Here is a 56852-nt window from a genome sequence, read left to right on the forward strand (position 1 = left end):
CGGAGCGGACGGGACTCGAACCCGCGACCTCCGGCGTGACAGGCCAGCATTCTAACCAGCTGAACTACCGCTCCACACTTGAACTTTTACTGCGGTGCTGTGGTGGGTGCTGAGGGTTTCGAACCCCCGACCCTCTCCGTGTAAAGGAGACGCTCTACCGCTGAGCTAAGCACCCCAGCGAGCCGCTTAGTTTACAGCATCCTTCAGGGCCTTACCAGCCTTGAACGACGGATTCTTCGAAGCAGCGATCTTGATGGTGTCGCCGGTCTTCGGGTTGCGGCCGGTGCGGGCAGCACGGTCGCGGACCTGGAAGGTACCGAAGCCAACCAGGGTGACCGCATCGCCGTCCTTCAGCGCCTTGGTGACGGCAGCAACGACGGCATCGACAGCGCGGCTGGACTCGGCCTTGGTCAGGTCGGCGGCTTCAGCAACGGCATCGATCAATTCGGTCTTGTTCATTCTGTACAACTCCTTTGGCGGTGGGTTCCGCTTATTCGACAGGGAAGCAACCGCACGCGATGCGCGCACGGCCGCCATGTGGAAACTGTTCGCCGAATTCAGTGATCGCCAGACTGCGATCACTCATTCGCGGGTGCTGCTTTTATACCAGCGCCCCTACCCCCACGCAAGGTGGAAAGCCAGCAACGACGCGGGTTTCAGGCATTTCGACAGCGCGCGTCAATGCTTGACGCGCGCGTTTCCACTCGGTTTGGCCTTGCTGCGCACCGTGACGCGCTGCGCAGTCTTGCGCGCCTTCTTCGGTGCCAGCGGACGCTCCAGCGCCAGGTCCAGCACTTCCTCGATGTACTTCACCGGCACGATCTGCAGATCACGGGTGACATTGGCCGGGATGTCGGCCAGGTCCTTGCGGTTCTCCTCGGGGATGATGACCGTACGGATACCACCACGCAGTGCCGCCAGCAGCTTTTCCTTCAGGCCACCGATGGCGGTGACGCGACCGCGCAGGGTGATCTCACCGGTCATCGCCACGTCGGCACGCACCGGCACCTTGCTAAGCATCGACACCAGCGAGGTAACCATCGCCGCGCCGGCACTGGGGCCGTCCTTCGGCGTGGCGCCATCGGGCACGTGCACGTGCACGTCGTGCTTCTGCAGGAATTCCGCATCGATGCCGAAGCCGACGGCGCGCGAACGCACCACCGACAACGCCGCCGATGCCGATTCCTTCATCACGTTGCCGAGCTGGCCGGTCAGGATCAGCTGGCCCTTGCCCGGCACCAGGGTCGATTCGATCTGCAGCAGATCGCCACCCACTTCGGTCCAGGCCAGGCCGGTGACAAGGCCAATCTCGTTGGCTTCCTCGGCGCGGCCGAAGTCGAAGCGACGCACGCCCAGGTATTTGTCCAGGTTCTTGCTGGTGACGCTGACCAGGGCCTTGGACTTCTTCGCGCCCTTCTTTGCCTTGACCGGCTGCGGGCCGGCCAGTGCGATTTCCTTCACCACCTTGCGGCAGATCTTGGCGATCTCGCGCTCCAGGTTGCGCACGCCGGATTCGCGCGTGTAGTAGCGCACGATGTCCTGGATGGCGTCGCTGCCGATTTCCAGTTCTTCCGGCTTCAGGCCATTGGCCTTGATCTGCTTCGGCGACAGGTAACGGGTAGCGATGTTGAGCTTCTCATCCTCGGTATAGCCGGGGATGCGGATCACTTCCATGCGGTCCAGCAGCGGGCCCGGGATGTTGAGCGAGTTGGAGGTCGCCACGAACATCACTTCGGACAGGTCCAGGTCCACTTCCAGGTAGTGGTCGTTGAACGCGTTGTTCTGCTCCGGATCGAGCACTTCCAGCAGCGCCGAGGACGGATCGCCACGGAAGTCCATCGACATCTTGTCGATCTCATCGAGCACGAACAGCGCGTTCTTGCTGCCGACCTTGTTGAGGTTCTGCACGATGCGGCCCGGCATCGAACCGACGTAGGTGCGGCGGTGGCCACGGATCTCGGCCTCGTCGCGCACGCCGCCCAGCGACATGCGCACGAACTTGCGGTTGGTGGCCTTGGCGATGGACTGACCCAGCGAGGTCTTGCCCACGCCCGGCGGACCGACCAGGCACAGGATAGGGCCCTTCATCTGCTTCACGCGCGACTGCACCGCCAGGTATTCCAGGATGCGGTCCTTGACCTTGTCCAGGCCGTAGTGGTCGGCGTCCAGGGTGTCCTGCGCGACCTTCAGATCCTTGCGCACCTTGGTGCGCTTCTTCCATGGCACGCCCAGCAGCCACTCCAGGTAGTTGCGCACGACCGCCGCTTCGGCCGACATCGGCGACATCTGCTTGAGCTTGTTCAGCTCGTTGCGCGCCTTGGCTTCCACCGGCTTGGGCATGCCGGCTTCGGCGATCTTGCGGGCCAGCTCTTCCAGCTCGCCCGGCGCGTCGTCGAGGTCACCCAGTTCTTTCTGGATGGCCTTCATCTGTTCGTTGAGGTAGTACTCGCGCTGGCTCTTTTCCATCTGCGACTTCACGCGGCCGCGGATGCGCTTTTCCATCTGCTGCACGTCGATCTCGCCGTCGACCAGGCCGACCAGCATCTCCAGGCGCTCGCCCACGGCCAGCGTTTCCAGCAGGCGCTGCTTGTCGGCCAAGCGCACGCTGATGTGCGCGGCGATGGTGTCGGCCAGGCGTGCCGGCTCGTCGATGCCGGCCAGGGTCTGCAGCAGCTCCGGCGGCAGCTTGCGGTTGGTCTTGACGTACTGCTCGAACAGCGACATCAGCGAGCGGGCGATGGCTTCGATCTCGCGCGGCTCGCGCGGGTCGGCCGCGTCGATCTCCATGGCCTGGCCGTGCAGCGAGCCATCACGCTCGTCGACGTGGGTGATCTGCACGCGCGACAGGCCTTCGACCAGCACCTTGATGGTGCCGTCGGGCAGCTTCAGCAGCTGCAGCACCTGCGCCAGCGTACCGACCTGGTAGAGGTCGGCCGCCTGCGGGTCGTCGGTCTCGGCCGACTTCTGCGCCAGCAGCAGGATGCGCTTGTCTGCCTCCATTGCCTGTTCGAGCGCGTGCATGGACTTGTCACGGCCGACAAACAGCGGGATGACCATGTGCGGGAACACCACTACGTCGCGCAGCGGCAGGACCGGCAGGTCGAGGGTCTCACTTGGGGAACGGGCCATGGGGGCTCCAGGGAAGGGGAAAACCGTCTCCGGGAGGGCATCTTCCGGAGACAAAAAAAGCCGATGGCCCCGTTATGGGGCCATCGGCTTTCAGATGCAAGGCGTTCGTTGAAAATCCTTTCAAATCAAAAAGTTGAAAGGATCACTCGGCGCCTGCGGCCTTCTGTTCAGGGGCCGCCGGGGTCTGGTAGATCAGGTACGGCTCGGACTTGTGCTCGATCACCGATTCATCCACGACCACCTTGCTGACGTTTTCCTGCGAGGGAAGGTCGTACATGGTGTCCAGCAGGACCGATTCGACGATGGTACGCAGGCCACGGGCGCCGGTCTTGCGCTTGAGCGCCTTCCTGGCAATGGCCGACAGCGCGTCCGGACGGAACTCGAGCTCGACGTTCTCCATCTCGAACAGCTTCTTGAACTGCTTGGTGATGGCGTTCTTCGGCTCGGTCAGGATCTTGATCAGGGCCGGCTCGTCCAGCTCCTCCAGGGTCGCCACCACCGGCAGGCGGCCGACGAATTCGGGGATCAGGCCGAACTTGATCAGGTCTTCCGGCTCGACTTCAGCCAGCACCTTGCCCACTTCCACCTTGCGCTCGGCACTCTTCACCTTGGCGCCGAAGCCGATGCCGCCGGCGTCGTTGGAACGCTGCTGGATCACCTTGTCCAGGCCGGCAAACGCGCCGCCACAGATGAACAGGATGTTCTTGGTGTCCACCTGCAGGAATTCCTGCTGCGGGTGCTTGCGGCCGCCCTGCGGCGGAACGCTGGCCACGGTGCCTTCGATCAGCTTCAGCAGGGCCTGCTGGACGCCTTCGCCGGACACATCGCGGGTGATCGACGGGTTCTCGCTCTTGCGCGAGATCTTGTCGATTTCATCGATGTAGACGATGCCCTGCTGTGCCTTCTCGACGTCGTAGTCGCACTTCTGCAGCAGCTTCTGGATGATGTTCTCCACGTCCTCGCCCACGTAACCGGCTTCGGTCAGCGTGGTGGCGTCGGCCATGGTGAACGGCACGTTGAGCAGGCGGGCCAGGGTTTCGGCCAGCAGCGTCTTGCCCGAACCGGTCGGGCCGACCAGCAGGATGTTCGACTTGGCCAGTTCGACCTCATCGTTCTTCTGCCGGCTCTCGATGCGCTTGTAGTGGTTGTAGACAGCCACGGCCAAGGTGCGCTTGGCCCGGTTCTGGCCAATCACGTACTGGTCGAGCACCTCGAGGATCTCGCGCGGCTTGGGCAGCGAACTGCGCGCCGACTGCGCCTTTTCCTCGAGTTCTTCACGGATGATGTCGTTGCACAGCTCCACGCATTCATCGCAGATGAACACGCTCGGACCCGCAATGAGCTTGCGCACTTCATGCTGGCTCTTTCCGCAGAAAGAGCAGTAGAGGATCTTGCCGGTGTCCGTGGAACGACCTTGGCGGTCTTCGCTCATGCTTCGCTTACCCAGTTACCCCACCCGCTGAACGGGGGTTCGATTCGAGAATAGCACAGGGCCGGAGGGACGACAGTCCCGGTCCGACCCTGCAGGAACGGGGCCTCCCTGGCCCCGTGCAGGCCGATCAACCGGCCTGGATCGACTCTTCCGGACGACGCTCCAGCACCTGGTCGACCAAGCCGTAGGCCACCGAGTCGACCGCGCTCTTGAAGTTGTCGCGCTCGGTGTCGCGGGCGATCGTTTCCAGTGACTGGCCGGTGTGCTTGGCCAGCACTTCGTTCAGGCGCGAACGCAGGGTCAGGATTTCACGGGCATGGATGTCGATGTCCGTGGCCTGGCCCTGGAAGCCGCCCAGCGGCTGATGGATCATCACGCGCGAGTTCGGCAGCGCATAACGCTTGCCGGCAGCGCCAGAGGCCAGCAGCAGGGCGCCCATCGAGGCGGCCTGGCCGACGCAGATGGTGCTCACGTCCGGCTTGATGTACTGCATGGTGTCGTAGATCGCCATGCCGGCGGTGACCACGCCACCCGGCGAGTTGATGTAGATGCTGATGTCCTTTTCCGGGTTCTCCGCTTCCAGGAACAGCAGCTGCGCCACCACCACGTTGGCCATGTGATCGTCGATCGGGCCCACGAGGAAGATCAGGCGCTCCTTCAACAGGCGCGAATAGATGTCGTAGGCACGCTCGCCGCGGCTGGTCTGCTCGACCACCATGGGAACCATGTTCAGGGCTTTGGTCCGGTTGTCCATTTCGTGAGGTACCTGTCTTGGGGGGAAACACCCCCGCGCCGGTGCAGGCGCGGGGTATGGGGAGATCCGCCCCGTATTACTGGCGGATCGCGTCCTGGAACGACAGCTTTTCTTCGGTGTGCTGGGCGCGCTCGGCGATCCAGTCGATCACCTGCTCTTCCATCACGCGGTTCTGCAGACCCGACATGAGCTGGGGGTCGTTGCGGTACATCTCAATGACCTGTTCCGGCTCTTCGTAGGTCGAAGCGATCAGACGCATCGTTTCGTTCAGGCGCTTGGCTTCCAGGCGCAGGTCGTTGGTGCGGGCCACTTCGCCCACCACCAGGCCGACCAGCACGCGCTTGGCGGCGGCGTCCTTGAAGCCCTCGTGGGCATCGGCCGGGACGTCACCGACGTTCTGGCCGTTGCGGCGGGCCTGCTCGACCTGCTGGGCCAGCATGGCGCGGGCTTCGTTCTCGACCAGGCGCGGCGGCATTTCCACCGACGAATAGGCGGCGATCAGCTGCTCACCCACTTCGCGGCGCAGGCGGTTCATCAGGGCGCCCTTCAGCTCGCGCTCCAGGTTGGCGCGGATGTCGCTGCGGAACTGCTCGACGTCGCCACCCTTCACGCCGAAGCTCTTGATGAAGGCTTCATCGACGGCCGGCACGACCGGCTCGGACACCTCGACGACCTTGACGGTGACCTGCACGGTCTTGCCGGCCAGCACCGGCACGCGCCAGTCAGCCGGGAACTCGACGTCCAGGGTCTTCTCTTCGCCCTTGGCCAGGCCGACCAGGCCCTTTTCGATGGTTTCGAACATCATGCCCTGGCCGAGCACGATCGAACCCTTCTCGGTGCCTTCGGCCGGCAGGCGCTCTTCGCCGGCCTGCGACCAGGTTTCCAGCGCGACCAGGTCGCCGTCCTGCGCGCCACGGGTGACCGGGGCCCAGGTACGACGCTGGTTCTGCAGGTTCTCGATCATCTGGTCGATGTCGGCGTCGGTGATCTCAGCGGTGTGGCGCACCACGGTCAGCTTGCTGACGTCGATGTCGCCGAAGTCCGGCACCACTTCCACGGTGGCGACGAAGGAGAATTCACCCTCTTCGCCCTTGTCGATGCGCGGGCTGCCGACGATGCGCAGGTCGTGCTCACGCACGGCGGCATCGAAGGTTTCGCGCAGCAGGCCGTCCAGCGCCTCGCCACGGACCTGCGCGCCGAAGCGCTGCTCGATCACCTTGGCCGGCACCTTGCCCGGGCGGAAGCCCTTGATGCGGGTGGTACGGGCGATTTCGCCCAGGCGCCCGTTGATGTGGCTCTGCAGACGGTCTTCCGGCAGCGAGAAGCTCAGGCGGCGTTCCAGGTTGCCGATGGTTTCGATCGAAGCTTGCATGTTGACTCCTGCCACCGGTGGCCCACGCCCCCGGCTCGATGATTGGGATGAAACGGTTGTAAGGACACGACGTCTGGGACGCGCCTGCTTGCCGCAGCCCTTTAGTTTCGCCCAATTCGGCCTGCACTGCCAGCGCGTGGCGGTCAAGGGTCCGTCGGCGGCCCGATCAGGGCGGAGACAGGCCGGCACTGGTGCGAAAGGGGGGACTCGAACCCCCACGCCTTGCGACACTGGAACCTAAATCCAGGGCGTCTACCAATTCCGCCACTTTCGCGTGGCCGGCACAGGGGTTCATTGTCGCAGGCGGGACTGGAAAGCGAAAGGCATGACAAAGCTGAATGCGAATTCCCTCGCATATCGCGCAGGCTCACGGGATTGCCCCGGCGGGACGTCCCGATGGAGCACATCAGCACCGCCCCGCCCTCCCCGCGCACCTCGAGCGCCGGGTGGAAGGCCGCCTTCTGGCTGTTGGGCCTGGCCGTGGCCGGCCACTTTCTGTGGGTTACCGCGCAACGCTATGTGCAGGTGACGCCGGAGGCCTACGGCATGTTCTGGGACCGGCGCAGCTGGTTGTGGCTGCACGTTTTGCCGCCACCGGTCTTGCCTGGCTGATCACCTCTTTGCGCGGCTACCGCACGATCCGCCGTGGCGACATCGACGCGCACCAGCGCTGGATGCTGCGCAGCTATCTGGTGACGCTGTCACCCGCCGTGTTCCGCCTGTTCCTGCTGGTACCGGCACTGATGCAGCTGGCATCGCCGCTGGTGATGGTGCCCAGCCTGCTGGTGCTGAGCTGGGCGCTGCCACTGCTGGCCTACGAAAGCGGACGACGCCTGCGCAGCCTTCGCACGTCGTTCGCAAGGGCCCGGATGGCCTGAACCACACCGGGCCCGACAGGCTCAGTGCGCGGGCTCGGCCGCCGATGGCGGATCGGATGCATCGACCTTGCGCAGCTGCACCGAGGACCCATCGTCCGCGCGGGTGATCTCGACCACCTCGGTCGTCCCACCGTTCTCCGAGGGCATGGCCGGTTGCATTGCCACGCTTGCCGTATCGGCATCACGCGGCACGGTCTGCGCGTGGTCGTCGCTGGTTGCAGGCGGCTCAGCAGGCTTGCAGCCCACCAATGCGAGCAGCAGCACGCCGGACACGATCAGCCCTGCATTCCTGTTCGTTGCAATCATCAAGTCTCACTCCACATGCATGCGCTTCTCGCGCGGAACATCCATTGGGAGTGATGCGAAGCGCCGCCGGTGAGATGCAGCGCACAGCACTGAAAACACTGATGACGCATGTAACCCAGTTTTAAGCATCGCTTCAGTAGATCCGCGCCATGCGTAGATATGACGCGCCGATTGATCGGTAGATCCACGCCATGCGTGGATGCGTCCCGATCACGCGAACCGCCCGATCGCAGGCAAGAAAAAAGCCACTTGGCGGACCAAGTGGCTTTCGTCTGGTGGGCTGTCAAGGATTCGAACCTTGGACCTATTGATTAAGAGTCAACTGCTCTACCAACTGAGCTAACAGCCCGAAATCGGGGCGCGAATTATGACCCCATCCGCCTGGGCGATGCAAGCACTTCGTTCAACTATCGTCGACGTCGGCGCTGCTCCGGGTACCGCACTAGCTGAAGAAAAAAGCCACCTGGCATACCAGGTGGCTTCCGTCTTGGTGGGCTGTCAAGGATTCGAACCTTGGACCTATTGATTAAGAGTCAACTGCTCTACCAACTGAGCTAACAGCCCGTGAAACTCAGACGCACATTGTAGCGTGCATTCTGTTTATTGCAATACCGTGTCGGCGTTGCCGATGCGGTTGAAACAGTGGGGTGGCTGAGGGGATTCGAACCCCCGACCACCGGAATCACAATCCGGTACTCTAACCAACTGAGCTACAGCCACCACTGAAACGCTTGCTTCATCGCCGATGTTCTGGCGCTGGAGCCTGATGCGTTGCCCGAGGACGTTCACCGAAGTTCGTGTCCGCCGAAGCGAGTCCGACATTCTGGTGGAGTCTTCGTGCTTTTGCAAGCACTTCTTCACGTCCGTCAGCATTGCCCTGCATGTCGTGCCGATGGCGCGCCCGACAGGAATCGAACCTGTAACCGCCGGCTTAGAAGGCCGGTGCTCTATCCAGTTGAGCTACGGGCGCCCGAACCGGAACGGCGTCCAATCCGACGTAGTGGGATTGGTCGGGGTAGAGGGATTCGAACCCCCGACATCCTGCTCCCAAAGCAGGCGCGCTACCAGACTGCGCTATACCCCGGTGTTGCAATCCCCTCGGGCAGGGCCCGGGGAGCTGGTCATTGTGAACAAGCGCAGCGCAGCCTGTCAACGCGGCCGCCCGGCGGCGCCGCGCTGCCACACTACCGTGCGCCGCCATCGGCTATGCTCCCTGCAGCCGGCCGGATGGCCGTAACCCCCTCTTTCGCACGGAGATTTCGCATGCGCAGCGGCAACCCGGCTCTTTCCGAGTCGACTTTCCTCGACCTGGCCAGCGGCTCGGTGGTGACCCACCCCGACCAGGCGATGACCCTCAACGGCACCGTCAACAAGACCGGCATCCTGTTGCTGCTGACCGTGCTGACCGCCGCCTTCGCCTGGAACCAGTCGATCAACGACTACGGCCAGGTGATGGCCAGCGCCAAGCTCTATGCCATGGGCGGCGCGATCGGCGGCCTGGTGCTGGCGCTGATCACCATCTTCAAGAAGGAATGGTCGCCGGTCACCGCGCCGATGTACGCGCTGGTGGAGGGCCTGTTCCTGGGCGCCATCTCGGCCGTGTTCAACATGAAGTTCCCGGGCATCGTGTTCCAGGCAGTGCTGCTGACCTTCGGCACCCTGTTCGCCCTGCTGTTCGCCTACCGCAGCGGCCTGATCAAGGCCACCGAGAACTTCAAGCTGGGCGTCGTCGCCGCCACCGGCGGCATCGCCCTGCTCTACCTGGCCTCGTTCGTGTTGGGCTTCTTCAATATCAACGTGCCGATGATCCATGACGCCAGCTGGCTGGGCATCGCCTTCAGCCTGTTCGTGGTGGTGGTGGCCGCGCTGAACCTGGTGCTGGATTTCGACTTCATCGAAACCGGCGTGGCCCAGCGCGCACCGAAGTACATGGAGTGGTATGGCGCATTCGGCCTGATGGTGACCCTGGTCTGGCTGTACGTGGAGTTCCTGCGCCTGCTGTCGAAGATCCAGCAGCGCTGAGCCCGATCAAGCTGCAATCGACAAGCCGCGATCCGCGAGGGTCGCGGCTTTTTCGTAAACCGGAGAGGCGGTAGAGCCAAGCCCATGCTCGGCTGCTCTTGGCGTAAAAAGCAGCCGAGCATGGGCTCGGCTCTACAGAAAGCAGTCGAGCACGCTCGACGCTACGGAACCCCCACCCCATGCCCGACACCTTCCACAGCTACCGTCCCGCCGACGGCCACCGCCTGCCGCACGACCCGTTCAACGCCATCATCGGCCCGCGCCCGATCGGCTGGATCTCCAGCTGCGCCGCCGACGGCGCCCTGAACCTGGCGCCCTACAGCTTCTTCAACGCCCTCAACTACACCCCGCCGATCATCGGCTTCTCCAGCCAAGGGCGGAAAGACTCGCTGCACAACATCGAGGCCACCGGCGAATTCGTCTGGAACCTGGCCACGTTCGACCTGGCCGAGGCGATGAACGAAAGCTGCCGCGCGGTCGCGCCGGAGGTCGATGAGTTCAGCCTGGCCGGACTGACACCGCTGGCGTCCACCCAGGTGCGCCCGCCGCGCGTGGCACAGAGCCCGGTCAGCATGGAATGCCGCTGCACCCAGATCGTGCGCCTGCGCGATGCCGCCGGCCAGGACACCAACGGCTGGCTGGTGCTGGGCGAGGTAGTGGCGGTGCATATCGATGCGCGGCTGCTGGTCGGTGGCATTTACGACACCGCTGCGGCCGACCCGATCCTGCGCGGTGGCGGCCCGGCCGATTATTTCCGGGTCAGCGCCGAACAGCGCTTTCGCATGTTCCGCCCGGCCTGAGCCTCAACGCGACAGCAGCACCGGCAGCGCCGAGCACAGCAGGGCGATGCCGGAGGCGGTCAGCAGGCCCAGCACGATCTGCCGGAAGCGCGCTTCACTGATGCCGATGTACAGGCGCGCGCCCAGCAGGGTCGGCACCAGCATGGCCGGGGCCACGATGGCGAAGTACGGCAGCATCTGCCGGGTGATCATGCCGTTGCCGACATAGGTGGCCATGGTCACCGCCAGCATGGCCAGGTTGAAGTTCTGGATGACCGCGCGCTGCTCGTCCTTGGCGAAGCCGCGTAGCGTGCTCCACAGCGTCGGCACCGGCCCGGCAAAGCCACCGATGCCACTGAGCACGCCGCCGGCCATACCCGCCACGGCGTCGCCGATGCGGCCGCCCACCGTGCTCGGCGGCAGCCGGCGCACCATCAGCATCACCGGGCACCACACCGCCAGAAACCCACCCAGCAAGGCCTTGAACCAGGCCATGTCCAGCTGCGGCAGCACCAGCACGCCCAGCGGAATGCCGGCCAGGCCACCCACCACGAACGGCAGCAGCAGGCGCAGGTTGAAGCCGCGGCGCACGGTGAACACCGCCAGCAGCTGCCCGGTCAGCGCACCGAACACCGACAGCGCAGCGGCCAACCGCGGATCCAGCCCCCAGGCCCAGAAGGACATTGCCACCATGCCGAATGCGAATCCGGAAAGGCCCTGCACGAAGCCGGCGACGATCGCACCGACCGCCACCAGCAGATAAACCGGATCCATCACGCTCCTCGTTGCCGTGGCGTGGCTAGCCTGCCCCGCCCGTCCGCCCAGCGTAGTGCGTGGCCAGGTGATCGACCAGCGCGCGCACCTTCGGCGCCAGTGCACGCGCACGCGGGTACAGCGCGAAGTAGCGACGTTGCCCGCCCTTCCAGGCCGGCAGCACGCGGGTCAGGCGACCGCTGCGCAGGTCCTCCTGCACGGTCAACGCAGTAAACAGACAGATGCCTATGCCCGCCATTACCGCCGCATGCAGCGCGGGCGTGGCATCCACGCGCAGGCGCTGGCCGGCCTCGATGCTGGCGGTGGCGCCGCGCGGCCCCTGCAGTTGCCACGGCGCACCGGCCCCGGTCGGGCTGAAGCCCAGCAGCGTGTGCTGCTGCAGGTTGGTGACCTGCCGCGGCAGGCCGTGCCGGGCCAGGCACGCGGCGGCGGCCATCCCGATCAGGCTGGCCAGGCCGAAGGCGGAAAGGTTCATGGGGCGACTCCTGTGCGGTGGGAAGGGGGCACAGGATGCGGAGCGGATGGCGCACGAACCAGCCGTGCAACAACACATGATCTGTGCAGAAAACGCACTGCAGGGTCGAGCCATGCTCGACTGGCCTTGCGTAGTCGAGCATGGCTCGACCCTACGAGGGCACCTTGACCCCATTGAGCCGCACGATCATCGCGTGGTCGCGCCCCAGCACCACTTCGGCGGTATTGTTTCCCGCGCGCACGGCATGTGCGAGGCCCGCCGGATACTTCACCGGCACGCCAGCCAGCGTCTGCACATGTTGGGCCGGAGGGGACCTGCCCCTGACAACAAACGCCGCGCAGCTGCCTTCGAGCAGATACACCGGCAACCCCGCCGGAAACTCGATCAACTGCAGGAGGCGCGCCTCGCTCTCGCGCAGGCTGCGGAGAGGCGCCCCATGCCTGCGCAGGTGGCGCAGCGCACGCTGGGCGCGGGACCACGGCCAGTACAAGGTGGCGTAGATCGCCACGCCGATGGCATAGACGGCAACGGCCGCCACGACCCACACGGCCGCCTCAGGCATCTGCAAACATCCTGTCGGTGAAAACCCGCGGTTGAAAACGCAGACGGGCCGTACAAGGACGGCCCGTCTTCAACGCTGTGCCTCCCCGGCTGGACGTCGCCCAGGGCGATCTCCAGCGGGAGCGCCGGCCGCTTACAGGCGGCTGGCGATGGCCTGGGCGAAGCTCATGGTGGTACCGGTGCCGCCGAGGTCGCCGGTCAGCGAATCCTTGGCTTCCATGGTGGCCACGATGGCCTTGCGCAGGCGCTCGGCGTTTTCCGGCTGGCCGACATGGTCCAGCATCTGTGCAGCTGCCAGCAGCAGCGCGCACGGGTTGGCCTTGCCCTGGCCGGCGATGTCCGGCGCGGTGCCGTGCACGGCTTCGAAGATCGCCGCATCCTTGCCGATGTTGGCACCCGGGGCCAGGCCCAGGCCGCCGACGAGGCCGGCGCACAGGTCGGAGATGATGTCGCCGAACAGATTGGTGGTCACGATCACGTCGAACTGTTCCGGACGCATTACCAGCTGCATGCAGCAGTTGTCGACGATCATTTCCTGGAACTCGATGTCCGGGTACTGCGCAGCCACTTCACGGGCGACGTTCAGGAACAGGCCCGAGGTCGACTTGATGATGTTGGCCTTGTGCACGGCGGTGACCTTCTTGCGGCCGACGCTGCGGGCCAGCTCGAAGGCGTAGCGCACGATGCGCTCGGAGCCCTTGCGGGTGATGCGGGTGCCGGAGAAGGCGGTCTCGCCATCAGCCGAGACTTCCTGGCCTTCGGCCAGGTACGCACCTTCGGTGTTCTCACGAACGGTGATCAGGTCGACGTTGTTGAAACGCGACTTGGTGTTCGGGAAGGTGTGGGCCGGACGCACGTTGGCGTACAGGTCGAAGTGGCGGCGCAGGCTGACGTTGATCGAGGTGAAGCCACCACCGACCGGGGTGGTCAGCGGGCTCTTCAGCGCGACCTTGTTGCGCGCGATCGATTCCAGGGTCACTGCCGGCATCAGGTCGCCGTGCTTTTCCAGGGCCACCAGGCCGGCGTCCGCATCTTCGTACTCCAGGCCAGCGTTGAGCTGGTCGAGGACGAACAGGGTGGCGTCCATGATTTCCGGGCCGATGCCGTCGCCGCGGATGACCGTAATTTTCTGCGTCATTGATCGATGTTCCGAACAGGGGGGAATACGCCGTCCGGACGTGCCCGGAAACGCCGGCGCTAAGGAAGTTTCACCCGCAATTATGCCTGAGCCGGGGCCGAGGTCCCAAATAGACCATGGTCCCACTCTCCGGCTCAGGCAGAATTGCCCGCGCATTTCTCCTTATCCCCGCGCCTTCGGCGCGCCCCCTTGAACAACAAGGGGGCTCCTGGGCTGCTGGATCGCGCGGAATGCCCCGGCACGCGTCCGGTAGCGCCGGGCCATGCCCGGCGGCCGTTTGTTCAGGTATCGGCCGGGCATGGCCCGGCGCTACCTCAGTGCTCGTGCGCTTCCGGAGCGGCGGCGCCGCCTTCGAGCTGGTCGAGGAAGTCGACCGCGCGCCGCAGGTGCGGGATCACGATGGAGCCGCCGACCACCAGGCCGACCGAGAAGGTCTCGAAGAACTCTTCACGGGTCACCCCGGCTTCCTTGCACTGGGCCACGTGGTAGCTGATGCAGTCGTCGCAGCGCAGCACCATCGAGGCCACCAGGCCCAGCAGCTCCTTGGTCTTCACGTCCAGCGCGCCGGCCTGGTAGGTCTGCGTGTCCAGCGCGAAGAAGCGCCGCACCACCTGGTTCGGCTCACCCAGAATGCGTTCGTTCATGCGCTTGCGGAACGCGGTGAATTCGGCGATGCGGTCCTTGCTGCCGTCGTCGGCCGCGCTCATGCCTGGCCCTGCCCGGCCAGCAGCGGCTCGAGCTTGCCTTCACGATGCAGGGCCATCATGTCGTCGTAGCCACCGACATGGACGTCACCGACGAAGATCTGCGGCACGCTGGTGCGGCGGGTCAGGGACATCATCTTCTCGCGCTCGACCGGGTCCAGGTCGATGCGGACCTCGGTCCACTGCTGGCCCTTGCTCTTGAGGAAGTTCTTGGCCGCCACGCAGTACGGGCAGACGGCGGTGGAATAGATGGTGATGGCAGGCGAGGCGCCAGCGGGCTGGTCTGTCACGGGAAACTCCACGATGGATCGACGGTCCATATATGGTACCGGTGTGCTGGAATTTCCACGCCACGACCGCAACACTGTGGATTAACGAATGGTTGCCCCCTGCCCTGCCACGCTTGGCGCGCCCCGCCCGAGGACCTCCCGCTTGCGAGCCCTGCTGCTGACTACCGCCGTCACTCTGGCCCTGGCCATGCCGCTGGCCCAGGCCCAGGAGAAGCTGCCGGACATCGGGTCGTCGGCCGGCGAACTGCTGACCCCGGCCCGGCAGGCCGAGTACGGCGCGATGATGCTGCGCGAGCTGCGCAACTACGGCTACCTGCTGGACGACCCGCTGGTCAACGACTGGCTGCAGACCATGGGCACCCGGCTGGGCTCCAACAGCGACCAGCCGCGCCAGTCCTACACGTTCTTCGTGATGAAGGACCGCCAGATCAACGCCTTTGCCACCCTCGGCGGCTACATCGGGGTCAATGCCGGCCTGGTGCTGACGGCCGAGCGCGAGGACGAGGTGGCGGCGGTGCTGTCCCATGAAATCGCCCACGTCACCCAGCAGCACGTGCTGCGCGGGGTCGAGCGGGCCCAGCGCGACCAGATCCCGATCCTGCTGGGCATGCTGGCGGCAGTGGTGGCCGCCCAGGCCAGCAACAGCTCCTCCTCCGGCAACGCGACCATGGCCGCGATCAGCTCCGGCATGGGCCTGATGCAGCAGCGGCAGATCAACTACACCCGGTCCAACGAATCAGAGGCCGACCGTCTGGGCATCCGCACCCTGTCGCGCAGCGGCTACGACGTGGACGCCATGGCTGGCTTCTTCGAACGGATGTCGGCCGCCATGCGCGGCAACGACGGCGGCTACCAGGCCCCCGACTTCCTGCAGACCCACCCGGTCAACACCACCCGCATCAGCGAGGCCAAGGCCCGCGCCCAGCAGATGAAGAAGGACACGGTGCTGTTGACCACCAGCACCCCCAGCGGCGAGCGCAAGGAGCGGGTCAACCCGGCCGACCCCAGCCTGGGCGAGCCGCTGCTGCGCGGCAGCAACCCGCTGCTGCCCAGCAGCGTGCTGCGCCTGCCGATCGGCCAGCTCAGCCGCGGCGCCAGCGGTGACTTCGACTGGGCCCGCGAGCGCCTGCGGGTGCTCAGCGCCGACACTACGCCGGAGCTGGAACGCGAGTACGCCGACCTGGCCCGGCGCCAGAAGGACGGCCTGACCGACGCCCAGCGCTATGGCCAGGCCCTGGCCGCCATGCGCGGCGGCCGCGCCGGCGCCAACCAGGCCCGGCAGGCCCTGGCCAGCCTGCTGCAGACCCATCCGGACAGCCTGTTCGTGGCCCTGGCCCTGGGCGAGGCGGAATCCCGCGCCGGCCAGCCGGTCCAGGCCAACGCCCGCTTCGAACAGCTGCTGCGCGAACACCCCAACAGCCGCCCGGTGGCACTGACCTACGCCGAAATCCTGAATGAACAGGGCGGACGCGAGGCCGGCCAACGCGCCCAGGCGATGCTGCGGCCCTTGCTGTCGCAAAGCGGTAACGATCCGGTTTTCCAGCAGCGCTACGCCCGTGCCAGCGAACTGGCCGGGGACAGCGTGCGGGCCAGCGAGGCCTATGCCGAGGCAGCCTTCCTCGGTGGCCGCCCGGAGCAGGCGCTGATGCAGCTGCAGGCGCTCAAGCGCAATCCCGAGCTGGACTATGTCGGCCGCGCGCGGGTGGATGCGCGCATCGAGACCATCACTCCCACCGTGCTGGAGCTGCGCCGCCAGGGCGTGCAGGACCCGGAGTTGGACCGGCGCTGAGCGACGCATGACCGGGGGATGGCAATCGGCGCCGATCCCGGGCAGGCAGTCACAAACATGTCATCAAACCGTAGTCTACTGGCACCACTCCAGTAACCGAGCCCTACGGTGTCCTCGTGCAGAAACGCATCCTGATCGTCGATGACGAGCCCGCGATCCGCGAAATGGTCGCCTTCGCCCTCCGCAAGGGCGATTACGAACCCGTCCACGCCGGCGATGCCCGCGAGGCCCAGACCGCGATCGCCGACCGCGTCCCCGACCTGATCCTGCTGGACTGGATGCTGCCCGGCACCAGTGGCCTGGACCTGGCCCGTCGCTGGCGCAAGGAAACCCTGACCCGCGAAGTGCCGATCATCATGCTGACCGCGCGCGGCGAAGAGAACGATCGCGTCGGTGGCCTCGAAGCCGGTGTCGACGACTACGTGGTCAAGCCGTTCTCGGCCCGCGAACTGCTGGCCCGCATCCGCGCGGTCATGCGCCGCGCCCGTGACGACGACGAAGACGGCAGCGTGGCCGTCGGCCCGATCCGCATCGACGGCGCCGCCCACCGCGTGTTCGCCAACGAACAGCCGGTGCCGATCGGCCCGACCGAATACCGCCTGCTGCACTTCTTCATGACCCACCCCGAGCGCGTCTACACCCGCGCCCAGCTGCTGGACCATGTGTGGGGCGGCAGCGTGTACGTGGAAGAACGCACCATCGACGTGCACATCCGCCGTCTGCGCAAGACGCTGGAACCGTTCAACGCCGAGAACATGGTGCAGACCGTGCGCGGCGCCGGTTACCGCTTCTCCAACGCGACCTGAGCCTCGTCGTGCCGGCACCGCGCACCCGCGGGTGCCGGTGTCGGCAACTCTGCTATAACCCTCGGTTCACCGCGTGAACCGCCGCCTCCAACGACGAGACCGCAATGCCCCGCCACATCCGCTCCGCCTGGTTGAAGACGCTGGCCTCCGTGGCAGCGGTATTGGTGCTGGCCGGCGTGGTCGGATGGCTCAGTGGGCATCTGTGGCTGTGCATCGCGCTGGCCGCATTGGCCACGCTGACCTGGCATTACTGGCGCCTGCGCCGCGTGCTGCGGCGGCTGACCGCGCGCCAGCGCTGGGAAACCGCCGAGGAAGGTACCGGCGTTTGGAACGAGCTGGACCGCCTGCTGTACCGCAACCAGGTGGAAATGCGCGTGCGCAAACGCCGCCTGCTGGACATGCTGCGCAGCTACCGCGCCGCCGCTGCCGCCCTGCCCGATGCGGTGGTGGTGCTGGACCGCAACAGCCAGCGCGTGCAGTGGTTCAACGAAGCGGCCACCGCCCTGCTCGGCCTGCACCACCCCGGTGACCTCGGCGAAGCTCTGGTCGAACGCCTGCAGCCGATGCCGCTGGCCCACTGGCTGGCCGGCGGCCGCAATGCCGAACCGATCCTCGACGCGCCCTCGCCGGTGGACCCCGCGATCCGCCTGAACCTGCGCCTGATCCCCTATTCCAACGATTACTGGCTGCTGATCGCCCGCGACGTCAGCAAGCTGCTGCGCCTGGAACAGGTGCGCCGCGACTTCGTCGCCAACGTGTCGCACGAACTGCGCACGCCGCTGACCGTGGTGCATGGCTACCTGGACATGATGGATCCGGAAGACTTCCCCGGCACCGGCCCGATGCTGGAAGAAATGCGCAAGCAGAGCCAGCGCATGGCCCAGCTGGTGGAAGACCTGCTGACCCTGTCGCGGCTGGAATCTCAGGAACACAGCGAAGCGGAGACCGTGGCCATGCAGCCGATGCTGGCCACCCTGCGCCGCGAAGCCGAGGCGCACAGCCAGGGCCGCCACCAGATCAGCATCGACGACCTGGCCGGCGTGGACCTGCTGGGCTCGACCAAGGAACTGCACAGCGCGTTCTCCAACCTGGTCACCAACGCCGTGCGGTACACCCCGGCTGATGGCCGCATCGCGGTGGAGTTCCGCCGCGAGGGCGATGGCGCCGTACTGGCCGTGCGTGACAGCGGCTACGGCATTCCCGCCACCCACCTGCCGCGCCTGACCGAACGTTTCTACCGGGTGTCCAGCAGCCGCTCGCGCGAGAGCGGTGGCACCGGCCTGGGCCTGTCCATCGTCAAGCACATCCTCGGCCTGCACCATGCACGGCTAGAGATCGAAAGCGAAGTGGGCAAGGGCTCGGTGTTCTCCTGTCATTTCGATGCCGACCACGTGCGCCCGCGCGAGTCCGCCCCCCTGACCTCCATCGAAGAATGAAGCCATGAGCAGCCTCGGATCCCTCCCCCTCCCCGTGAGCCCGGACAACGATCCGCTGCGTGACCCGGCGCTCTACATCAACCGCGAACTGTCCCAGCTGGATTTCAACTTCCGCGTGCTGGCACAGGCGATGGACCCGCAGGTGCCGCTGCTGGAGCGCCTGCGCTTCATGTGCATTTCCTGCACCAACCTCGACGAGTTCTTCGAAATCCGCGCCGCGGCCGTGCGCCACGCGCAGGAATTCGGCCTGCCGCCGGCCCCGGACGGCATGAGCCCGCAGACCATCCTCAACGCCATCCATGACCGCGCCGCCGAACTGGTGGACCAGCAGTACCGCTGCTGGAACGAGACGCTGCGCCCGGCGCTGGCCGAGGCCGGCATCGGCGTGCTCGGCCGTCACTCGTGGAACCACCGGCAGAAGCGCTGGCTGCGTGCGTATTTCCGCAACGAGATCATGCCGGTGCTGTCGCCGCTGGGCCTGGACCCGGTGCATCCGTTCCCGAAGATCCTCAACAAGTCGCTGAACATCGTCGTCGTGCTGAAGGGAACCGATGCGTTCGGCCGCGCCGGCCACCTGGCCATCGTGCGCGCACCGCGTTCGCTGCCGCGCATCATCCAGCTGCCGGAAAGCCTGGGCGGCGGGCAGAACTTCGTGTTCCTGTCCTCGGTGCTGTCGGCCTTCGTCGACGAGCTGTTCCCGGGCCTGGAAGTCCAGGGTGCCTACCAGTTCCGCGTCACGCGCAATTCCGAGCTGGTGGTGGACGAGGAAGAAGTGGAGAACCTGGCGCTGGCCCTGCGCGATGAACTGGTCGACCGCGGCTACCGCCCGGCGGTGCGCCTGGAGATCGCCGAGGACACGCCGAAGGACATCGTGCGTACCCTGCTGCAGAACTTCGGCCTGACCGAAAACGCGGTGTACCGCATCGACGGCCCGGTCAACCTCAACCGCATCATCCAGCTGTACGACCTGGTACCGCAGCCGGACCTGAAGTACCCGCCGATGAATCCGCGCACCCTGCGCGACAGCGACGGCATCTTCGAGATCGCCCGGCGCCAGGACCTGCTGCTGCACCACCCGTTCGATGCCTTCACCGCCGTGCTGGACCTGATCAAGCAGGCCGCGGTGGACCCGAACGTGCTGGCGATCAAGCAGACCCTGTACCGCACCGGCAAGGATTCGCTGATCGTCGATGCGCTGATCCAGGCCGCTCGCAACGGCAAGGACGTGACGGTGGTGGTCGAGCTGCGCGCGCGCTTTGACGAAGAAGCCAACCTGGGCCTGGCCGACCGCCTGCAGGAAGCCGGCGTGCAGGTGGTGTACGGCGTGGTCGGCTTCAAGACCCACGCCAAGATGCTGCTGATCGTGCGCCGCGAAGGCCGCAAGCTGCGCCGCTACGTGCACCTGGGCACCGGCAACTACCACAGCGGTACCGCCCGCGCGTACACCGACATCAGCCTGATCACTGCCGATGCGGACATCGGCAATGACGTGCACCTGCTGTTCCAGCAGCTGTCCGGGCTGGCCTCGAAGATGAAGCTGAAGCGCCTGCTGCAGTCGCCCTTCACCCTGCACACCGGCATCCTCGCCCGCATCGAGCGCGAGACGCGCATCGCTGCAGCCGGTCGTCCGGCGCGCATCATCGCCAAGATGAACGCGCTGAACGAACCGCAGGTGGTGCGCGCGCTGTACGCGGCCTCGCAGGCCGGCGTGCAGATCGACCTGATCATCCGTGGCGCCTGCACCCTGCGCCCGGGCGTGCCGGGCGTGTCGGACAACATCCGCGTGCGCTCGATCGTCGGCCGCTTCCTGGAGCACAGCCGCGTGTACTGGTTCGGCAACGACGGCGCCCCGGAGCTGTACTGCGCCAGCGCCGACTGGCTGGAACGCAACCTGCTGCGCCGCGTCGAGACCTGCTTCCCGATCCTCGACCCGGACCTGGCCAAGCGCGTGTACCGCGAAGTGCTGCAGAACTACCTGGACGACAACCTCAACGCCTGGGAACTGGATGCCGACGGCATCTACCACAAGCGCGCCCCGGCCCACGACGAAGCGCCGCATTCGGCGCAGATGGCGCTGATGCAGGGCCTCTGATCCGGTAGGTGCCGACCGTTGGTCGGCACAACGCGGCCACGCGGAATCACCGGGGTCAGAGCCCGTTGCGCAGCAACGGGATGCGACCCCGTGCTCCGGCAGACCGCAGGAAACTGTCGAAGGCGGGGTGGGTCCGATGGCAGGGGTGTGAGCCGCATGGATGCCGCGACCAAGCCGCCATGGACGGGTTCACGGCGTCCCCTGACATCGGACCCACCCCGCCGTCCCACGGAATGCAGCCTTTTGCCGTTGACGTTGCCCTGGCCTCTGCAGGTGCAGGGCGCAGCCCTGCCGCACTCCCCCTACAAAATGTGAAGGCCGCGCGGTGACGAGCACACCGCCCCTTCGGCTAACATTCGCCCATGCCGCATACCACCACGACTCCGCCCCCATTGCAGGATGGCGACCTGCTGGCCGCCATCGACCTTGGCTCCAACAGCTTCCACATGGTCATCGCGCGCTACACGCTCGGCCAGCTGCGCGTCATCGACCGCCTGCGCGAAACCGTGCGCATGGCCGATGGCCTGGATGGCAAGGGCGGCCTGTCCACCGCCGCACGGCAGCGCGCGCTGGAATGCCTGGCCCGCTTCGGCCAGCGCATCCGCAACGTGCCCCCGCACCGCGTACGCGCCCTGGCTACCAACACCGTGCGCCAGCTGCGTTCGCCGCAGTCGTTCCTGGTCCCGGCCGAAACCGCGCTCGGCCATGCCATCGAAGTGGTCAGCGGCCGCGAAGAAGCGCGCCTGATCTACCTCGGCGTGGCCCATGCACAGCCGCCCAAGGCCGACCAGCGCCGCCTGGTGATCGACATCGGCGGCGGTTCCACCGAATTCATCATCGGCAAGGGCATGCAGACCCTCGAGCGCGAGAGCCTGCAGGCCGGCTGCATCGCCAGCACCCGTCGCTTCTTCCCCGGCGGCAAGCTCAGCCGCAAGCGCTGGAAGGACGCGCTGGCCGAGATCGGCCGTGAGTTCCAGCCGTTCGCCAGCAAGTACCGCGCGCTGGGCTGGCAGGAAGCCCTGGGCTCGTCGGGCACGCACAAGGCGATCAGCGAGATCTGCGCCACGATGAAGCTGAGCAAGGGCGCGATCACCGCCGAAGCCCTGCCACAGCTGCGCGACGAACTGCTGAAGGCCAAGAAGATCGACGACATCGTGCTGCCCGGGCTGTCCGCCGACCGCCGGCCGATCATCGCCGGCGGCATCCTGGTGCTGGAGGCGGCCTTCCAGGCGCTGGGCCTGGAGAAGCTGCTGGTCAGCAAGGCCGCCATGCGCGAAGGCATCCTGTACGACATCGTCGGCCGTGCCGGCGAGAACGATCCGCGCGACGAATCGGTGGCGGCGCTGACCCAGCGCTACGGCATCGACACCGTGCAGGCCCACCGCGTGCAGGACACCGCCCTGTCGCTGCTGGAGCAGGTGCAGGAGCGCTGGAAGCTGGATGCCGACGACGCCCGCATGCTTGGCTGGGCCGCGCGCCTGCACGAGCTTGGCCTGATGATCGCCCACAGCGGTTACCACGTGCATGGCAGCTATGTGCTGGAGAACTCCGACATCGCCGGCTTCTCGCGGCAGGAACAGCAGATGCTGGCCGCCCTGGTGCGCAGCCACCGGCGCAGCGTCGGCAAGTCGGCCTTCGATGCCCTGCCCGAGCGACTGCTGCTGACCGCGCGCCGCCTGACCGCCCTGCTGCGGCTGGCCGTGCTGCTCAACCGCGCCCACGAAGACGCGCCGCTGCCGAAGCTGGAACTGACCGCCGACGAGACCCGCCTGTCGCTGATCGTGCCGCAGGCCTTCATCGACCCGCGGCCGCTGCTGCGCGCCGACCTGATCGGCGAGACCGAAGGCCTGGCCGGACTGGGCATCCAGTTCCGCCCCTTCGTGGCCTGACCCCGGCGGCCTGGCATCGCCAGCCGCCGCGACGCCCCATCCCGACACGTCCCATCCCCGACCTGACGACGGCCCCACACGGGGCCGTTTTCACGTGCGCGTTTGCGCATTCTTGAAACTGAATGGGCGTTCAGGCTACCGGACTGTGCCGAATCTGGCGACAGCACCGTGACCCTAAGGCCTTGCTTTTATTAAATTTAGATGAAGTTGGCGCGATATATTTTGACACATTTCGTCTTGACCCCTTTACATCTGGTTAACGAACGAGAATAAATCGAAGTCACCGGCTCAGTCGCTGTCGACCGAGCCGGCATTTGCTGGGGTCCCTTTGGCCCTGCACCCGCAGCTTCTGAGAGAGAGAGAGACGCGATGACTTCACGCACCACCGTGCTCGGCAAGGCGATCCGCCAGGCCCTGATCGTCGGCACCGCAACCATTGCGCTGCCCGCATTTGCCCAGGACGGCGCCCCCACCACCCTCGACCGCATCGAAATCACCGGCTCGCGCATCCGTCAGGTCGACGTGGAGAGCGCGAACCCGGTGCTGGCGATCTCGCGCACCGACATCGAACGCCAGGGCTTCGCCTCGGTGTCCGACATCCTGCAGAACGTCACCGCGATGGGCAGCCCGACCATCAGCCGCGCCAACGTGCTGACCGCCGGTGAGAACGCCGGTGGTACCTACATCGACATGCGCAACCTGGGTACCCAGCGCACCCTGGTGCTGGTCAACGGCAAGCGTCTGGGCATCAGCACCTCCGGCTACCAGGACATCTCGACCCTGCCGGTGTCGGCCGTCGAGCGCATCGAAGTGCTGAAGGACGGCGCCTCGGCCATCTACGGCTCCGACGCCATGGCCGGCGTGGTCAACATCATCACCCGCCATGACGTGTCCGGCGTGACCGCCAACGTCTACCACGGCCAGTACAGCCAGGGCGACGGCGGCCGTGACCGCATCGACGTGGTCGCCGGCTGGTCCAACGACCGCGGCTCGATCACCGTCTCGGCCGAACACGCCGAAGAAAAGGCCGTGTGGGCCAAGGACCGCTGGTTCAGCGCATTCGGCAACACCGACCGCCATCCGACCGAAGCCTGGACCACCGTCAGCCAGTACGGCCAGATCACCGGCCTGAAGGGCCCGGGCTGTGCCACCGCCAGCTGCGGCTACTCGCTCAACCGCGGCAGTGACCCGCTGAACCCGGCCAACTACCACATCACCAATCCGAATGCCCCGGACGGCGATGTCAGCAACACCAACGAACAGATGCACCTGAACTATCCGCTGAAGCGGGATTCGGTGTTCGTCGATGGCCGCCTGAACATCACCGACGCGATCCACTTCAGCACGCAGCTGGGCTACAACAAGCGTGACTCGAGCCGCCAGATCGCCGGTTACCCGCTGCAGTCGTCCACCGCCGGCATCGGCGCGATGTCGGTCAACAGCTACTTCAACCCGTTCGGCAGCCAGCACGGTTACGCCACCCCGACCGCCGTGGCCTGGAACCACCGCACCTGGGAAGTGCCGCGCGTCAGCGACAGCTCGCTGAAGACCTACCGTGCCGTGGCCGCCTTCGGTGGTTCGTTCGATATCGGTGAGCGCTTCTTCGACTGGGAAGTCGGCTACCAGTACAACAAGAACGAGCTGCGCCAGCACGCCACCGGCAACCTGCACAAGGAACGCGTGAAGAACGCGGTCGGCCCGTCGTACTACAACGCCGCCACCGGCAAGGTCGAGTGCGGCACCGCTGCGGCGCCGATCGCCAACTGCATGGTCTGGAATCCGCTGGTCGCCGCCGGCGTGGTCAATCCGTATGGCCTGACCGGCAACCAGGCGCTGATCGACTACCTGATGCCGGCCGAGGATTCCTCCGGCAAGACCGTCGGCAAGAACTTCTTCGCGTCCATCGCGGGCAGCATCGTGACCCTGCCGGCCGGTGACCTGGGCTTTGCATTCGGCCTGGAAAACCGCAAGGAAACCGGTGAGTTCATTCCCGATGCGCTGGCCCAGACCGGCGCCACCACCAACCTGGCCTCGGGCCCGACCGGTGGCGGCTACCGCGTCAACGAAGCCTACCTGGAGTTGAACGCTCCGCTGCTGGCCGACCTGCCGGGTGCGAAGGAGCTGACGCTGAACGCAGCGACGCGCTTCTCCGACTACGACACCTTCGGCAACACGCTCAACAGCAAGTTCGGCTTCAAGTGGAAGCCGCTGGACCAGCTGCTGGTCCGTGGTACCTGGGCCGAGGGCTTCCGCGCGCCGACCATCAATGACCTGTACGGTGGCGGCTCGGAAACCTTCACCACCGGTTACGCCGATCCCTGCGACACCGTGTACGGTGCTTCGCGCACCAGCGCCGAAGTGCGTGCCCGCTGCGCCCGCGACATCGCCGATGCCAACAACTACCGCCAGCTGAAGCAGGGCCTGGTGCCGATCACCAGCAGCACCGACCAGACCCCGGTGCCGTTCACCAGCGGCTCCAACCCGCTGCTGCAGCCGGAAACCTCCAAGAGCAAGACGCTGGGCCTGGTGTGGAGCCCGAGCTTCATCCCGAACTTCAACGCTTCGCTGGACTGGTGGAAGATCCGCATCGACAACACCATCGTTGCCGACAGCCCGAACCAGATCCTGATCGACTGCTATGAGCAGGGCGTGACCTCGCGCTGCGCACAGTTCACGCGTGATCCGGTCAACGGCATCGTCAACAAGCTGACCTACGGCAACCGCAACGCCGGCTTCCTGGAAACCGAAGGTTACGACATGGACGTGACCTATCGCTGGGATACCGATTCCTACGGCAAGTTCAGCAGCGCCTGGTCGACCACCTACGTCAGCTCGAACATCTTCCGTTCGACCAACGACACCACCGTGGTGCCGACCCCGACCAACGGCATCGGCAGCGGCTTCCGCGTGCGCTCCAACCTGACCGTGGGCTGGGACCTGGGCAACTTCGGCGTCACCTGGACCGCGCGTTACTACTCCGGCGTCAAGGAGCAGTGCCTGAGCCTCAGCGCGCATCCGGACGAGTGCTCCGATCCGGGCGTGCGCGCACCGTGGTACGCCGGTACCCGCAACTACAACGAGCGTGGTTCGGTCACCTTCCACGACGTGCAGTTCCGTTACAGCCTGCCGTGGGATGCCACCGTGTCGATTGGCGCCAACAACGTGTTCGAGAAGTACGGCCCGGTGATGTACACCAAGCCGAACTCGGTGTTCTCGTACTACGGTGGCTACGACATCGGCCGCTTCGTCTACATGAAGTACCAGCAGCGCTTCTGATCCATCGCGTCATCGCATCTGTTGAATGACTACGGCCCTTCGGGGCCGTGGTTTTTTTGTCGCCAATGAACTGCTCTGCGTTGCGCTGGCGAGGCGGCTTCGTGTTCTTTCCGGGCCTGACTTTCTGCGCTGCAGCGCGCAAGGCATTGAACCTGCGTAGGTAACGCGGAACACGACAGCCTCGGTGCGGTCAGTGGTCGCATTCTGCCTTTACGGAATTTGAACCCTGCGCGTTAGTGGGATGCCGTCGCGACGCAGGTCGTGGCGGCCGGACAGGCCCGCGCTTCGGGTGTCCGCTTCCACACATAGAGAGAGAGACCGCATGACGCCGAACACCTCCCCGTTGGGTTGGGCGATCCGCTGTGCGCTGGCCACGGCCGGCACCGCCGCCGCCCTGCCCGCACTGGCCCAGGATTCCGCCGCCCCGACCACGCTGGATCGCATCGAGATCACCGGCTCGCGCATCCGCCAGGTCGACCTGGAAACCGCGCAGCCGGTGCTGACCATCAGCCGCGCCGACATCGAACGCCAGGGCTTCAACTCGGTGGCCGACATCCTGCAGAACCTGACAGCGATGGGCAGCCCCGCCGCCAGCCGCGCCAGTCCCTTGTCGGCAGGCGAGGCCGCCGGCGGCAGCTTCGTGGACATGCGCGGGCTGGGCGCACAACGTACCCTGGTGCTGGTCAACGGCAAGCGCATGGGCATGACCACCGGCGGCCTGCAGGATATTTCCACCCTGCCTGCCGCTGCCGTCGAACGCATGGAAGTGCTGAAGGACGGCGCATCGGCCATCTATGGTTCCGATGCGATGGCCGGCGTGGTCAACATCATCACCCGCCGCAACGTGGAAGGCATCAGCGCCAGCATCTACCAGGGCCAGTACAGCCAGGGCGACGGCGCCCGCACGCAGTACGACGTGGTGGGCGGGTGGTCCAACGACCACGCCTCGATCAGCTTCGCCGCCGAGCACGTCGAGGAGAAAGGCGTGTGGGCCCGCGATCGCTGGTTCAGCGCCTACACCAACACCGACCGCCATCCCGCCGATGGCTGGACCCCGGTGGGACAGTGGGGCCGCATCGTCGGCTTCAACGGCCCGGGCTGCGGCAGCCGCAGCGGCTGCGCCTATTCGCTGGACCGCGGCGGCAACCCGATCGACGGCAGCAGCTTCCACCTGTTCGACCCGACCCCGTTCACCGGTGATGTCAGCAATGCCGCCGAGCAGATGCACCTGCTCACGCCGCTGAAGCGTGACTCGGTGTTCGTCGATGCCCGTGCGCACCTCAGCGACAACGTGCGTTTCAACACGCAGCTGGCCTACAACAAGCGCACCGCCACGCGGCAGATTGCCGGCTACCCGTTCCAGTCACAGCGCGAAGGCATCACCCCGCTGTCCAAGGACAGCTGGTTCAACCCGTTCGGCAACCACCATGGTTACGGCACGCCCACCGATGTGCATTGGGACCGCCGTGCCTGGGAAGTGCCGCGGATGACGACCAGCGAGCTGACCACCTGGCAGGGCGTGGCCACCTTCGAGGGCAACTTCGAGTTCGGCGGGCGTGATTTCGACTGGGAAGCCGGTTACCAGTACAACCGCAGCGAACTGATCCAGCGCTCGAAGGGTGACCTGCACAAGCAGCGCGTGGCCGATGCCACCGGCCCGTCGTGGCTCAACCCGGCGACCGGCAAAGTCGAGTGCGGCGTGCCGGGTGCATCGATTGCCGGCTGCATTCCGTGGAATCCGCTGGTGCCGGCGGGCCGCGACGATCCCAACAGCCTGGCCGGCAACCCCGCGCTGCGCGACTGGCTGTTCCCCGAGGAAACCAGCCGCGGCCGCACCACCAGCCGCAACGTGTTCGCCAACCTCAGTGGCAGCGTGGCCACGCTGCCCGCCGGCGAACTCGGCTTCGCCCTGGGCGCCGAAAGCCGCCGCGAAGATGGCCGCTTCATTCCCGACCCGCTGGCCCAGACCGGCGCCACCACCAACCTTGCCGCAGGACCGACCGGCGGCGGCTACCGGGTGGATGAGGCCTACCTGGAGCTGAGCGTGCCGCTGCTGCGCGACCTGCCCGCGGCGCACGAGCTCAACGTCAATGCCGCCACTCGCTATTCGGATTACAGCACCTTCGGCGACACCCTCAACAGCAAGTTCGGCTTCACCTGGAAGCCCATCGAGCAGGTGCTGCTGCGCGGCACCTGGGCACAGGGCTTCCGCTCGCCGACCATCGCCAACCTGTATGGCGGCGGTTCGCAGACCTTCACCACCGGCTTCCGCGACCCTTGTGACACGGTGTACGGCGCGGCCGCCAGCAGCCCGGCCGTGCGCGCACGCTGCGCGGCCGATATCGCCAACGCCGACACCTACCGCCAGCTGGGCCAGGGCAATGTGCCCATCGAAAGCAGCAGTGGCCAGACCCCGCTGCCGTTCACCAATGGCTCCAACCCGGAGCTGCAGCCGGAGACCGCCACCAGCCGCACCCTCGGCGTGGTCTGGAGCCCGGGCTTCGCGCCCGGCCTGAACGTCGCGCTGGACTGGTGGAAGATCCGCATCGACAACACCATCGTCGCCGACCACCCCAACGACATGCTGCGCGACTGCTATGAACTGGGCATCGCCGAACGCTGTTCCGGCTTCACCCGCGACCCGGTGCTGGGCATCGTCGACACGCTGACATACGGCGTGCGCAACAGCGGCTTCCGCGAAACCGAAGGCTATGACCTGGAACTGAGTCATCGCTGGGAGACCGATTGGGGCACCCTGCGTACCGATTGGAAGAGCACCTACGTGGTGTCCTCGCTGGAACGCAGCACCAATGACATGGACGTGGTGCCGACACCCGGCAACGGCCTGGCTGGCTCGAGCGGCATCGGCTTCCGCACCCGCTCCAACCTTTCGCTGGACTGGGAGCGCGGCAACTTCGGCATCAACTGGGGCCTGCGCTACTACTCGGCGGTGAAGGAACAGTGCTTCAGCCCGCGTCTGCATGCCGACGAATGCTCGCACCCGGGCCAGCAGGCCCCGTGGTACAGCGGCGTGCGCAACTACAACCGCCGCGGCTCGACCACCTTCCACGACGTTCAGGTCCGCTACTCGCTGCCGTGGGATGCCACCGTCTCGGTCGGTGCCAACAACGTGTTCGAGAAGTACGGCCCGATCATGTACACCCAGCCGAGCGCCAACTTCTCCTATTACGGTGGCTACGACATCGGCCGCTTCATCTACATGAAGTACCAGCAGCGTTTCTGATCCACGGCACGCCTCTTCGGGGAGGTGCTTCGGCGGCCGGCGGGGCCGTCATCCGACGGTCGCAATGTGGTCACAACCACTACATGGGCAGGGCCGAGCATGCCGGAAAACCGGAGGCCCGCCATGCGCCATGCCATTGTCACCGAGACCTATCCGCCGGAAGTCAACGGCGTCGCGCTCACCGTGCAGGGCCTGGAGCAGGGCCTGCGCGCGTCCGGGCATGAGGTCGACCTGATCCGTCCACGACAGGCCAGTGAAGCACTGGACTCGGCGCCCGGCACGCTGCTGGTGCCGGGCGCCGCCCTGCCCCGCTACCCCGGCCTGCGCTTCGGCCTGCCCGCGCCGATCCGGCTCGGCCGGCACTGGCAGCAGCAGCGTCCCGATGCGGTCTACATCGCCACCGAAGGCCCGCTGGGCTGGTCGGCGCTGCGCACCGCCCGCCGCCTTGGCATCCCGGTGGCGACCGGCTTCCACACCCGCTTCGACGAATACCTGCCCGACTACGGCGTGGCCTGGCTGCAGACGGCGGCGATGCGCTGGATGCGCCGCTTCCACAACCAGGCCGATGCCACCCTGGTGCCGACCCGCGAACTGCAGCAGTTCCTCACCGACCAAGGCTTCGAGCGGGTGCGCCTGCTGGCCCGCGCCGTCGACAGCCAGCAGTTCGACCCGGCCCGGCGCGACCCGGCATTGCGCGAGGAATGGGGCGTCGATGGCAACGGCCTGGTCGCCATCTACGTCGGCCGCATCGCCGCTGAGAAGAACCTCGGGCTGGCGGTGAAGGCCTTCCGCCGCCTGCAGCAGGTGCGGCCGAAAGCGCGCTTCGTGTTCGTCGGCGACGGCCCGGCGCGCGAGAAGCTGGCCCACGAGAATCCGGACTTCATCTTCTGCGGTATCCAGCGCGGCGATTCCCTGGCACGCCACTTCGCCAGCGGCGACCTGTTCCTGTTCCCCAGCCGCAGCGAGACGTTCGGCAACGTGACCCTGGAAAGCATGGCCTGCGGCCTGGCCACGGTGGCCTTCGATTACGGCGCCGCGCGCGAGTACCTGCGCAATGGTGAAAACGGCGCGGCGGTGGATACCGACGAGGCGTTCGTCGAGGCGGCCGTGCAGCTGGCCAGCGACGATGCGCTGCGCCGCGAACTGGGCAGCAACGCCGCCCGCGCGATGAAGCGCCTGCACCCGCAGCAGGTGGTGGCCGAATTCGAAACGCTGCTGGCCGAACTGGCCCAGGCACGGAGGAGCGGACATGCGTACAACGCCGCTTGAAGGACTGGCCGGCCGCGAAGCACGGCTGTGCCGCCGGGCAAACCACTACTGCCGGCGCCGCCGCGTGCGCCGCCTGTTCTCGGTCATCAGCCGCCTGGGTGATGGCGTGTTCTGGTACGTGCTGATGGGTGCACTGGTGCTGGTCGATGGCTTCGACGGCCTGCGCGCATCGGTGCACATGGCCGCCACCGGCCTGGCCGCGCTGCTGCTGTACAAGGGCCTGAAGCAGTGGACCCGGCGCCCGCGGCCGTACGCGGCCGACTTGCGCATCCGCGCATGGGTGGCACCGCTGGACGAGTTCAGCTTCCCCTCCGGCCACACCCTGCACGCGGTGTCGTTCACCATCGTGGCGCTGGCCTACTACCCGTGGCTGGCGCCGTTGCTGGTGCCCTTCACCTTCGGCGTGGGCCTGTCGCGCGTGGTGCTGGGCCTGCACTACCCGAGCGACGTGCTGGCCGCCACCGGCATCGCCGCGCTGCTGGCCGCGGCCAGCCTGGCCTGGCTGCCGCTGCCGGTATGATTCAGGGGGTCGGATCCCTTTCCTGCGGAAAGGGCCCTGACCCCGGCCCGACGCGGCGAGCCGATGCCCTAGAATGCCCGCATGACGACGCTGTTCATTTCCGATCTGCACCTGGACCCCAGCCGTCCAGCCATCACCGACCTGTTCCTGCGCTTCCTGCGCGAGGACGCGCCCGGCGCGGACGCGCTGTACATCCTGGGCGACCTGTTCGAAGCCTGGATCGGCGATGACACGCCCTCGCCGGCCGCCGATGCGGTGGCCGATGCACTGAAAGTGCTGTCCGACAGCGGCGTGCCGGTGTTCTTCATGCGTGGCAACCGCGATTTCCTGCTGGGCGAGGACTACGCCCGCCGCGCCGGCCTGCGCATCCTGCCCGACCCGTGCGTGATCGAGCTGTACGGCCGTGCGGTGATGCTGCAGCACGGCGACCTGCTGTGCACCGATGACATCCCCTACCAGCAGTTCCGCGCGCAGACCCGCGACCCGGTGTTCCAGGCGCAGTTCCTGTCGCAGCCGCTGGCCGCGCGCATCGCCTTCGCGCAGAAGGCGCGCGATGCCAGCCAGGCACGCCAGTCGGAAATGAAGCAGGGTGACCGCGCGCAGTTCGAGACGGTCACTGACGTGGCCCCGGCCGAAGTCGAGGCGACCTTCGCGCGCCATGGCGTGGACACGATGATCCACGGCCACACCCACCGCCCGGCCATCCACACGCTGCAGGCCGGTGGCCGCAGCTGCACCCGCATCGTGCTGGGTGACTGGTACGAACAGGGTTCGGTCCTGCGCGTGGACGCAGACGGCTGGCGCCTGGATTCGCTCAAGCGCGAATGACGGATGGCTGGTGCCAACCAAGGTTGGCATCTACCAGACCGCGCAGGCCGGTAGACGCCGACCTTGGTCGGCGGGTGCCATCCGGTAACCGCCTCAGCGGAAGCCGGCCACCGTCTGCTTGGTGGTGACCAGTACGCGCTGGTTGTCGGCCGAACTGGCAATGCCCATCGGGATGCCGTTGTAGCTGATGTTCGGGTTGGACCAGTAGTTCAGGCGCGGGCAGCCACGGGTGCAGTCATAGGCCATGATCGTGCGCCAGCCGGTACCGCTGGCCGGCTCGTAACGGTAGCCGTGGCCGAATGCATACGGCGAGGTGCTCGGATCGTTGGCGATGTCATGCCGGGCACTCTGCAGGTGGCCGATCTCGTGGGCGAAGGAGTAGTAGCCCGTCGCGCAGTCCCAGTACACCGCCGCGAACGCCGTCGCCGCGGTTGAACCGATGCCCGAGGCCAGGCCGCAGTAGCTGGTGTTGTTGATCAGCAGCACGCCGACATCCGCCGTGGTGGAGTTGCGGCTGGCGTGGATGCTGTCCATGTAGCCGTCGCTGGTGCTGCGGAAGCGGGTGAGGTCGGTGGTGAAGTTGCCCGACTCGGTGTAGCTGGTGGTTTCATAACCGGCCAGCTGCATGGTGATGCCGACGTTGCTGTTGGCATAGCCCTGGTTGGACTCGGCCACCGCCAGCTGCACCAGCGACTGCATGTTGCCGCCGTAGGCCGCCACCGCCGCATTGGTGGCCACCACCAGCACACGGATGGTGGCCGGCGTGCCCGACGAGGCTTGGGCGATGCCGAGGCGTTCACTGTCCCCCATCGGAATCTTCGGCAGCTGGTTGTAGTCGGCCGGATGATCGGCCGGCATCCGGGTTTCATCCACCGCCACCAGGATGTGGCGCTCGCCCAGCGGACGCAGGCGGTACAGCTTGCCTTCCTTGCGGATCGAGCCGGTGAGGGTATTGCCCGAGCGCACCACGATCAGCGAATTGCCCGGATCGTCCTGGCCGTTGGAGGTGGCCTTCTGCAGGCGGTCGGAGGGCGTGCGAATCTGGCCATACCAGACGCTGCCACCATCGGGCAGTGACTCGACCCTGCTGCGGGTCGCCACCACCTTCTGCCCCAGTAGCTCGAATTCCAGCTGCGGCTGCGCGATGGCGGCCGCATCGACGCGTACTTCCTGCACGGTGGCGGTGGACGGCGTGGACAGCAGCCGGGCCAGCGCGGGATCACTGCCGGCCGAAGCGCGGCTGAGGATGGTCACCGGTTCAAACAACGGCGCGGCACTGGCCGCCGCCGCCACCGAAAGGCCCAACAACACGCCAACCGCCCCTCTACCCATCGATCTGGACATCATTCTGGTCGCTCCTGAAGTGAGGTGGACAGCCTTGATGCATCACGACCCGGTTTGCCGGGTCTGGCCATTCGGCCCGTCCGGCGCATGTGAATTCAATAGAAGATGCCTGTGGGAATGCGGATCTGTGATGGAGCGCAACAGCGTTCAGTCAGGTAAAAAGCGGCAGTACACTTCGCCAACACGCAGCTTTCGCGCCACCGTGACGTGGCCACGACGGGGAATGCACATGGCACCAGGCCAGCACCAGGCAGACACCCACGCCGATCCCGGCGTGCTGCGCATCGGCCTGTTCTTCGACGGCACCCGCAACAACGCGCACAACCTCGCGCGCGGGCGCCCGCAGGCCCCGCAGCCGCGCCCTGCCCTGCTGCGTGCCGACGACGACTCGACCTACCAGAGCCGGCTGACCAGCAGCTACGACAACGGCACCACCAACATCACGCGGCTGTACCAGCTGTACCCGGACAGCCGCCGCACGCCCGGCGTCGACGCATCGCTGGCGATCTACATCGAAGGCGTCGGCACCCGCGATGATGCCGAGGATGACCTGATCGGACTGGCGTTCGGCGTGGGCGCCAGCGGCGTGCGCGCCAAGGTGCAGCGCGCGTTGCAGGTGCTGCTGCCGGCTGCCTTGGCCGCACTCGCTGCCAGGCAGCACACCCCGCTGCACGGCGTGCAGGTCGATCTGTTCGGTTACTCGCGTGGCGCGGCGGCCGCGCGCGATGTCGCCAACCAGCTGCGCGGCTGGGACGGCGCGCGCTGGCGTCAGCTGCTGCTGCAGGCGGGCCTGCCGTGCGCGGTGGATTTCGCGGCGCAGCGCCCGGCGCTGCGCTTCATCGGCCTGTTCGACACGGTGGTGGCGGTCAGCGGCGGCCGCGCCGACGAGCAGCCGCAGCTGGCCCTGCCTGCGGGCATCGCTGGCCGCGTGGTGCAGCTGGTGGCCCGCGATGAACACCGCCAGCACTACCCGCTGACCACGGTGGCACCGGGGCATGCCGAGATCGTGCTGCCCGGCGTGCACGCCAACATCGGCGGTGGCTATGACCAGACCGAGGAAGGTCCGAAGCTGCTGAGCCGTCCGCGCCGGCAGCAGCTGCGTCGCCCGCCGGTGCCCGACTACCAGACACCTTCACTGGCGCAGCTGCAGGCGACCACGGGGTATGCCGAAGCACAGGCCGATGCCGAGCGCTGGCGGCAGCAGCTGGGCGTGGATGAGAAGGAGGTCTGGGTGGATGTCTGGCACCAGTGGCAGCAGCAGCGCCGTGCCGGCAGCCGCAGCGTGCTGCTGACCCCGGTGCTGTACGTGACCGCAGCGGTGGTGCTGCGCCGGCCCATCGACTGGCGCTACCAGCTGATCGCCCTGCAGGTGATGCAGCGGCAGGCCTGCGACGCCGGCGTGCAGTGGACCGCCGAGGCCGCCGACGTGGCGGCATGGGCGCTGCCCGCTGCACTGCAGCCGATCGCGCGGCGGCTGCTGGAGGGCCAGGCACTGACCCCGACCCAGGAAGCGCTGCTGCGCCGCCGCTACCTGATGCAGTCGGCGCACTGGAACTTCGATGCCCTGGGCGACACCGCGCTGACCTATGCCGCCGACGCCGGCGTGAGCGAGTTGCCCTATCGCCCCGGGCCCGGGCTGTTCTACATCAACCGGCCAACGGTGAATGGCAAGCGCGTGGTCCTGCCCAACGCCTGACACGCATGGCGTGGATTTCTGATCAACTGGCCTGTTCGATCAGGTTGGCCAGTTCGTCGGCATCGAAACCGGCCAGCAGGCGGGCTTCGAGGTTGAACGGGCCGTGCAGGTAGCCGCCGGCGTATTCCAGCAGCAGTTCCTTGAAGCGTACGCGCGGTTCGACACCGGCGCGCTCGCAGTACCAGCGGTACCAGCGCGAACCGGCAGCGACGTGCGCCACTTCTTCGCGCAGGATCACTTCCAGCACATCGGCAGTTTCAGCGTCGCCGACATTGCGCAGCTTCTCGATCATGCCCGGCGTCACGTCCAGCCCGCGCGCTTCCAGCACGCGCGGCACCAGCGCCATGCGCGCCAGGCCATCGTGCGCGGTCTTCTCGCACATCTCCCACAGGCCGTTGTGCGCGGGGAAATCGGCGTACTCGTGGCCATGCACCTGCAGCCGCTCGCGCAGCAGCAGGAAGTGCCGCGACTCGTCATCGGCGCAGCTGACCCAGTCGGCATGGAACGCCGGCGGCAGGCCACGGAAGCGATACACCGCATCCCAGGCCAGGTCGATCGCGTTCAGTTCAATGTGGGCGATGGCGTGGATGAAGGCAGCGCGGCCTTCCACCCCGCCCAGCCCGCGACGCGGCACCTGCCGCGGGTGTACCAGCACCAGCTGCGCCGGACGGCCGGGCATGCGGATCGCGTCCGGCGGCGGCGCGTCGGCGGGCACCTTCAGGCGCCCGGCACGGTATGCAGCCGCATAGGCCTGGGTCAGCGCGACCTTGCGCAGCGGGTCGGCTTCGGCAAGGCACTGCTGCGCAGCGCGCAGCAGGTCGCCACCGACGTCGGGGACATCCACCACGGCCTGGACCTCAGGCGCGGCGCTTGTGCTTGGCGTCGTCCGAACGCAGCTGCTGGATGCGCTCGAAATAGCCCGGCTCGATGCCCGTCGGGTAATGGCCGTTGAAGCACGACGAATCGAAGCTGCGCAGCGCCGTGTTGCCTTCGCTCACCGCCGCTTCCATGTCCTCGATGTCCTGGTAGATCAGCCAGTCGCAGCCCAGGTGGGCTTCGATCTCTTCCACCGTGCGGTTGTGCGCGACCAGTTCCTCGGCCGCCGGCATGTCGATGCCGTAGATGTTCGGGAACCGCACCGGCGGCGCAGCGCTGGCCAGGTAGACCTTGCGCGCGCCCGCGTCACGGGCCATCTGCACGATCTGCTGGCTGGTGGTGCCGCGCACGATCGAGTCGTCCACCAGCAGCACCACGCGGTTGCGGAACTCCAGGTGGATCGGGTTGAGCTTGCGGCGCACCGACTTCACCCGCTCACCCTGGCCCGGCATGATGAAGGTGCGGCCAATGTAGCGGTTCTTGATGAAGCCTTCGCGGTACTTCACGCCGAGCACGTTGGAGATTTCCAGCGCGGCATCACGCGAAGTGTCCGGGATCGGGATGATGGTGTCGATGTCGTGGTCCGGGCGCAGGCGCAGGATCTTCTCGCCCAGCTTGATGCCCATGCGCATGCGCGCCTTGTGCACCGACACGTTGTCGATCATCGAATCGGGACGTGCGAAGTACACGTACTCGAAGATGCACGGGGTGTGCTCGGCCGGCTCGGCGCAGATCTCCGAGAACAGCTCGCCACGCGCGGTGATCACCAGCGCTTCGCCCGGCTGCACGTCGCGCACGCGCTGGAAGCCCAGCACGTCCAGCGCGGCCGATTCAGAGGCCACGATGTACTCATCGCCTTCGGCGTGGCTGCGCTTGCCCAGCACCAGCGGGCGGATGCCATGCGGATCGCGGAAGGCGACCAGGCCCAGGCCCAGCACCACGCTGACCACCGCATAGCCGCCCTTGCAGCGGCGGTGCACGCCGGCGACGGCGCGGATGGCCGCTTCCGGGCTGAGCTGGCGCTGCTGCTCCAGTTCGTAGGCGAACACGTTCAGCAGCACTTCGCTGTCCGAATCGGTGTTGACGTTGCGGCGGTCCTGCTCGAACACCTGGCGACGCAGGTCTTCGGTGTTGATCAGGTTGCCGTTGTGGGCCAGCGCGATGCCGTACGGCGAATTGACGTAGAACGGCTGCGCCTCGTCCATGCCTTCCGAACCGGCGGTCGGGTAACGCACGTGGGCGATGCCGATGTTGCCTTCCAGGGTGGACATGGTGCGGGCGTCGAACACGTCGCGGACCAGGCCAGTGGCCTTCTGTACCCGCAGGCGGCTGCCGCTGGCGGTGGCGATGCCTGCCGCGTCCTGGCCGCGATGCTGGAGGACGGTCAAGCCGTCATACAACTGCCCGGCGACGTTCTGGTTGCCGACGATTCCGACGATGCCACACATGGTGCGAGGTCTCCGCTGGGCATGTGCCCAGTTACAGGGAAGGTGGCCATGCCTGGCCTTCAGTGATCGCCGCGCCTGCGGTCGACGTTGGCCGGATCGTCCGGCTCGATGTTGCCTGGCAGTGCTGGGGCATCCGGGCGCACTTCGGCCGGATCATGTTCGCTGCCCTGTTCCGCTTTCGCAGGCCGCAGCCATCCGCTGCCCGCCACTACCTGGTTGAGGATGCCATTATCGCCTGTCGCGCCCGGCTTGCCCAACCCGGCGCCCGCGTTCTTGCCCATTTCCATCAACGCAGATGGGGACAAAGTGTCCACTGGCAAGGCCTTGGGCAGCAGATCGGCGCCCGGTACCTCCCAGTGCGGAAGCTTGCTGTTCATCCAGGCCACGGCCGGGTTCAGCACCGGGCGCAGGCTGGAGTTGCGCCAGGACGGCTCGGCGGTCAACGGGGTGAAGCTGCCCAGCAGCAACAGGATGGCCGCGATCAGCCCGCCACGCACGGTGCCCAGCACCCCGCCCAGCAGGCGGTCCAGGCTGCCCAGCATGTTGCGGTGGACGATGTGCTTGATGACCATGCCGATGACCGCGACAACCAGCATCACGCCGATGCCGACGCCCAGGTAGCCACCGATGAAGTGTTCGCCGCCCGGTGCGGCCGGGGCCGACCACCAGCGCGCGGCATCACTGCCGAAGGCAAAGGCCGCCCAGGCGGCGACCAGCCATGAGACGGTGCCGATGACGATGCTGACAAAGCCACGCAGCAACCCGAGCAGGGCCGAGGCGGCAATCACGAACAGCAGCACCACGTCGATCATGGCGCCCCGCTCCTTCGGCGGCGCTGGCAACGGGGCTGCGGGAAGGTCATGGGTGCGGGCGCACCATGCCGGCCACGCCGACCTTGGCGGCGACCTGCGCCTTCAGCTGTTCGGCGTCGGCGCGGTTGGCCACCGGCCCGACCCGCACGCGGTGCAGGGTGCCCTTCTCGGTGCGGACCTGCTCGACGAAGGCGCTGAAACCGGCGGCGCGGACCTTGTCGCGCAGTGCATTGGCGTCATTGGCCTGGCCGAACGCGCCCAGCTGCACGGCGAAGCCGACGCTGCTGGCAGCCGGGGCCGCCGGCGTGGCCGGGGCCTCGGGCTTGCTGGCCGTCGCTTCCGGCTTCGGCTGCGGCTTGGCCGGTTCCGGCTTGGGCTGCTGCTTGGCCGCTTCCGGCTTCGGGGCCGGCGGCGTCGCTGCGGTCGGGGTACTGGCCGGCAGGCTCTCGCTGCGCACCGGGTTGGCGGCCGTCTGCGACGGCGCAGCAACCGGAGTGCTGGCACTGGGTGCGGCCGGGGTGGCGGCCACGGCCGCGGACGGCGCGGTGCTGGCGTCCAGGGTGATCACTTCGGCCTTGACGTCGCCGCGGACCTTGACGGCCTGCAGGCGCGCGGCTTCGGCCTGCGCGCGGTCGGCATACGGCCCCACGCGCACGCGCCAGGCCGGGCGGCCATTGATCGATGCGGTTTCGGTGAAGCCCGGCAGCTGCGAACGCTTCAGGTAGGCGATGACGGCATCGGCATCGGCCTGGCTGCCGTAGGCACCGAAGGTGACCGCGTAGTTGCCGGCAGCGACGGCCGGCGAGGTATCGACGGTGGGCGGCGTGGCCGGGGCGGCAGCCTCCTCGACCGGCTTGGCCTGGCCGCTCTGCAGGCCGGTGGCGCCACCGGCCGGGGCGACCAGCGGCAGCTCACGGGTTTCGAACTGGCCATCGCCCGGCGCGTCGGGCGCGGTGATCGGCACATTGGCCACGCCACTGTCCGGGGCAGGCCCCTTGACCAGCATCGGCAGGAAAATCACGGCCAAGGCCACCAGGACGATGGCACCAATCAGACGCTGTTTCAGGGGCGTATCCACGTGAGGCAGGCGACAGGGCGGAGATGGGTCGATTATACGGGTGCCGGAGCGGACGCGTCGGCGCTGGCTGAACGCGGATCAGGAACGGTCCTGCAGCCACTGCAGCGCGGCGGCAGCGGTGTGGAACGAGCCGAACACCAGCATCCGGTCACCGCGACCAGCCTGGGCCAGCACCTGCTGCAGCGCCTGTTCGACGCTGTCGGCCAGCGCGGCCGTAGCGGCCGGCGTATCGGCCAGGCGCGCCTGCAGTTGCTGCGCGGTCTGCCCACGCGGGCCTTCAAGGCCGGCCAGGGTCCACTGCGCGACGCTGTCCTGCAGCGCCTGCACCACGCCCACGGCGTCCTTGTCCTGCAGCGCCGCGTACACCGCCAGGGTGCGGCCGGGCGCCACTTCGGCCTTCAGCGCGCGCGCCAGCTGGCCTGCGGCCTGCGGGTTGTGGCCGACGTCCACGCGGATCTGCACGCCATCGCGCTCGAAGGCCTGCATGCGGCCGGCGATGCGCGCGGCAGCGATGCCCGCGGCCCAGGCGGCACGCGGCACCGGCTTGTCCAGCGCGCGCAGCGCGGCAATGGCGGCACCGGCATTGGCCAGCTGGATCGGGCCGGCCAGAGCCGGGGTCGGCAGCTCCATGCGCAGGCCGACATCGCGCCAGCGCCAGCGCTGGGCATCGATGGGCTCGTAGAAATAATCACTGCCGCCGCGGATGGCATTGGCGCCCACCAGGTAGGCGCGTGCCAGCACGCTGGACGGCGGATCGGTCTCGCCCAGGATCACCGGCTTCCAGCCGCGGATGATGCCGGCCTTCTCGGTGCCGATCGCCTCGCGGTCCTCGCCCAGCCACTCGGCATGGTCGATGTCCACGGTGGTGATGACCGAGACGTCGGCATCGATGATGTTGACCGCATCCAGGCGGCCGCCCAGGCCTACTTCCAGCACGGCCAGGTCCAGCCCGGCATCGGCGAACAGCTGCAGCGCGGCCAGCGTGCCGTATTCGAAATAGGTCAGCGTGATGTCACCGCGCGCCGCTTCCACCGTGTTGAACGCCGCGATCAGCGCGGCGTCGTCCACGTCCTGGCCATCGATGCGCACCCGCTCGTTGTAGCGCAGCAGGTGCGGCGAGGTGTACGCGCCGACCTTCCAGCCGGCGGCACGGCCGATGGCCTCGATGAAAGCAACCGTGGAGCCCTTGCCGTTGGTGCCACCGACCACGATGGTGTGCCCGGCCGGTGCGCCCAGGCCCATCGCGGTGGCCACGGCGCGCACGCGCTCCAGGCCCATGTCGATGGTCGCCGGGTGCTGGCGTTCAATGTAGTCCAGCCAGTCGGCCAGGGTGGTCGGGGTGTTCGTCACGGCAGGGGTTCCAGCAGAAGCAGGTGGTTCGGGAATCAGAGGGCGCGGTGCTTGGCTTCGCCGAAGAACGGCGTGTGGTGGGCGCAGTCGTTCAGGCGCACCACTTCCAGGCTGTCCAGGTCGGGGCCTTCGAGCAGGTTCAGGGTGGTCGGCGCCTGGCGGAAGGTCCACAGGCGGGAAATCGGCAGGCCGAGCACCTTGCACAGGATCACCCGGTTGACCGCGTCATGGGCGACCACCAACAGGGTGTCGTGCTCGCCGAGGCCTTCGGCGGCACGCGCCAGGCCACGCCAGCTGCGCTCGAGCACCAGGCGCAGCGATTCGCCGCCGGGCATCAGCACGGTATCGGGCTCCTCGCGCCAGGCCTTCAGGCGCGACGGATCTTTTTCATTGATCTCGCTGGCCAGCAGGCCTTCCCACTCACCGTGGGCGATTTCCTGCAGTTCCGGTTCGGTCTGCAGCATGGCGGCGCGGTCGGCACCGAGGGCGAGCTGGGCGGTCAGCTGGGCGCGCGACAGCGGCGAGGCCACCGCACGGGTGATGTCCACCGAAGCGAGACGGGCACCCAAGGCCTGGGCCTGGGCTTCGCCGATGGGCGAAAGCGGGATGTCGATCTGGCCCTGGTAGCGGCCTTCAGCGTTCCACGGCGTTTCGCCGTGACGGGCAAGCAGGATGCGCATGCGAACAAGGGGTCCTGGGGGGAGGAAGGTTCCGCGTTCGTTCACATCCTGTGAAGTCAGCGGAACAGGGATGATACCTGTTCGGCGGACCGGGCCGGTCGGGGCATGAAAAAACCCCGCGACCTGGGTCGCGGGGCTTCAGGTTTGCGCATGGTTGCCGGCCAGCGGCCGGCACTAACTTACTTCGCCAGGTTCAGTTCCTTCAGCAGCTGCGGCGCCGGCGCCACTTCCTGCATGATCCACTGCATGTAGCGGCTGTCCACGGCGATCATGCGGGTCATCACCGGGTCGAACACCCAGTTGGAGCTGACCGATTCCCAGTTGCCGTCGAAGGCCAGGCCGACCAGCTTGCCGTTGGCATCGAGCACCGGCGAACCGGAGTTGCCGCCGGTGATGTCCAGGTTGGACAGGAAGTTCACCGGCACCGAACCGATGCGCTTGTCTTCCAGGCCGCCGTAACGCTTGGCCTTGACCGCATCCAGCAGCGCCTTCGGCGAATCGAACGGATCTTCGCCGGTTTCCTTGGCTGCCACGCCTTCCAGGGTGGTGAACGGGGTGTACTGCACGCCGTCCTTGCCATAGCCCATGACGTTGCCGAAGGTGATGCGCAGCGACAGGTTGGCGTCCGGGTAGACGAACTCACCCTGGCTCTTCTTGTAGTCGGCCACGGCCTGCAGGTACAGCGGACGCGCGGTCAGCGATTCGCCTTCGCGGATCTTGCGCTGTTCTTCCTGCTTCAGCAGCGCCGGCATGACGGCCACGGCGTACTGGATGGCCGGATCGGTGCTGGCTTCAAAGGCGGCGCGGTCGGCAGTGAACCACTTCAGGCGCGTGTCGAGACTGCCCAGCTGGGTGCCCGACAGCTTGCCGACCAGCGACTTCACGGCGGCCTCGTCGCTGCCAGCCAGCCACTTGTTCAGGGCTTCGTTGTCACGCTGCGCGGCCGGCAGGGCGACGTACTGGTCCAGCCAGTAGGTCTGCAGCTGCTGGTCCATCTTCGCCACGTAGCGGCGGTCCATCTGCTTCAGGCCACCTTCGATGGTGGTCAGGTCGCGCTGCTGGTAGCCGGCTTCGCGCTCGGCGTCCGGCTTGGTGCGCTCGATCGACAGGCGGTACAGGGTGATGGCGGCGCTGACGGCCGAGGTATTGTTGAACTGCGACACGAACAGGTCGCGCTCACGCGTGGCCTTGCTGGTGTCCAGGTGCTTGAGCAGCTGCGCGTGCGCGGCCAGGGCCGGCTTGCCGGCGGCGCCCTGCTTCTTCAGCCAGGCCAGCACGGCCGCTTCTTCGGCCTGCTTCTGGCCGGCCGCGTCGATGCGCTTGAAGCCTTCCAGCTGGCCCAGGTAGTTCTTGGCCACGTTGTTCATGCTGGCTGCGGTGGCGGCGTACTTCACCTTCACGTCCGGGTCGGCCTTGCCGGCCTCGTCGATCATCTTCAGCACCGCGTTGTAGTGGCGGGCGATGGTCGGGTAGGTGAAGCTGGCGGTCTCGTTGAACTCACCGGCCAGGGCGTAGCGGTTGGTGCGGCCCGGGTAGCCGGCCACCATCACGAAGTCGTCGGCGCCCAGCGGCTGCTCGGCGAACTTCAGGAAGTGCTTGGGCTGGTACGGCACGTTGTCGGCCGAGAACGCCGCCGGCTTGCCATCCTTGCCGACATAGGCGCGGTAGAACGAGAAATCGCCGGTGTGGCGCGGCCACATCCAGTTGTCGATGTCGCCGCCGAACTTGCCGACGCTGCCCGGGGGCGCGTAGACCAGGCGCACGTCCTTGATTTCCATGTTGCGGAACAGGCGGTAGGTGTTGCCGCCGCTGAACGAGTACAGGCGGCAGCGGAAACCGGCATCGGCTTCACAGGCGGCCACCTGGGCCTTGTCGAACGCATCCAGGGCGCGGCTGCGGGCCAGCGGATCCTTGCCGGCGGCCGCGATGGCGGCCTTGGCCCGGGCGGTGACGTCGGTGATCTGGTCGAGCACGAACACGCGGGCGTTCGGGCCGGCGCTCAGTTCATCGCTGAGCTTGGGCGCGTTGAAACCGTCCTTGATCAGGTTCTTCTGCGCGGTCGAGTTCAGCTGGATGGCGCCGTAGGCACAGTGGTGGTTGGTGACCACCAGGCCCTGCGGGGAGACAAAGCTGGCGGTGCAGCCGCCGAGCGCGACCACCGCGCCCATCGGGTCGCCGGTCAGGTCGGCCAGCTGTTCCGGGGACAGCTTCAGGCCGGCCTTCTGCAGCGGGCCGGCGATTTCCGGCAGCTGCTGCGGCACCCACATGCCTTCGGCGGCATGGGCGACCTGGACCAGCCCGAGGCTGGCGACGACGGAGAATGCAAGCAGGTTCGAGCGCATCGAGCGGCCCCTGGTGAAAGAACCGCCGAGTGTAGCCCAGCCCCCGGCCCCGTCCCGATCCCCGGAAGTCATGGGCCGGCCCACTGCCCTCCGCCGGGCATGGCCCGGCGCTACCGGGAGCGCCAAAGCACCCGCAGCGCAACATGGGAATCCCGCGCGGGCCTCTATAATCCGCGTTTTCCCCCTGATGAGTTCCACCCGATGGCGCAGCAAACGATGAAGGCCCTGGTCAAGCGCGAAGCAGCCAAGGGCATCTGGCTCGAAGAGGTTCCGGTGCCGACCCCGGGCCCGAACGAGGTCCTGATCAAGCTGGAAAAGACCGCCATCTGCGGTACCGACCTGCACATCTACCTGTGGGACGAATGGAGCCAGCGCACCATCAAGCCCGGCCTGACCATCGGCCATGAGTTCGTCGGCCGCGTCGCCGGACTCGGCTCGGCCGTCACCGGCTATGAAATCGGCCAGCGCGTCTCGGCCGAAGGCCACATCGTCTGCGGCCACTGCCGCAACTGCCGCGGCGGCCGCCCGCACCTGTGCCCGAACACCGTCGGCATCGGCGTCAACGTCAACGGCGCCTTCGCCGAATACATGGTGATGCCGGCCAGCAACCTGTGGCCGATCCCCGACCAGATCCCGTCCGAGCTGGCCGCCTTCTTCGACCCGTACGGCAATGCCGCGCACTGCGCGCTGGAATTCGACGTCATCGGCGAGGACGTGCTGATTACCGGCGCAGGCCCGATCGGCATCATCGCCGCCGGCATCTGCAAGCACATCGGTGCGCGCAACGTGGTGGTCACCGACGTCAACGACTTCCGCCTGAAGCTGGCCGCCGACATGGGCGCCACCCGCGTGGTCAACGTCGCCAACCAGTCGCTGAAGGACGTGATGAAGGAGCTGCACATGGAGGGTTTCGACGTGGGCCTGGAAATGAGCGGCAACCCGCGCGCCTTCAACGACATGCTCGACTGCATGTACCACGGCGGCAAGATCGCCATGCTCGGCATCATGCCCAAGGGCGCCGGCTGCGACTGGGACAAGATCATCTTCAAGGGCCTGACCGTGCAGGGCATCTACGGCCGCAAGATGTACGAGACCTGGTACAAGATGACCCAGCTGGTGCTGTCCGGCTTCCCGCTGGGCAAGGTGATGACCCACCAGCTGCCGATCGACGATTTCCAGAAGGGCTTCGACCTGATGGAAGAAGGCAAGGCCGGCAAGGTCGTGTTGAGCTGGAACTGACCGGCATACGGTAGGGCCGGGCCATGCCCGGCGTCGCTGGCAAGAAAAAGGCGCCCATCGGGCGCCTTTTTCGTGGCGTCAGCAGCGCAGCCTCACTTGCCGACCGAGACGGTCAGCACCACGCGGTTGTCAGCCAGCTTGCCCGAGTTGTCGCGACCGTTGCCATCCGTGCCGTAGAAGCCAAGGCCGACGTTGACCATGCCGATTGCGCGGCTCACGCCGATGTTGAAATCAGTGTAGTCCTTGGCCAGGCCGTGTTCGAACGTGCTGCGGCCGACATTGGCGGTAATCGCGAAATCGTTCGGCAGCGGCCATTCGCCGCCCACCGCGTAGTACCAGCCGTCGGTGCCGCTGTTCCACACATCGTTGGTGTAGGCCACGGTAACGTTGTAGTTCTTGGCAAAACTGGTCTTGGTTATCAGTTCGTTGTAAGCCAGCTCACTGGCACCCGGGTAGGTGTAGCGGTTGAGCATCACGTCGAAGTTCACGTTCTCGCTGAAGTCGACGTTATAGCCGACGAAGTAGTCGACCTCGAAGTCCGGGCTGCCATTGCCGAAATCCACGCCCGACCCCCAGACACCTGCGTACACGCCCACCGGCGAGGTATAGGTGAGGCCGGCCTGGCCGGTGGGGTTTTCATCGGTCTGCGACACGCCGCGGAACATGTAATCGGAGACGCCGGTGATGTTCCAGCTGATCGGCGAAGTGGCCTCTTCCTGGGCACTGGCGGCGAACGGGGCAAGGCAGAGGGCAGCAGCAACGGCGAGGCAGCGGCAGGCAGTCTTCATGGACATCTCCGGATGGCGGTGGCGGGGGGAGGCGGGTGGCGCAGCCGGCGGAATCGCTACCGGTTCACGGTTTTTTAACCTGTTTGATATTGCGATGCAACATGTGCCGGCCATGGCGATGGCCCGCCGCAGGCGGCTGCCGGCCACCGTTGCCCGGTAGAATCAGCGGTTTCCCGTGCTGAGCCGTGCCCACGCCATGACCGAGACCTCCTCTGCCCTGACCCGCCACTACGCCGAGGAACTGGACGCCATCCGCGCCCAGGGCCTGTTCAAGTCCGAGCGGATCATCACCAGCCCGCAGTCGGCCGAGATCACCCTCGACGACGGCCGCACCGTGCTCAACTTCTGCGCCAACAACTACCTGGGCCTGGCCGACCACCCTGACCTGATCCAGGCGGCCAAGGACGCCCTGGACACCCACGGCTTCGGCATGGCCTCGGTGCGCTTCATCTGTGGAACCCAGGACCTGCACAAGCAGCTGGAAAAGCAGATCGCCGACTTCTTCGGCAAGCAGGACACCATACTGTACGCGGCCTGCTTCGACGCCAACGGCGGCCTGTTCGAGCCACTGCTCGGCGAGAACGACGCGATCATTTCCGATGCGCTGAACCACGCCTCGATCATCGACGGCGTGCGCCTGTGCAAAGCCAAGCGCTTCCGCTACGCCAACTGCGACATGGCCGACCTGGAAGCGCAGCTGCAGGCTGCCGATGCCGCCGGCTGCAAGACCAAGCTGATCACCACCGACGGCGTGTTCTCGATGGACGGCTTCATCGCCCCGCTGGACGAGATCACCGCGCTGGCGAAGAAGTACAACGCGCTGGTCCACATCGACGAATGCCATGCCACCGGCTTCCTCGGTGCCAGCGGCCGCGGCTCGGCCGAAGTGAAGGGCGTGCTGGAGAAGATCGACATCATCACCGGCACCCTGGGCAAGGCCATGGGCGGCGCGCTGGGCGGCTTCACCTGCGCCAGCGCCGAGGTGATCGAGCTGCTGCGCCAGCGCTCGCGCCCGTACCTGTTCTCCAACTCGCTGCCGCCGCACGTGGTCGCCGCCGGCATCAAGGCCTTCGAGATGCTGGCCGCCGCTGACGACCTGCGCGACACCCTGGCGCAGAACACCGCCTACTTCCGCGAAAAGATGACCGCTGCAGGTTTCGACGTGAAGCCGGGCGTGCACCCGATCAGCCCGGTGATGCTGTACGACGCCCCGCTGGCGCAGAAGTTCGCCGAGCGCCTGCTGGAAGAAGGCATTTACGCGATCGGCTTCTTCTTCCCGGTGGTGCCCAAGGGCCAGGCCCGCATCCGCACCCAGATCAGCGCCGCGCACACGCGTGAGCACCTGGACCGCGCCATCGATGCGTTCACCCGCATCGGCCTGGAACTGGGCGTGATCAAGGGCTGATGATGCACCGGGGTCGGATCCCTTTCCGCAGGAAAGGGCTCTGACCCCACCAACAGCTTCCGCGCTACGCGCTCGCCGGGCACGGCCCGGCGCTACCGGCGTGACGCGCAACGCGCATCACTTCTTCTTTTTCTTCTTGTCGTTGGGCTCGTCCTTGCTGGCCACCACCACCGGCTTGGCGGTGGCGTCCTGCGCGTTGCCCTTGGCTACACGGATGCCGTTGGCCTTCATCCAGGCATCGAACTCGTCGGCGGTCATCTTGTGGTCGCCGTCGCTCATCATGAAGCGGTAACTGCCGCGGCCGTCCAGTTCCGGGGTCTTCACTTCAACCACCGGCGTTTCCACCAGGGTTTCTGCCTTGGCCACTTTCTTGTGGCCGCCACAGGCGGTCAGCAGTGCGAGCGGCAGCAGCAGGCTGGCGCAGCGCAGGGTTCGGTCGAGGCTCGGGTACATGGGCACGCTCCGTTCAAATGAATCGAAAGCCAGGCGCCCCCTACGCCTGGAACGGTGGCCGGCAGCTGCCAGCCGTGGGCCGGACTTCAGCCCGGTGCAGCGGCCCCCAGCCGCTGCTGGTCGCTGACCTCCAGCACCCGCCACTGGCCCTTGCCGAGATCGCCGAGCGCCAGCCCGCCGATCGCAACCCGGACCAGGCGCAGCACCTGCAGGTCGAAGGCCGCCAACAGGCGGCGGATATGGCGATTGCGCCCCTCTTCGAGGACGACCTCCAGCCATGCGGTCTTGTCGCCGCTGCGCAGCACGCGCACGGCCCGGGCGACCAGGAACTCGCCCTCGTCGTCGATGCCGGCCTGCAGCGCGGCCAGGGTGGCCTCGTCCGGCAGGCGGTCGATCTGTACGTGGTAGGTCTTGTCCGGCCCGGTCTGCGGATCGGTCAGGCGCGCGGCCCACTGCGGGTCGTTGCTGAACAGCAGCAGGCCTTCGCTGGCCTTGTCCAGCCGCCCGACCGGCGCGATCCACGGCAGGCCGGCGCCATCGAAGCAGCGGTAGACGGTGTCGCGGCCACGCTCATCCTGCGCGGTGGTGACCACCCCGCGCGGCTTGTTGAGCATCAGGTACAGGCGCTGCGGCGCGCCCAGCGGCTGGCCGTCCACTTCGATGGGCGGTGCCGGCTGCGCAATCGGGAACTCGGGATCGCGGACGATGCGCCCGGACACCCGCACGCGACCGTCAGCGATCCAGCGCGCGGCTTCGGTACGCGAACAGACGCCCGCCTTGGACAGCACGCGCGCCAGGCCATGACGGACACCGGCGGGTGCGGCAGGGGGCTTCGCACGCCCACGCGGAGCGTGGGAGCGGGCGGCGGGGGTGGCAGGAGGGCGGCGCGTGCGCAAGCCTCTGCTCCCCGCGCGGCTTACTTCTTCTCGCCCGGCTTGGTCTCAGCCGGTGCTTCGGTGGTGGCCGGGGCGGCGGCAGCGGCCGGCGCCGGACGCGCCTTGACCACGCGCACGCCACGCGCCTTCATCCAGGCGTCGAACTCTTCTGCAGTCATGCGCTTGCCGTTCTGGCTCATGTCAAAGCGCCATGGCGTGTTGTCGAACTCGGTCTGCGGCTTGTAGGCCGCCGGATCGTTCGGCTTCACCGCCGGTGCGCTCGGGATGGCCTTGGCGATGTTCTGGCAGCCATCGATGCGCAGGCGCTGCAGCACCTGGTCCAGCGACTGCGAGGGATCGTAGCTGCTGCCCAGCACGCCGCTGGACATGCCCAGCTGGGTGCCGCGGATGTACAGCTCATCGGCCACCGGCGCGATGGCCGTGGCCGGCAGGGGCAGCGGCGAGGCGCTGGTGTTGACCGAGCAATCAACCGCCGCGTGGGCGACGGGAACCAGGGCCAGCGCCAGGACGGCGGCCGATGCAGAGCGCAGCATGAGGTGCATCCACGAGAGGAAGTGACGCGGCGAGTTTAGCAATGCCGCGACAGCTTTCAAGCGCCACTTTCAATGAATACGGCAACTCATTGGTTTTGCGGGCAAAATACCGACGAACGGTCGTTCAGAGGGCGGGACGGCTGTGTTTCCCGGGCCCACAGACAACAAGACCCGGCCGAAGCCGGGTCCTGCTGTGTCTTACTGGCAGAGCGTCAGAACTTAGTTCTGGACGTTCAGCTCGGTACGACGGTTCTTGGCGCGACCTTCCGGGTTATCCGAACCATCCGGGTTGGTGTTCGGGGCAATCGGACGGCTCTCGCCGTAGCCGATCGGGCCCTGCAGACGGCCAGCGTCCACACCGTTCTGGGTCAGGTAGTTGTACACGGCGGTGGCGCGACGCTCGGACAGCTTCTGGTTGTAAGCGTCGGTACCCTTCGAGTCGGTGTGACCGGCGACTTCAACGCGCAGGTCCGGGTAACGCTTCAGGATTTCCGAAGCTTCCGACAGGATGGCCACAGCGTCCGGACGCAGGTTCGACTTGTCGAAGTCGAAGTTCACGCCCTTCAGGTCGATCGAGACCGGCACCGGGCAACCGTCCGGACCGATGGTCTGACCCGGCTGCGAGTTCGGGCACTTGTCGTCGCAGTTGTTGACGCCGTCACCGTCGTCATCCAGGTCGGCGCAGCTCGGGGCAACCGGAGCCGGAGCCGGGGCAACAGCGGCCACCGGGGCCGGGCCCAGCGGGATCACGACGCCGACCGAAGCCAGCACGTCGCCGAACCAGCTCTCGTCGCGCGCGGCAACGCTCTGGTCGTCGAAGTCAGCGCGGTAGGCCACTTCGGCGCGAACAGCAACGCGCTTTTCGAAGGTGGTCTGCAGGCCGACGCCCAGCTTGGCCGACAGGTTGCCGTCCTTGCGCTCACGCGGACCGTTGTTGTCCAGGGCAGCGTATTCTTCTTCCGACTTCTGGTAGCCCAGGCCGCCGACGATGTACGGGTTCCAGCCGCGGCCTTCCTGGATGAAGTGGCGACGAACGTCGAACGAGATGCCGTACTGGGACCAGTTCAGGTCCTGGTTGGCGTCGAAGTTCGGGTTCTGGTAGTTCAGCTCACCGTCCAGCGACCAGTTCGGGCTGATGAACTTGCCCAGGCCCAGAGTCACGAACGGAGCGTCATTGGTCAGACGGTCGCTGTCCTGGAAGTTGAAGCCGGCCGAACCGGTCAGGTACCAGCGGTCATCGAACTCCTGCGCGGACGCAGCCTGGGCGAAAGCCAGACCACCCAGCAGCGCGGCAGTAAGGATCTTCTTGTTCATTGAGTACAGCTCCTATTTCGGGGGTATGAAACCGGTAGAGGCATGGGCCAGCACTACTGCGTCGATGTTCGACAGCCGATTCAGCACGCCACCGCCGCGAACATTATGCTCAGGCGGGTGAAGGTCATGTTAACAGTCACGTAACATGTGAAGCGTCGCACCCGACCAGCCAACGATTCGACGTTGAAACCCTATACAGGATCATGAAAATCCGCAAGACACCCATGCGGCAAGGGTTTGGAGGGGATTAAGGAGAACAGGCGAGAGAGTTAGCAGACGGCTTGGCGGCGGGATTCAGCGCGCGCCCATTGAAGTGAGGAACCTTGTGACAGGAACCGCTCCCCGGCCGTAGAAGTGGTGAAAACGTCATTCGATGTCGTGGTTTCAGTTGCGCACCGACCGATATCCTTCGCTCCGGCCCGTCATTACCGTTGATCCGGAACAGCGCATTGGCGGTCACGCTGCTGTACGCGCGCATTGCCTCGCATCTGTATCTATAACGAACGCCGAAGCGGGACTACGGTGGGAACAGATCTCCCCTCCCCCGGAACCCCCATGCCCACCGCCCTGCGCCTGCGCCTGCTGCAACTTGTCACCGGCCTGTTCCTGTATGGATTCGGCATCGCCCTGATGGTGCGCGCGGCCATCGGCGTGGCGCCGTGGGACGTGCTGTCACAGGGCATCACCCTGCACTCGCCGCTGTCGTTCGGCCTGGTCACCAACCTGGTGGGCCTGGTGGTGCTGCTGCTGTGGTGGCCACTGCGGCAGAAGCCCGGCGTGGGCACGGTGCTCAACGTGCTGCTGATCGGGCCGTCCGCGCAGTTCGGCCTGTGGCTGCTGCCGCCGGCCGTCGGCCTGGCGTGGCAGCTGCTGCTGTTCTGCGCCGGCCTGCTGCTGATCGCGCTGGCCACCGGCCTGTACATCGGCGCACGGCTCGGCCCCGGTCCGCGCGATGGGCTGATGACCGGCCTGCATGCACGCACCGGCTGGCCGATCTGGAAGGTCCGCACCCTCATCGAAGGCAGCGCGCTGGCGGTGGGCTGGTGGCTGGGCGGCAACATCGGCCTGGGCACGCTGGCCTTCGCCGTGCTGATCGGCCCGCTGTGCGGATTCACCCTGGGCTGGTTCGGCATCGGCCGCCCGGCGGGTGGTAGCGCCGGGCCACGCCCGGCGAGCGCGCAGCGCGGCCACGGGTGACCGCATCGCCGGGCATGGCCCCGCGCTACCGTGCGCTGCACCAGCCCTTGCCCCGGCCGCGGTTTCGCGGCACGCTGCGCGCTTCCGTACGCAAGCGTATCGACCATGTCGCCAGCCAACGAAACCGCCTACCCGCACCTGTTCTCCCCGCTGGACCTGGGCTTCACCCAGCTGCGCAACCGGGTGCTGATGGGCTCGATGCACACCGGCCTGGAAGATCGCGCCCGCGACTTCCCGCGCCTGGCCGCCTACTTCGCCGAGCGCGCCGAGGGCGGCGTCGGCCTGATCGTCACCGGCGGCTTCGCGCCGAACGTGGTGGGTTGGCTGAAGCCGTTCGGCGGCAAACTGTCCTGGCCGTGGGAAGTACGCCCGCACCGCCAGCTCACCGCCGCCGCGCACCAGCACGGCGCGAAGATCTGCCTGCAGCTGCTGCACGCCGGTCGCTACGCGTATCACCCGCTGTCGGTGGCGCCGTCGAAGCTGAAGGCGCCGATCAATCCGTTCACCCCGCGTGCGTTGTCGGCCAGCGGCGTCGAACGCCATATCGCCGACTACGCGCGCAGCGCCAGGCTGGCCCGCGAGGCCGGCTACGACGGCGTGGAAGTGATGGGCTCGGAGGGCTACCTCATCAACGAGTTCATCGCCCCGCGCACCAACACGCGCACCGATGCCTGGGGTGGCGACGCAAAGCAGCGCATGCGCTTCGCGGTGGAGATCGTGCGCCGCATCCGTGAGGCCTGCGGGCCGGACTTCATCATCATCTACCGGCTGTCGCTGGTCGACCTGGTCGATGACGGCAGCAACTGGGAGGAGATCGTGCAGCAGGCGCAGGCCATCGAGGCCGCCGGCGCGACGATCATCAATTCCGGCATCGGCTGGCACGAGGCGCGCATTCCGACCATCGCCACCTCGGTGCCGCGTGGGGCCTTCGCCGGGGTCACCGCCAAGCTCAAGCCGCACGTGAAGGTGCCGCTGGTGGCGACCAACCGCATCAACATGCCCGACGTGGCCGAGCGCATCCTGGCCGGTGGCGGCGCCGACATGGTGTCGCTGGCACGCCCGCTGCTGGCCGACCCGCAGTGGCCGAACAAGGCCCGCGCCGGCCGCGCCGAGGCGATCAACACCTGCATCGCCTGCAACCAGGCCTGCCTGGACCACGTGTTCGAGAACAAGCTGGCCAGCTGCCTGGTCAACCCGCGTGCCGCGCACGAGACCGAGCTGGTCTACCGCCCGACCACCGCACCGAAAAAGGTCGCCGTGGTCGGTGCCGGGCCGGCCGGCCTGGCCTGCGCCACGGTGGCTGCCGGACGTGGCCACCAGGTCACCCTGTTCGATGCCGGCGGGGAGATCGGCGGCCAGTTCAACGTGGCCAAGCGCATCCCGGGCAAGGAAGAGTTCCACGAGACCCTGCGGTACTTCCGCCACAAGCTGGCCGAAACCGGCGTGCAGCTGCGCCTGGACACGCGCGCCGACGCGGCCGCCCTGGCCGGCTTCGACGCGGTGGTGCTGGCCACCGGCATCACCCCGCGCAAGGTCGATTTCCCCGGTGCCGACCACGCCAAGGTGGTCAGCTACCTGGACGTGCTGCTGGGCCGGGTCGAAGTCGGCGCCAACGCGGCGATCATTGGCGCCGGCGGCATCGGCTTCGATGTCGGCGAATTCCTCAGCCATGCCGGCCCCTCGCCGTCGCTGGACCCGCAGCGCTGGATGGCCGAATGGGGCGTGGACAGCCGCTTCGAGGCCCGCGGCGCCCTGGCCACCCCGCAGGTGGAGGCTTCGCCGCGTCGCCTCTGGCTGCTGCAGCGGAGTGCCGGCAAACCCGGTGCGCGGCTGGGCAAGACCACCGGCTGGATCCACCGCGCCACGCTGAAGGCCAAGGGCGTGCGCATGCTCGGCGGTGTGGAGTACCTGGGCGTGGACGACGATGGCCTGCGCATCCGCGTCGAGGGGAGCGAACAGCTGCTGCCGGTCGACCATGTGGTGGTCTGCGCCGGGCAGGAACCGAACCGTGCGTTGCTGGCCGAACTGCAGGCCGCGGGCATCGCCGCGCAGCTGATCGGCGGTGCCGATGTGGCTGCCGAACTCGACGCAAAACGAGCAATCGATCAGGGCAGCCGGGTGGCTGCCGCGCTGTAGTTCGACCCTGAATGGGGGACGGAATGTGATTTCCGTCACCCGGCGCGAACCTGAATGTCAAGCAAGCCGATTCAGGATGCGTTCGGCAATCCCCCCCTACCTTGCGCCAACTTTCCGCTCACCAGCCAGTTTCCGGTGAGCCGGCGCGACCCCCTCGATCGGATTGATCGTTTCTTTTGGGGTCGCCCACGGGGCGGCCCCGATGGCCGCCTCCCCATGACGCCAAGTCGTACCCCGGCCCGCAGCCCCCGCTGCGGGAATCCAGAGGTGCGGCCCACACGGAGCAAGGAGTTACATGAAACTGGCCTGGATTCTCTGGCTGTCGCAGTTGTTGCCGCAGCCGGCCGCTGATTCATTGTGTTTGAGCACCACCGTTTACCTGGAAGCCCGCGACCAGACCCTGCGCGGCCAGCAGGCCGTCGCCGAAGTCGCACTGCGCCGCCTCGACAGCGGCCTGTGGGGTGATTCGATGTGCCAGGTGGTCACCGCGCGCAAGCAGTTCGCCCCGACCATCGTCTCCCCCGGCACCCAGCTGGGCAACGATGCGGCCTGGAGCGAGGCGATGAACGTGGCCTTCGACGCCGAGCGCAACTGGGCGCTGCCGGCCGGCGAACGCCGCGAGATCGTGCCCGGCGCCAGCCACTTCGCCGCGCTGTCCATCGCCAGCCCGAATTGGCGCAATGCCTACCAGGTGGCGACCATCGGCGACCACACCTTCTATAAGGTGCAGAACCTCAAGCCTCGCCAGTCGTAACGATCTGTTGCCGGCGGCAGCGTTGCCGCGCGCCGGCAGGCTCTGGGATAGTGGGCGTTTCCCGCCCCGCCTGGAGTTCCCATGAAGCTGTACAGCAAGCCCGGTGCCTGTTCCACCGCCGACCACATCGCACTGCAGTGGACCGGCCAGCCCTATGACGTGGAACTGCTGGACAAGGACACCCTGAAGGGTCCGGAATTCCTCAAGATCAACCCGGCCGGTGCGGTGCCCGCCCTGGTCGATGGTGATTTCATCCTGCTGCAGAACGCAGCGATCATGGGCTACATCGCCGACAGCTTCCCGCAGGCCGGCCTGGCCGGTGATGGCAGCGCGCAGCAGCGCGCCGAAGCCACCCGCTGGCTGTCCTTCGTCAATTCGGACGTGCACCCGGCGTTCTCGCCGCTGTTCGGGCCGGCCAAGTTCATCGCCGATGAAGGCCAGTTCGACGCCATCCGCGCCGCCGCGCGCAAGCGCCTGCGTGGCCTGTTCGAGACCGCCGACAAGCAGCTGGCCGACAAGCCGTGGCTGGCCGGTTTCCGCAGCTTCGCCGACCCCTACTTCTACATCACCCTGCGCTGGGCCGCAGCCGCCAAGGTCGACCTGGCCGGCCTGGACAACGTAGCCGCGTTCAAGACCCGCATGGAAGCCGACGCTGGCGTGCAGGCCGTGCTGAAGGCCGAAGGCCTGGCCTGAGGCCTGGGACGGGGTCGGAGCCGTTCGCATGGCGAACGGATCTGATCCCCTCTGGCGCGGGGTCGGATCCGTCTGCGCAGCAGGCGGCTCTGACCCCACCCCGCGCGTTCGTCGCGCTCAGCCGATCTCGCGGATGACCTCGCCCTTGCCGTCGCGCAGCTGGGTCGGCACCACTTCAATGCGCAGCGCCTCCGCCACCGGGTACAGCCCGCGTTCGGCCGGCGCCGCCGCCATCGCCTGCAGCCCGGCCTCGTCCAGGGCCCAGAGCGCGCTGTCGCTTCCAACATCGTTGGCAGAGTCGCCAGCGGCAGGCACGAACGTCCACTGACGCTCACGACTGACCAGCTCCAGCGGCTTGCCGTGGCGCAGGCGCAGGCCCAGCAGCTCGCTCACGCTCGACACCTGGCCGGCGCCCAGCACCAGCGTGGTCACCCCCGCCTCGTGGCGCCACTGCAGCGTTTCAATGAACAGCATGCCGGTGCTGGACCCTTCGCGTTCACTGCCCTCGCGCACCCGTGCCGCCAGCGCGGGATCGTCGAGCAGGTTGCCGCGGTGCAGGTCGGTGATCCACAGCGGCATCGCCGGCTGCAGAGCCTGCAGCACATCACGGGTCGACCAGCGCTTGACTGCCTCCATCTCCTCGTCGGTCAGGCCGACCAGCTGCAGGAACTGCAGGTGGCCGTTGGCGGTGTCACGCGCCGGCAGCTGCGGGTCGGCAATGAAGGCCAGATGGCACAGGCGGGTGCCGGTCTCCAGCGCGATCGGTCCGTTGGCATTGAGATGGTGGCCATCCTCGAACACGTTGCCGCTGCCGAACACATAGCGCGCCAGGTTCTGCAGCAGGTTCAGCGGCCACACCGGCGGCGTACTGGTGGCGTCCTCGCCGGGCGCTGCCGCCAGGCGGAACGTCAGCTCGAAGCCATAACCGCTGGCGTCGGCATCGCTGCTTTCCTTCGCATACAGTTCGGAAAAGCCGTAGGTGACGTAGTGCCAGTGCGGCACCGGTGCGTCGGCCCAGTACACGCTGATGCCGTCCAGCGGGTCCTGGCCGCCCAGCGTGTAGGGCAACGCGGTGCCGTAATGGCGCGGCTCCTGGCCGGCATACAGCGGTGCCAGCGCGGCGTTGATGGCGTCCCAACCGGGCGTGTCGGTGGTGTGGTGTTCGTCCTGCACGCAGGTCTCCTCGAGGGGCAGTGGAATCCATCGCCCACTTTACCCGCCACCTCAGGCCTGCACGACCTCGCCGGTGGCCGACGACAGCAGCGCTTGGGTTTCCTGCCACCAGCGCTGGGCCAGCGCCGGACTGCGCGCTTTCGCCACGGCCTCCTGAAGTTCCGGGCACAGCCGCTCCAGCGACAACGCATCCTTGCAGCGCTCGATCTTCAGTTGCATGAAATAGCCCTTCAGGCCCAGATGGCGACGAACCGCGTCGCTCATCGCGTCGTACAGCTGCTGGTACAGCGCCGGATCCTGCTCGCGGCCGCTGCTGAGGCCGCGCGCGGCCACCGGCTCCACCGAACCACCGATCACTTCGATCAGCTCCAGCGCCGCCAGTTGCTGCAATGCATCCTGCGGTGCGCGCAGGCCTTCCAGCAGGCCGCGCAGTTCGTTGTCATCGCGCCGGCCATCGACCATCAACAGGATCGAACGCAGTCCCGCCGGCAGGCGACGGCCACGGTCTTCGATTTCCTGGCGGCCAGCGGCCGTCTTGGCGTGCAGCAGTGCCATGCATCCCCCCGATCCTTGATGCGCTTCATCTGCGCGCCCGGACGGACGCGCCCCCTTGCCCGCCATCGTCGGAGCCTGCGCAGCTTCCCCGAAGCGCAGCCCCTGTCGCAGATCGATGACAGGCCGAGCTTAGCGCATGTCTGACGGATGGGTAGCGCCAGGCCATGCCTGGCGGCTTTTCTCCACCAGGCAAACGCAGCCGAGCGCGGGCTCGGCTCTACAGAATCGGCTTACCGCCCCAGCGCGCGGAGGATCTCTTCCAGCGCCCCGGGGTCATCCAGGGTCGACAGGTCGCCCGGGTCGCGCTGTTCGGCCAGCGCCTGCAGC

47 protein-coding genes, 8 tRNA genes and 2 pseudogenes (1 of these 57 running past the window's edge) are annotated in these 56852 nt (G+C 67.0%); 21 read left to right on the plus strand and 36 right to left on the minus strand.

Translation table 11 applies throughout. The features are described 5' to 3' along the window. From NQ204_RS11565 to NQ204_RS11600, 8 genes are all read right to left on the minus strand, one after another. Window positions 1–74: transfer RNA gene (locus tag NQ204_RS11565), tRNA-Asp, on the minus strand. Between the two features lie 26 nt (window positions 75–100). After that, a tRNA-Val gene (locus tag NQ204_RS11570) sits at window positions 101–175 on the minus strand. Window positions 176–186: 11 nt separating this feature from the next. Further along, window positions 187–459, minus strand: a complete 273-nt coding sequence (locus NQ204_RS11575) for an HU family DNA-binding protein (RefSeq protein WP_004146343.1) — start codon at window positions 457–459, stop codon at window positions 187–189. A 219-nt stretch (window positions 460–678) separates the two neighbouring features. Continuing rightward, the gene (gene lon, locus NQ204_RS11580; protein ID WP_256643928.1) at window positions 679–3129 is read right to left on the minus strand and encodes an endopeptidase La; all 2451 of its coding nucleotides are present in this window, start codon (window positions 3127–3129) and stop codon (window positions 679–681) included. A gap of 142 nt (window positions 3130–3271) precedes the next feature. Beyond that, a complete protein-coding gene (gene clpX / locus NQ204_RS11585; RefSeq protein WP_108758290.1) occupies window positions 3272–4561 on the minus strand; it encodes an ATP-dependent Clp protease ATP-binding subunit ClpX in 1290 nt (429 codons plus the stop codon). Between the two features lie 127 nt (window positions 4562–4688). Continuing rightward, window positions 4689–5315, minus strand: coding sequence for an ATP-dependent Clp endopeptidase proteolytic subunit ClpP (gene clpP / locus NQ204_RS11590; protein WP_079220811.1), 627 nt, complete (start codon window positions 5313–5315; stop codon window positions 4689–4691). Between the two features lie 76 nt (window positions 5316–5391). After that, window positions 5392–6687, minus strand: coding sequence for a trigger factor (gene tig, locus NQ204_RS11595; RefSeq protein WP_256643929.1), 1296 nt, complete (start codon window positions 6685–6687; stop codon window positions 5392–5394). Window positions 6688–6876: 189 nt separating this feature from the next. Then, window positions 6877–6961, minus strand: a tRNA-Leu gene (locus NQ204_RS11600). Between the two features lie 122 nt (window positions 6962–7083). Between NQ204_RS11600 and NQ204_RS11605 the strand changes: the two genes are divergently transcribed. After that, window positions 7084–7299, plus strand: coding sequence for a hypothetical protein (locus tag NQ204_RS11605; protein ID WP_243402728.1), 216 nt, complete (start codon window positions 7084–7086; stop codon window positions 7297–7299). Continuing rightward, the gene (locus NQ204_RS11610) at window positions 7260–7565 is read left to right on the plus strand and encodes a DUF2306 domain-containing protein (RefSeq protein WP_343238494.1); all 306 of its coding nucleotides are present in this window, start codon (window positions 7260–7262) and stop codon (window positions 7563–7565) included. Before NQ204_RS11605 ends, NQ204_RS11610 begins: the two co-directional genes overlap by 40 nt. A 21-nt stretch (window positions 7566–7586) precedes the next feature. On the opposite strand, the gene NQ204_RS11615 is transcribed toward NQ204_RS11610, so the two are convergent. The 6 genes from NQ204_RS11615 to NQ204_RS11640 form a co-directional block, all read right to left on the minus strand. Then, window positions 7587–7871 (minus strand): hypothetical protein, encoded by a 285-nt coding sequence (locus NQ204_RS11615; RefSeq protein WP_256643930.1) that lies wholly within the window; start codon window positions 7869–7871, stop codon window positions 7587–7589. A 273-nt stretch (window positions 7872–8144) separates the two neighbouring features. Next, a tRNA-Lys gene (locus NQ204_RS11620) sits at window positions 8145–8220 on the minus strand. Window positions 8221–8359: 139 nt separating this feature from the next. Beyond that, window positions 8360–8435, minus strand: a tRNA-Lys gene (locus tag NQ204_RS11625). 79 nt (window positions 8436–8514) lie between these two features. Beyond that, window positions 8515–8591: transfer RNA gene (locus tag NQ204_RS11630), tRNA-His, on the minus strand. Between the two features lie 173 nt (window positions 8592–8764). Then, a tRNA-Arg gene (locus NQ204_RS11635) sits at window positions 8765–8841 on the minus strand. Between the two features lie 37 nt (window positions 8842–8878). After that, a tRNA-Pro gene (locus tag NQ204_RS11640) sits at window positions 8879–8955 on the minus strand. Window positions 8956–9134: 179 nt separating this feature from the next. Here NQ204_RS11640 and NQ204_RS11645 point away from each other — a divergent pair. Both NQ204_RS11645 and NQ204_RS11650 read left to right on the plus strand, forming a co-directional pair. Next, complete coding sequence (locus tag NQ204_RS11645; protein WP_159097476.1) at window positions 9135–9893, plus strand: Bax inhibitor-1/YccA family protein; 759 nt, start codon at window positions 9135–9137, stop codon at window positions 9891–9893. A 179-nt stretch (window positions 9894–10072) separates the two neighbouring features. Beyond that, complete coding sequence (locus NQ204_RS11650) at window positions 10073–10693, plus strand: flavin reductase family protein (protein WP_256643931.1); 621 nt, start codon at window positions 10073–10075, stop codon at window positions 10691–10693. Window positions 10694–10696: 3 nt separating this feature from the next. Here NQ204_RS11650 and NQ204_RS11655 read toward each other — a convergent pair whose 3' ends face one another. The 6 genes and pseudogenes from NQ204_RS11655 to grxC form a co-directional block, all read right to left on the minus strand. Then, entirely contained in the window at window positions 10697–11446 is a 750-nt protein-coding gene (locus NQ204_RS11655) for a sulfite exporter TauE/SafE family protein (protein WP_256643932.1), read from the minus strand. 25 nt (window positions 11447–11471) lie between these two features. After that, a pseudogene (locus NQ204_RS11660) lies at window positions 11472–11882 on the minus strand (LysR substrate-binding domain-containing protein); the annotation flags it as partial. A gap of 190 nt (window positions 11883–12072) precedes the next feature. After that, window positions 12073–12483, minus strand: a complete 411-nt coding sequence (locus NQ204_RS11665) for a hypothetical protein (RefSeq protein ID WP_256643933.1) — start codon at window positions 12481–12483, stop codon at window positions 12073–12075. A 132-nt stretch (window positions 12484–12615) separates the two neighbouring features. After that, complete coding sequence (locus NQ204_RS11670) at window positions 12616–13620, minus strand: isocitrate dehydrogenase (protein WP_108767891.1); 1005 nt, start codon at window positions 13618–13620, stop codon at window positions 12616–12618. Between the two features lie 314 nt (window positions 13621–13934). Beyond that, complete coding sequence (locus tag NQ204_RS11675; protein ID WP_053519434.1) at window positions 13935–14327, minus strand: carboxymuconolactone decarboxylase family protein; 393 nt, start codon at window positions 14325–14327, stop codon at window positions 13935–13937. Further along, window positions 14324–14644, minus strand: a complete 321-nt coding sequence (grxC, locus tag NQ204_RS11680) for a glutaredoxin 3 (protein ID WP_305888387.1) — start codon at window positions 14642–14644, stop codon at window positions 14324–14326. The genes NQ204_RS11675 and grxC overlap by 4 nt, the downstream gene beginning before the upstream one ends. A 112-nt stretch (window positions 14645–14756) precedes the next feature. Here grxC and NQ204_RS11685 point away from each other — a divergent pair, with 112 nt between their 5' ends. The 10 genes from NQ204_RS11685 to lpxH all read left to right on the plus strand — a co-directional run bounded on the left by NQ204_RS11685 (window position 14757) and on the right by lpxH (window position 31763). Next, the gene (locus tag NQ204_RS11685) at window positions 14757–16403 is read left to right on the plus strand and encodes a M48 family metalloprotease (protein ID WP_116864195.1); all 1647 of its coding nucleotides are present in this window, start codon (window positions 14757–14759) and stop codon (window positions 16401–16403) included. Window positions 16404–16519: 116 nt separating this feature from the next. Beyond that, a complete protein-coding gene (gene phoB / locus NQ204_RS11690; RefSeq protein ID WP_108767888.1) occupies window positions 16520–17209 on the plus strand; it encodes a phosphate regulon transcriptional regulator PhoB in 690 nt (229 codons plus the stop codon). Window positions 17210–17313: 104 nt separating this feature from the next. Then, the gene (gene phoR, locus NQ204_RS11695; protein WP_116864194.1) at window positions 17314–18645 is read left to right on the plus strand and encodes a phosphate regulon sensor histidine kinase PhoR; all 1332 of its coding nucleotides are present in this window, start codon (window positions 17314–17316) and stop codon (window positions 18643–18645) included. 4 nt (window positions 18646–18649) lie between these two features. Further along, window positions 18650–20737, plus strand: a complete 2088-nt coding sequence (gene ppk1, locus NQ204_RS11700; protein ID WP_116864193.1) for a polyphosphate kinase 1 — start codon at window positions 18650–18652, stop codon at window positions 20735–20737. Window positions 20738–21099: 362 nt separating this feature from the next. Next, window positions 21100–22626, plus strand: a complete 1527-nt coding sequence (gene ppx / locus NQ204_RS11705; RefSeq protein WP_256643934.1) for an exopolyphosphatase — start codon at window positions 21100–21102, stop codon at window positions 22624–22626. A 369-nt stretch (window positions 22627–22995) separates the two neighbouring features. Next, window positions 22996–25902 carry a TonB-dependent receptor domain-containing protein gene (locus tag NQ204_RS11710; RefSeq protein WP_256643935.1) on the plus strand — a complete coding sequence of 969 codons (2907 nt, stop codon included), beginning with the start codon at window positions 22996–22998 and terminating at the stop codon, window positions 25900–25902. A gap of 322 nt (window positions 25903–26224) precedes the next feature. Further along, window positions 26225–29146, plus strand: a complete 2922-nt coding sequence (locus NQ204_RS11715) for a TonB-dependent receptor domain-containing protein (protein ID WP_256643936.1) — start codon at window positions 26225–26227, stop codon at window positions 29144–29146. 123 nt (window positions 29147–29269) lie between these two features. Then, entirely contained in the window at window positions 29270–30415 is a 1146-nt protein-coding gene (locus tag NQ204_RS11720; RefSeq protein WP_256643937.1) for a glycosyltransferase family 4 protein, read from the plus strand. Next, window positions 30396–30935: a phosphatase PAP2 family protein gene (locus tag NQ204_RS11725; protein WP_256643938.1), complete on the plus strand. Its 540-nt coding sequence runs from the start codon at window positions 30396–30398 to the stop codon at window positions 30933–30935. Before NQ204_RS11720 ends, NQ204_RS11725 begins: the two co-directional genes overlap by 20 nt. Window positions 30936–31016: 81 nt before the next feature. Next, window positions 31017–31763 (plus strand): UDP-2,3-diacylglucosamine diphosphatase, encoded by a 747-nt coding sequence (gene lpxH / locus NQ204_RS11730; RefSeq protein ID WP_116863815.1) that lies wholly within the window; start codon window positions 31017–31019, stop codon window positions 31761–31763. A gap of 93 nt (window positions 31764–31856) precedes the next feature. Here the strand turns inward: lpxH and NQ204_RS11735 are convergent, their stop codons facing one another. Continuing rightward, window positions 31857–33110: a zinc-dependent metalloprotease gene (locus tag NQ204_RS11735; protein WP_256643939.1), complete on the minus strand. Its 1254-nt coding sequence runs from the start codon at window positions 33108–33110 to the stop codon at window positions 31857–31859. 220 nt (window positions 33111–33330) lie between these two features. Between NQ204_RS11735 and NQ204_RS11740 the strand changes: the two genes are divergently transcribed. Next, the gene (locus NQ204_RS11740) at window positions 33331–34803 is read left to right on the plus strand and encodes a T6SS phospholipase effector Tle1-like catalytic domain-containing protein (protein ID WP_488192361.1); all 1473 of its coding nucleotides are present in this window, start codon (window positions 33331–33333) and stop codon (window positions 34801–34803) included. A gap of 22 nt (window positions 34804–34825) precedes the next feature. Here NQ204_RS11740 and NQ204_RS11745 read toward each other — a convergent pair whose 3' ends face one another. The 7 genes and pseudogenes from NQ204_RS11745 to NQ204_RS11775 all read right to left on the minus strand — a co-directional run bounded on the left by NQ204_RS11745 (window position 34826) and on the right by NQ204_RS11775 (window position 43389). Further along, a complete protein-coding gene (locus tag NQ204_RS11745; protein WP_116863812.1) occupies window positions 34826–35650 on the minus strand; it encodes a ferritin-like domain-containing protein in 825 nt (274 codons plus the stop codon). A gap of 10 nt (window positions 35651–35660) precedes the next feature. Further along, window positions 35661–37127: an amidophosphoribosyltransferase gene (purF, locus tag NQ204_RS11750; protein ID WP_108767876.1), complete on the minus strand. Its 1467-nt coding sequence runs from the start codon at window positions 37125–37127 to the stop codon at window positions 35661–35663. A 31-nt stretch (window positions 37128–37158) separates the two neighbouring features. Next, window positions 37159–37939, minus strand: a pseudogene (locus NQ204_RS11755) (CvpA family protein). A gap of 46 nt (window positions 37940–37985) precedes the next feature. Then, on the minus strand, window positions 37986–39017 hold the full coding sequence (locus NQ204_RS11760; RefSeq protein ID WP_116863810.1) for an SPOR domain-containing protein: 1032 nt from the start codon (window positions 39015–39017) through the stop codon (window positions 37986–37988). Between the two features lie 78 nt (window positions 39018–39095). Then, on the minus strand, window positions 39096–40367 hold the full coding sequence (folC, locus tag NQ204_RS11765) for a bifunctional tetrahydrofolate synthase/dihydrofolate synthase (protein ID WP_256643942.1): 1272 nt from the start codon (window positions 40365–40367) through the stop codon (window positions 39096–39098). A 35-nt stretch (window positions 40368–40402) separates the two neighbouring features. Continuing rightward, window positions 40403–41047: a histidine phosphatase family protein gene (locus NQ204_RS11770; RefSeq protein ID WP_256643943.1), complete on the minus strand. Its 645-nt coding sequence runs from the start codon at window positions 41045–41047 to the stop codon at window positions 40403–40405. Window positions 41048–41226: 179 nt separating this feature from the next. Beyond that, entirely contained in the window at window positions 41227–43389 is a 2163-nt protein-coding gene (locus NQ204_RS11775; RefSeq protein ID WP_256643944.1) for a S46 family peptidase, read from the minus strand. 216 nt (window positions 43390–43605) lie between these two features. Between NQ204_RS11775 and tdh the strand changes: the two genes are divergently transcribed. Beyond that, window positions 43606–44628 carry an L-threonine 3-dehydrogenase gene (gene tdh / locus NQ204_RS11780; protein ID WP_116863820.1) on the plus strand — a complete coding sequence of 341 codons (1023 nt, stop codon included), beginning with the start codon at window positions 43606–43608 and terminating at the stop codon, window positions 44626–44628. Window positions 44629–44720: 92 nt separating this feature from the next. Here tdh and NQ204_RS11785 read toward each other — a convergent pair whose 3' ends face one another. Continuing rightward, window positions 44721–45416 (minus strand): TorF family putative porin, encoded by a 696-nt coding sequence (locus tag NQ204_RS11785; protein ID WP_116863806.1) that lies wholly within the window; start codon window positions 45414–45416, stop codon window positions 44721–44723. A gap of 196 nt (window positions 45417–45612) precedes the next feature. Here NQ204_RS11785 and kbl point away from each other — a divergent pair, with 196 nt between their 5' ends. Then, window positions 45613–46821, plus strand: a complete 1209-nt coding sequence (gene kbl, locus NQ204_RS11790) for a glycine C-acetyltransferase (protein ID WP_200753815.1) — start codon at window positions 45613–45615, stop codon at window positions 46819–46821. 117 nt (window positions 46822–46938) lie between these two features. Here kbl and NQ204_RS11795 read toward each other — a convergent pair whose 3' ends face one another. The 4 genes from NQ204_RS11795 to NQ204_RS11810 form a co-directional block, all read right to left on the minus strand. Then, on the minus strand, window positions 46939–47274 hold the full coding sequence (locus NQ204_RS11795; RefSeq protein WP_116863804.1) for a hypothetical protein: 336 nt from the start codon (window positions 47272–47274) through the stop codon (window positions 46939–46941). An 86-nt stretch (window positions 47275–47360) separates the two neighbouring features. After that, window positions 47361–48170, minus strand: a complete 810-nt coding sequence (locus NQ204_RS11800) for a pseudouridine synthase (RefSeq protein ID WP_256643945.1) — start codon at window positions 48168–48170, stop codon at window positions 47361–47363. Between the two features lie 20 nt (window positions 48171–48190). Beyond that, window positions 48191–48703, minus strand: a complete 513-nt coding sequence (locus NQ204_RS11805; RefSeq protein ID WP_108767867.1) for a hypothetical protein — start codon at window positions 48701–48703, stop codon at window positions 48191–48193. A gap of 219 nt (window positions 48704–48922) precedes the next feature. Beyond that, window positions 48923–50017: an OmpA family protein gene (locus NQ204_RS11810; RefSeq protein WP_116863801.1), complete on the minus strand. Its 1095-nt coding sequence runs from the start codon at window positions 50015–50017 to the stop codon at window positions 48923–48925. A 555-nt stretch (window positions 50018–50572) separates the two neighbouring features. Here NQ204_RS11810 and yczE point away from each other — a divergent pair. The 4 genes from yczE to NQ204_RS11830 all read left to right on the plus strand — a co-directional run bounded on the left by yczE (window position 50573) and on the right by NQ204_RS11830 (window position 54797). Continuing rightward, the gene (yczE, locus tag NQ204_RS11815; RefSeq protein ID WP_256643946.1) at window positions 50573–51214 is read left to right on the plus strand and encodes a membrane protein YczE; all 642 of its coding nucleotides are present in this window, start codon (window positions 50573–50575) and stop codon (window positions 51212–51214) included. 105 nt (window positions 51215–51319) lie between these two features. Then, window positions 51320–53350, plus strand: coding sequence for an NADPH-dependent 2,4-dienoyl-CoA reductase (locus NQ204_RS11820; protein ID WP_116863799.1), 2031 nt, complete (start codon window positions 51320–51322; stop codon window positions 53348–53350). 295 nt (window positions 53351–53645) lie between these two features. Further along, complete coding sequence (locus NQ204_RS11825) at window positions 53646–54104, plus strand: cell wall hydrolase (protein ID WP_004154513.1); 459 nt, start codon at window positions 53646–53648, stop codon at window positions 54102–54104. Window positions 54105–54185: 81 nt separating this feature from the next. Next, complete coding sequence (locus NQ204_RS11830; protein ID WP_256643947.1) at window positions 54186–54797, plus strand: glutathione S-transferase N-terminal domain-containing protein; 612 nt, start codon at window positions 54186–54188, stop codon at window positions 54795–54797. 117 nt (window positions 54798–54914) lie between these two features. Here the strand turns inward: NQ204_RS11830 and NQ204_RS11835 are convergent, their stop codons facing one another. From NQ204_RS11835 to prpE, 3 genes are all read right to left on the minus strand, one after another. Next, complete coding sequence (locus tag NQ204_RS11835) at window positions 54915–55970, minus strand: suppressor of fused domain protein (protein ID WP_116863797.1); 1056 nt, start codon at window positions 55968–55970, stop codon at window positions 54915–54917. A 51-nt stretch (window positions 55971–56021) separates the two neighbouring features. Continuing rightward, on the minus strand, window positions 56022–56525 hold the full coding sequence (locus NQ204_RS11840) for a hypothetical protein (RefSeq protein WP_116863796.1): 504 nt from the start codon (window positions 56523–56525) through the stop codon (window positions 56022–56024). A gap of 230 nt (window positions 56526–56755) precedes the next feature. Beyond that, window positions 56756–56852, minus strand: partial view of a propionate--CoA ligase gene (gene prpE, locus NQ204_RS11845; RefSeq protein WP_116863795.1) — the final stretch only. The gene runs 1784 nt beyond the window's last position; the window shows 97 of its 1881 coding nt (coding positions 1785–1881); its start codon lies beyond the right edge, outside the window; its stop codon occupies window positions 56756–56758.

It is taken from the genome of Stenotrophomonas testudinis (assembly GCF_024499815.1).
Classification (GTDB): domain Bacteria; phylum Pseudomonadota; class Gammaproteobacteria; order Xanthomonadales; family Xanthomonadaceae; genus Stenotrophomonas.

Excerpts from the sequence above, each read along its gene's own strand:
- NQ204_RS11575 (WP_004146343.1), bottom strand. The coding sequence starts at position 459 with ATGAACAAGACCGAATTGATCGATGCCGTTGCTGAAGCCGCCGACCTG.
- lon (WP_256643928.1), bottom strand. The coding sequence starts at position 3,129 with ATGGCCCGTTCCCCAAGTGAGACCCTCGACCTGCCGGTCCTGCCGCTG.
- clpX (WP_108758290.1), bottom strand. The coding sequence starts at position 4,561 with ATGAGCGAAGACCGCCAAGGTCGTTCCACGGACACCGGCAAGATCCTC.
- clpP (WP_079220811.1), bottom strand. The coding sequence starts at position 5,315 with ATGGACAACCGGACCAAAGCCCTGAACATGGTTCCCATGGTGGTCGAG.
- tig (WP_256643929.1), bottom strand. The coding sequence starts at position 6,687 with ATGCAAGCTTCGATCGAAACCATCGGCAACCTGGAACGCCGCCTGAGC.
- NQ204_RS11605 (WP_243402728.1), top strand. The coding sequence starts at position 7,084 with ATGGAGCACATCAGCACCGCCCCGCCCTCCCCGCGCACCTCGAGCGCC.
- NQ204_RS11615 (WP_256643930.1), bottom strand. The coding sequence starts at position 7,871 with ATGATTGCAACGAACAGGAATGCAGGGCTGATCGTGTCCGGCGTGCTG.
- NQ204_RS11645 (WP_159097476.1), top strand. The coding sequence starts at position 9,135 with ATGCGCAGCGGCAACCCGGCTCTTTCCGAGTCGACTTTCCTCGACCTG.
- NQ204_RS11650 (WP_256643931.1), top strand. The coding sequence starts at position 10,073 with ATGCCCGACACCTTCCACAGCTACCGTCCCGCCGACGGCCACCGCCTG.
- NQ204_RS11655 (WP_256643932.1), bottom strand. The coding sequence starts at position 11,446 with ATGGATCCGGTTTATCTGCTGGTGGCGGTCGGTGCGATCGTCGCCGGC.
- NQ204_RS11665 (WP_256643933.1), bottom strand. The coding sequence starts at position 12,483 with ATGCCTGAGGCGGCCGTGTGGGTCGTGGCGGCCGTTGCCGTCTATGCC.
- NQ204_RS11670 (WP_108767891.1), bottom strand. The coding sequence starts at position 13,620 with ATGACGCAGAAAATTACGGTCATCCGCGGCGACGGCATCGGCCCGGAA.
- NQ204_RS11675 (WP_053519434.1), bottom strand. The coding sequence starts at position 14,327 with ATGAGCGCGGCCGACGACGGCAGCAAGGACCGCATCGCCGAATTCACC.
- grxC (WP_305888387.1), bottom strand. The coding sequence starts at position 14,644 with ATGGACCGTCGATCCATCGTGGAGTTTCCCGTGACAGACCAGCCCGCT.
- phoR (WP_116864194.1), top strand. The coding sequence starts at position 17,314 with ATGCCCCGCCACATCCGCTCCGCCTGGTTGAAGACGCTGGCCTCCGTG.
- ppk1 (WP_116864193.1), top strand. The coding sequence starts at position 18,650 with ATGAGCAGCCTCGGATCCCTCCCCCTCCCCGTGAGCCCGGACAACGAT.
- ppx (WP_256643934.1), top strand. The coding sequence starts at position 21,100 with ATGCCGCATACCACCACGACTCCGCCCCCATTGCAGGATGGCGACCTG.
- NQ204_RS11710 (WP_256643935.1), top strand. The coding sequence starts at position 22,996 with ATGACTTCACGCACCACCGTGCTCGGCAAGGCGATCCGCCAGGCCCTG.
- NQ204_RS11715 (WP_256643936.1), top strand. The coding sequence starts at position 26,225 with ATGACGCCGAACACCTCCCCGTTGGGTTGGGCGATCCGCTGTGCGCTG.
- NQ204_RS11720 (WP_256643937.1), top strand. The coding sequence starts at position 29,270 with ATGCGCCATGCCATTGTCACCGAGACCTATCCGCCGGAAGTCAACGGC.
- NQ204_RS11725 (WP_256643938.1), top strand. The coding sequence starts at position 30,396 with ATGCGTACAACGCCGCTTGAAGGACTGGCCGGCCGCGAAGCACGGCTG.
- lpxH (WP_116863815.1), top strand. The coding sequence starts at position 31,017 with ATGACGACGCTGTTCATTTCCGATCTGCACCTGGACCCCAGCCGTCCA.
- NQ204_RS11735 (WP_256643939.1), bottom strand. The coding sequence starts at position 33,110 with ATGATGTCCAGATCGATGGGTAGAGGGGCGGTTGGCGTGTTGTTGGGC.
- NQ204_RS11740 (WP_488192361.1), top strand. The coding sequence starts at position 33,331 with ATGCACATGGCACCAGGCCAGCACCAGGCAGACACCCACGCCGATCCC.
- purF (WP_108767876.1), bottom strand. The coding sequence starts at position 37,127 with ATGTGTGGCATCGTCGGAATCGTCGGCAACCAGAACGTCGCCGGGCAG.
- NQ204_RS11770 (WP_256643943.1), bottom strand. The coding sequence starts at position 41,047 with ATGCGCATCCTGCTTGCCCGTCACGGCGAAACGCCGTGGAACGCTGAA.
- NQ204_RS11775 (WP_256643944.1), bottom strand. The coding sequence starts at position 43,389 with ATGCGCTCGAACCTGCTTGCATTCTCCGTCGTCGCCAGCCTCGGGCTG.
- tdh (WP_116863820.1), top strand. The coding sequence starts at position 43,606 with ATGAAGGCCCTGGTCAAGCGCGAAGCAGCCAAGGGCATCTGGCTCGAA.
- NQ204_RS11785 (WP_116863806.1), bottom strand. The coding sequence starts at position 45,416 with ATGAAGACTGCCTGCCGCTGCCTCGCCGTTGCTGCTGCCCTCTGCCTT.
- kbl (WP_200753815.1), top strand. The coding sequence starts at position 45,613 with ATGACCGAGACCTCCTCTGCCCTGACCCGCCACTACGCCGAGGAACTG.
- NQ204_RS11795 (WP_116863804.1), bottom strand. The coding sequence starts at position 47,274 with ATGTACCCGAGCCTCGACCGAACCCTGCGCTGCGCCAGCCTGCTGCTG.
- NQ204_RS11805 (WP_108767867.1), bottom strand. The coding sequence starts at position 48,703 with ATGCTGCGCTCTGCATCGGCCGCCGTCCTGGCGCTGGCCCTGGTTCCC.
- NQ204_RS11810 (WP_116863801.1), bottom strand. The coding sequence starts at position 50,017 with ATGAACAAGAAGATCCTTACTGCCGCGCTGCTGGGTGGTCTGGCTTTC.
- yczE (WP_256643946.1), top strand. The coding sequence starts at position 50,573 with ATGCCCACCGCCCTGCGCCTGCGCCTGCTGCAACTTGTCACCGGCCTG.
- NQ204_RS11820 (WP_116863799.1), top strand. The coding sequence starts at position 51,320 with ATGTCGCCAGCCAACGAAACCGCCTACCCGCACCTGTTCTCCCCGCTG.
- NQ204_RS11825 (WP_004154513.1), top strand. The coding sequence starts at position 53,646 with ATGAAACTGGCCTGGATTCTCTGGCTGTCGCAGTTGTTGCCGCAGCCG.
- NQ204_RS11830 (WP_256643947.1), top strand. The coding sequence starts at position 54,186 with ATGAAGCTGTACAGCAAGCCCGGTGCCTGTTCCACCGCCGACCACATC.
- NQ204_RS11840 (WP_116863796.1), bottom strand. The coding sequence starts at position 56,525 with ATGGCACTGCTGCACGCCAAGACGGCCGCTGGCCGCCAGGAAATCGAA.